Annotated in this window: 53 protein-coding genes, 1 tRNA gene and 1 riboswitch (2 of these 55 only partly in view); of the genes, 27 read left to right on the forward strand and 27 right to left on the reverse strand. The window is 62.8% G+C overall.

The features are described 5' to 3' along the window. On the forward strand, positions 1-468 hold the 3' portion of the coding sequence (argF, locus tag C6558_RS02260) for an ornithine carbamoyltransferase (protein ID WP_025425803.1). The gene continues 450 nt to the left of window position 1, outside the view; 468 of the gene's 918 nt are visible here — the last part of the coding sequence; its start codon lies off the left edge, out of view; it ends in the stop codon at positions 466-468. A 346-nt stretch (positions 469-814) separates the two neighbouring features. Next, positions 815-1,804 carry an Hsp33 family molecular chaperone gene (locus tag C6558_RS02265; protein ID WP_025425804.1) on the forward strand — a complete coding sequence of 330 codons (990 nt, stop codon included), beginning with the start codon at positions 815-817 and terminating at the stop codon, positions 1,802-1,804. A gap of 6 nt (positions 1,805-1,810) precedes the next feature. Here C6558_RS02265 and apaG read toward each other — a convergent pair whose 3' ends face one another. Next, complete coding sequence (gene apaG, locus C6558_RS02270; protein WP_025425805.1) at positions 1,811-2,203, reverse strand: Co2+/Mg2+ efflux protein ApaG; 393 nt, start codon at positions 2,201-2,203, stop codon at positions 1,811-1,813. A 111-nt stretch (positions 2,204-2,314) separates the two neighbouring features. Here apaG and C6558_RS02275 point away from each other — a divergent pair, with 111 nt between their 5' ends. Continuing rightward, positions 2,315-2,929, forward strand: coding sequence for a CDP-alcohol phosphatidyltransferase family protein (locus tag C6558_RS02275; RefSeq protein WP_025425806.1), 615 nt, complete (start codon positions 2,315-2,317; stop codon positions 2,927-2,929). Positions 2,930-2,971: 42 nt separating this feature from the next. Here the strand turns inward: C6558_RS02275 and C6558_RS02280 are convergent, their stop codons facing one another. After that, a complete protein-coding gene (locus tag C6558_RS02280) occupies positions 2,972-4,156 on the reverse strand; it encodes an O-succinylhomoserine sulfhydrylase (RefSeq protein ID WP_025425807.1) in 1,185 nt (394 codons plus the stop codon). Positions 4,157-4,200: 44 nt separating this feature from the next. After that, a riboswitch (SAM riboswitch) is annotated at positions 4,201-4,279 on the reverse strand. 74 nt (positions 4,280-4,353) lie between these two features. Between C6558_RS02280 and C6558_RS02285 the strand changes: the two genes are divergently transcribed. The 3 genes from C6558_RS02285 (at position 4,354) to C6558_RS02295 (ending at position 6,625) form a co-directional block, all read left to right on the forward strand. Continuing rightward, a complete protein-coding gene (locus C6558_RS02285) occupies positions 4,354-5,451 on the forward strand; it encodes a 2'-deoxycytidine 5'-triphosphate deaminase (RefSeq protein ID WP_025425808.1) in 1,098 nt (365 codons plus the stop codon). A gap of 80 nt (positions 5,452-5,531) precedes the next feature. Next, positions 5,532-5,606 (forward strand) — tRNA-Gly (locus C6558_RS02290). Positions 5,607-5,791: 185 nt separating this feature from the next. Continuing rightward, the gene (locus tag C6558_RS02295; RefSeq protein ID WP_038575856.1) at positions 5,792-6,625 is read left to right on the forward strand and encodes a transporter substrate-binding domain-containing protein; all 834 of its coding nucleotides are present in this window, start codon (positions 5,792-5,794) and stop codon (positions 6,623-6,625) included. Between the two features lie 87 nt (positions 6,626-6,712). On the opposite strand, the gene C6558_RS02300 is transcribed toward C6558_RS02295, so the two are convergent. From C6558_RS02300 to C6558_RS02315, 4 genes are all read right to left on the reverse strand, one after another. Then, on the reverse strand, positions 6,713-7,525 hold the full coding sequence (locus C6558_RS02300; protein ID WP_025425810.1) for a sterol desaturase family protein: 813 nt from the start codon (positions 7,523-7,525) through the stop codon (positions 6,713-6,715). A gap of 98 nt (positions 7,526-7,623) precedes the next feature. Then, positions 7,624-8,034: a tellurite resistance TerB family protein gene (locus C6558_RS02305; RefSeq protein ID WP_025425811.1), complete on the reverse strand. Its 411-nt coding sequence runs from the start codon at positions 8,032-8,034 to the stop codon at positions 7,624-7,626. A 93-nt stretch (positions 8,035-8,127) separates the two neighbouring features. Next, positions 8,128-8,958 carry a thermonuclease family protein gene (locus C6558_RS02310; RefSeq protein WP_025425812.1) on the reverse strand — a complete coding sequence of 277 codons (831 nt, stop codon included), beginning with the start codon at positions 8,956-8,958 and terminating at the stop codon, positions 8,128-8,130. A gap of 13 nt (positions 8,959-8,971) precedes the next feature. Continuing rightward, positions 8,972-9,616, reverse strand: coding sequence for a helix-turn-helix transcriptional regulator (locus C6558_RS02315; RefSeq protein ID WP_025425813.1), 645 nt, complete (start codon positions 9,614-9,616; stop codon positions 8,972-8,974). 183 nt (positions 9,617-9,799) lie between these two features. On the opposite strand from C6558_RS02315, the gene C6558_RS02320 reads away from it, so the two are divergent. Continuing rightward, positions 9,800-10,888, forward strand: coding sequence for a calcium:proton antiporter (locus C6558_RS02320; RefSeq protein ID WP_025425814.1), 1,089 nt, complete (start codon positions 9,800-9,802; stop codon positions 10,886-10,888). A 3-nt stretch (positions 10,889-10,891) separates the two neighbouring features. Here C6558_RS02320 and C6558_RS02325 read toward each other — a convergent pair whose 3' ends face one another. Then, entirely contained in the window at positions 10,892-11,401 is a 510-nt protein-coding gene (locus C6558_RS02325; protein ID WP_025425815.1) for a helix-turn-helix domain-containing protein, read from the reverse strand. A 136-nt stretch (positions 11,402-11,537) separates the two neighbouring features. Here C6558_RS02325 and C6558_RS02330 point away from each other — a divergent pair, with 136 nt between their 5' ends. Then, positions 11,538-12,011, forward strand: coding sequence for an SRPBCC family protein (locus tag C6558_RS02330; protein ID WP_025425816.1), 474 nt, complete (start codon positions 11,538-11,540; stop codon positions 12,009-12,011). A gap of 26 nt (positions 12,012-12,037) precedes the next feature. Here the strand turns inward: C6558_RS02330 and C6558_RS02335 are convergent, their stop codons facing one another. Beyond that, positions 12,038-12,622, reverse strand: coding sequence for a LysE family translocator (locus C6558_RS02335; RefSeq protein WP_225906201.1), 585 nt, complete (start codon positions 12,620-12,622; stop codon positions 12,038-12,040). A gap of 300 nt (positions 12,623-12,922) precedes the next feature. On the opposite strand from C6558_RS02335, the gene C6558_RS02340 reads away from it, so the two are divergent. Both C6558_RS02340 and C6558_RS02350 read left to right on the forward strand, forming a co-directional pair. Further along, positions 12,923-13,807, forward strand: a complete 885-nt coding sequence (locus tag C6558_RS02340; protein WP_025425818.1) for a DMT family transporter — start codon at positions 12,923-12,925, stop codon at positions 13,805-13,807. Between the two features lie 690 nt (positions 13,808-14,497). Next, positions 14,498-14,782: a GIY-YIG nuclease family protein gene (locus C6558_RS02350; RefSeq protein WP_025425819.1), complete on the forward strand. Its 285-nt coding sequence runs from the start codon at positions 14,498-14,500 to the stop codon at positions 14,780-14,782. A 120-nt stretch (positions 14,783-14,902) separates the two neighbouring features. Here the strand turns inward: C6558_RS02350 and C6558_RS02355 are convergent, their stop codons facing one another. The 4 genes from C6558_RS02355 to C6558_RS02370 form a co-directional block, all read right to left on the reverse strand. After that, complete coding sequence (locus C6558_RS02355; protein ID WP_025425820.1) at positions 14,903-17,119, reverse strand: FAD-dependent oxidoreductase; 2,217 nt, start codon at positions 17,117-17,119, stop codon at positions 14,903-14,905. Positions 17,120-17,130: 11 nt separating this feature from the next. Then, a complete protein-coding gene (locus C6558_RS02360; RefSeq protein ID WP_025425821.1) occupies positions 17,131-17,541 on the reverse strand; it encodes a YbaY family lipoprotein in 411 nt (136 codons plus the stop codon). A gap of 2 nt (positions 17,542-17,543) precedes the next feature. Beyond that, positions 17,544-18,752, reverse strand: a complete 1,209-nt coding sequence (locus C6558_RS02365) for an acetyl-CoA C-acetyltransferase (RefSeq protein WP_025425822.1) — start codon at positions 18,750-18,752, stop codon at positions 17,544-17,546. 170 nt (positions 18,753-18,922) lie between these two features. Next, on the reverse strand, positions 18,923-20,719 hold the full coding sequence (locus tag C6558_RS02370) for an acyl-CoA dehydrogenase C-terminal domain-containing protein (RefSeq protein WP_025425823.1): 1,797 nt from the start codon (positions 20,717-20,719) through the stop codon (positions 18,923-18,925). A gap of 434 nt (positions 20,720-21,153) precedes the next feature. Between C6558_RS02370 and C6558_RS02375 the strand changes: the two genes are divergently transcribed. From C6558_RS02375 to C6558_RS02395, 5 genes are all read left to right on the forward strand, one after another. After that, positions 21,154-24,942, forward strand: a complete 3,789-nt coding sequence (locus tag C6558_RS02375) for an SEL1-like repeat protein (RefSeq protein WP_025425824.1) — start codon at positions 21,154-21,156, stop codon at positions 24,940-24,942. Positions 24,943-25,189: 247 nt separating this feature from the next. Further along, positions 25,190-26,116 (forward strand): sulfite exporter TauE/SafE family protein, encoded by a 927-nt coding sequence (locus C6558_RS02380; protein WP_025425825.1) that lies wholly within the window; start codon positions 25,190-25,192, stop codon positions 26,114-26,116. Next, positions 26,116-26,919, forward strand: coding sequence for a TIGR02186 family protein (locus C6558_RS02385; protein ID WP_025425826.1), 804 nt, complete (start codon positions 26,116-26,118; stop codon positions 26,917-26,919). Before C6558_RS02380 ends, C6558_RS02385 begins: the two co-directional genes overlap by 1 nt. A gap of 184 nt (positions 26,920-27,103) precedes the next feature. Then, positions 27,104-27,340: an Lrp/AsnC ligand binding domain-containing protein gene (locus C6558_RS02390; RefSeq protein ID WP_025425827.1), complete on the forward strand. Its 237-nt coding sequence runs from the start codon at positions 27,104-27,106 to the stop codon at positions 27,338-27,340. Positions 27,341-27,543: 203 nt separating this feature from the next. After that, the gene (locus C6558_RS02395) at positions 27,544-28,122 is read left to right on the forward strand and encodes a dihydrofolate reductase family protein (RefSeq protein ID WP_025425828.1); all 579 of its coding nucleotides are present in this window, start codon (positions 27,544-27,546) and stop codon (positions 28,120-28,122) included. A 36-nt stretch (positions 28,123-28,158) separates the two neighbouring features. Here the strand turns inward: C6558_RS02395 and pdeM are convergent, their stop codons facing one another. Continuing rightward, positions 28,159-28,884, reverse strand: a complete 726-nt coding sequence (pdeM, locus tag C6558_RS02400; RefSeq protein ID WP_025425829.1) for a ligase-associated DNA damage response endonuclease PdeM — start codon at positions 28,882-28,884, stop codon at positions 28,159-28,161. A 47-nt stretch (positions 28,885-28,931) separates the two neighbouring features. After that, positions 28,932-31,475 carry a ligase-associated DNA damage response DEXH box helicase gene (locus C6558_RS02405; protein WP_025425830.1) on the reverse strand — a complete coding sequence of 848 codons (2,544 nt, stop codon included), beginning with the start codon at positions 31,473-31,475 and terminating at the stop codon, positions 28,932-28,934. A 108-nt stretch (positions 31,476-31,583) separates the two neighbouring features. Here C6558_RS02405 and C6558_RS02410 point away from each other — a divergent pair, with 108 nt between their 5' ends. After that, the gene (locus C6558_RS02410; RefSeq protein ID WP_025425831.1) at positions 31,584-32,087 is read left to right on the forward strand and encodes an Rrf2 family transcriptional regulator; all 504 of its coding nucleotides are present in this window, start codon (positions 31,584-31,586) and stop codon (positions 32,085-32,087) included. Between the two features lie 32 nt (positions 32,088-32,119). Next, positions 32,120-32,584: a carboxymuconolactone decarboxylase family protein gene (locus C6558_RS02415; protein ID WP_025425832.1), complete on the forward strand. Its 465-nt coding sequence runs from the start codon at positions 32,120-32,122 to the stop codon at positions 32,582-32,584. A 64-nt stretch (positions 32,585-32,648) separates the two neighbouring features. Here the strand turns inward: C6558_RS02415 and C6558_RS02420 are convergent, their stop codons facing one another. Together C6558_RS02420 and C6558_RS02425 are read right to left on the reverse strand one after the other, a co-directional pair. Further along, a complete protein-coding gene (locus C6558_RS02420) occupies positions 32,649-33,284 on the reverse strand; it encodes a YitT family protein (protein WP_025425833.1) in 636 nt (211 codons plus the stop codon). 107 nt (positions 33,285-33,391) lie between these two features. Further along, a complete protein-coding gene (locus tag C6558_RS02425; protein WP_025425834.1) occupies positions 33,392-34,330 on the reverse strand; it encodes a class I SAM-dependent methyltransferase in 939 nt (312 codons plus the stop codon). Between the two features lie 424 nt (positions 34,331-34,754). Here C6558_RS02425 and C6558_RS02430 point away from each other — a divergent pair, with 424 nt between their 5' ends. The 3 genes from C6558_RS02430 to C6558_RS02440 all read left to right on the forward strand — a co-directional run bounded on the left by C6558_RS02430 (position 34,755) and on the right by C6558_RS02440 (position 37,228). Beyond that, the gene (locus tag C6558_RS02430) at positions 34,755-35,021 is read left to right on the forward strand and encodes a DUF6460 domain-containing protein (protein WP_025425835.1); all 267 of its coding nucleotides are present in this window, start codon (positions 34,755-34,757) and stop codon (positions 35,019-35,021) included. Positions 35,022-35,023: 2 nt separating this feature from the next. Further along, entirely contained in the window at positions 35,024-35,527 is a 504-nt protein-coding gene (locus C6558_RS02435; protein WP_025425836.1) for a CAP domain-containing protein, read from the forward strand. A gap of 342 nt (positions 35,528-35,869) precedes the next feature. Next, positions 35,870-37,228 (forward strand): MATE family efflux transporter, encoded by a 1,359-nt coding sequence (locus C6558_RS02440; RefSeq protein WP_025425837.1) that lies wholly within the window; start codon positions 35,870-35,872, stop codon positions 37,226-37,228. Here C6558_RS02440 and C6558_RS02445 read toward each other — a convergent pair. Further along, positions 37,204-38,292 (reverse strand): quinone-dependent dihydroorotate dehydrogenase, encoded by a 1,089-nt coding sequence (locus C6558_RS02445; protein ID WP_025425838.1) that lies wholly within the window; start codon positions 38,290-38,292, stop codon positions 37,204-37,206. The genes C6558_RS02440 and C6558_RS02445 overlap by 25 nt on opposite strands. Further along, positions 38,289-38,636, reverse strand: coding sequence for a DUF952 domain-containing protein (locus C6558_RS02450; RefSeq protein WP_107026889.1), 348 nt, complete (start codon positions 38,634-38,636; stop codon positions 38,289-38,291). The genes C6558_RS02445 and C6558_RS02450 overlap by 4 nt, the downstream gene beginning before the upstream one ends. Before the next feature lie 122 nt (positions 38,637-38,758). Between C6558_RS02450 and C6558_RS02455 the strand changes: the two genes are divergently transcribed. Both C6558_RS02455 and C6558_RS02460 read left to right on the forward strand, forming a co-directional pair. Further along, positions 38,759-39,178 carry a hypothetical protein gene (locus C6558_RS02455; protein ID WP_025425840.1) on the forward strand — a complete coding sequence of 140 codons (420 nt, stop codon included), beginning with the start codon at positions 38,759-38,761 and terminating at the stop codon, positions 39,176-39,178. 75 nt (positions 39,179-39,253) lie between these two features. Next, positions 39,254-39,904 carry a response regulator transcription factor gene (locus C6558_RS02460; protein WP_025425841.1) on the forward strand — a complete coding sequence of 217 codons (651 nt, stop codon included), beginning with the start codon at positions 39,254-39,256 and terminating at the stop codon, positions 39,902-39,904. A gap of 125 nt (positions 39,905-40,029) precedes the next feature. Here C6558_RS02460 and C6558_RS02465 read toward each other — a convergent pair whose 3' ends face one another. Then, positions 40,030-43,533, reverse strand: coding sequence for a PAS domain-containing hybrid sensor histidine kinase/response regulator (locus tag C6558_RS02465; protein ID WP_025425842.1), 3,504 nt, complete (start codon positions 43,531-43,533; stop codon positions 40,030-40,032). Positions 43,534-43,804: 271 nt separating this feature from the next. Between C6558_RS02465 and mscL the strand changes: the two genes are divergently transcribed. From mscL to galE, 3 genes are all read left to right on the forward strand, one after another. After that, entirely contained in the window at positions 43,805-44,233 is a 429-nt protein-coding gene (gene mscL / locus C6558_RS02470; protein WP_025425843.1) for a large conductance mechanosensitive channel protein MscL, read from the forward strand. A 257-nt stretch (positions 44,234-44,490) separates the two neighbouring features. Further along, complete coding sequence (locus C6558_RS02475) at positions 44,491-45,657, forward strand: pyridoxal phosphate-dependent aminotransferase (protein ID WP_025425844.1); 1,167 nt, start codon at positions 44,491-44,493, stop codon at positions 45,655-45,657. A gap of 286 nt (positions 45,658-45,943) precedes the next feature. Then, positions 45,944-46,966, forward strand: a complete 1,023-nt coding sequence (gene galE, locus C6558_RS02480; protein ID WP_025425845.1) for a UDP-glucose 4-epimerase GalE — start codon at positions 45,944-45,946, stop codon at positions 46,964-46,966. Between the two features lie 9 nt (positions 46,967-46,975). Here galE and C6558_RS02485 read toward each other — a convergent pair whose 3' ends face one another. The 8 genes from C6558_RS02485 to C6558_RS02520 form a co-directional block, all read right to left on the reverse strand. Then, positions 46,976-47,293 (reverse strand): chorismate mutase family protein, encoded by a 318-nt coding sequence (locus C6558_RS02485; RefSeq protein WP_025425846.1) that lies wholly within the window; start codon positions 47,291-47,293, stop codon positions 46,976-46,978. A gap of 442 nt (positions 47,294-47,735) precedes the next feature. Further along, positions 47,736-48,740 carry a cytochrome d ubiquinol oxidase subunit II gene (gene cydB, locus C6558_RS02490; protein WP_025425848.1) on the reverse strand — a complete coding sequence of 335 codons (1,005 nt, stop codon included), beginning with the start codon at positions 48,738-48,740 and terminating at the stop codon, positions 47,736-47,738. After that, entirely contained in the window at positions 48,730-50,133 is a 1,404-nt protein-coding gene (locus C6558_RS02495) for a cytochrome ubiquinol oxidase subunit I (RefSeq protein WP_025425849.1), read from the reverse strand. The genes cydB and C6558_RS02495 overlap by 11 nt, the downstream gene beginning before the upstream one ends. 326 nt (positions 50,134-50,459) lie before the next feature. Then, positions 50,460-51,629, reverse strand: coding sequence for a M20 aminoacylase family protein (locus C6558_RS02500; RefSeq protein ID WP_025425850.1), 1,170 nt, complete (start codon positions 51,627-51,629; stop codon positions 50,460-50,462). 1 nt (position 51,630) lies between these two features. After that, positions 51,631-52,455: an ABC transporter permease gene (locus tag C6558_RS02505; protein WP_025425851.1), complete on the reverse strand. Its 825-nt coding sequence runs from the start codon at positions 52,453-52,455 to the stop codon at positions 51,631-51,633. Next, entirely contained in the window at positions 52,452-53,177 is a 726-nt protein-coding gene (locus tag C6558_RS02510) for an ABC transporter permease (protein ID WP_025425852.1), read from the reverse strand. The genes C6558_RS02505 and C6558_RS02510 overlap by 4 nt, the downstream gene beginning before the upstream one ends. Before the next feature lie 59 nt (positions 53,178-53,236). Continuing rightward, positions 53,237-54,019: a transporter substrate-binding domain-containing protein gene (locus tag C6558_RS02515; RefSeq protein WP_025425853.1), complete on the reverse strand. Its 783-nt coding sequence runs from the start codon at positions 54,017-54,019 to the stop codon at positions 53,237-53,239. Positions 54,020-54,056: 37 nt separating this feature from the next. After that, positions 54,057-54,830, reverse strand: a complete 774-nt coding sequence (locus C6558_RS02520) for an ABC transporter ATP-binding protein (protein ID WP_107026890.1) — start codon at positions 54,828-54,830, stop codon at positions 54,057-54,059. A gap of 285 nt (positions 54,831-55,115) precedes the next feature. On the opposite strand from C6558_RS02520, the gene C6558_RS02525 reads away from it, so the two are divergent. Together C6558_RS02525 and C6558_RS02530 are read left to right on the forward strand one after the other, a co-directional pair. Continuing rightward, positions 55,116-55,739 carry a TetR family transcriptional regulator C-terminal domain-containing protein gene (locus C6558_RS02525; protein WP_025425855.1) on the forward strand — a complete coding sequence of 208 codons (624 nt, stop codon included), beginning with the start codon at positions 55,116-55,118 and terminating at the stop codon, positions 55,737-55,739. A 17-nt stretch (positions 55,740-55,756) separates the two neighbouring features. After that, positions 55,757-56,164, forward strand: partial view of a pyridoxal phosphate-dependent aminotransferase gene (locus tag C6558_RS02530; protein ID WP_025425856.1) — the 5' end (the start) only. Its footprint extends 783 nt past the window's final position; the window shows 408 of its 1,191 coding nt (coding positions 1-408); the start codon lies at positions 55,757-55,759; its stop codon lies beyond the right edge, outside the window.

Consider the following 56,164-nt stretch of genomic DNA (forward strand, 5'->3'; position numbering starts at 1 on the left):
AAGGGCAAGACCATCGCCTGGACCGGCGACGGAAACAACGTGCTTCACTCGCTGATCGAGGGCTCGGCCCGTTTCGGCTACCGCATGAACATGGCGGTGCCGCTCGGTTCCGAGCCGCACGACAAGATCCTCAACTGGGCGCGCAACAATGGCGGCGAGATCCTGCTTTGCCATGAGGCCGAGCAGGCCGTTGCCGGCGCGCATTGCGTCGTTACCGACACCTGGATTTCCATGAACCAGGAGCATCGCGCTCGCGGCCACAACGTCTTCCAGCCCTTCCAGGTCAACGACGCGCTGATGAGGCACGCCTCGCCGGACGCACTGTTCATGCACTGCCTGCCGGCGCATCGCGGCGAGGAAGTGACCGACGAGGTCATCGACGGGCCGCAGTCGGTGGTATTCGACGAGGCGGAAAACAGGCTGCACGCACAGAAGTCGATCATCGCCTGGTGCATGGGGCTCGTCTGATCGGCGCGTCTGCCTATTGAAATTTCCCGCATGCGACACGATTTAGGCCGAATGCGGGACGTTCCGGGGTGGAAACAACGGACGTTACCTGACGACAGGCAGCGCATGATCGGCCGGCAAAACGGCACATGCCTGCTAGACAAATCCGTTTATGGCGGGATCGAATAGGATAACGGGCAGGCTGCACCGGAGGATGTTTATGTTCTCTGCGCGGCCCTCTCCCAAGCATGTCGCGGAAAAGTGCGCAGCGGTTTTGCGATAACGATATGCACAAGAACAAAAACTTGAAGCGCAGTCAGCGAATCCTGGCGATCGCGACGCGCTTTAGTGACGTAAGGAGCAGCAGATGACTGAGATGGCACCAGGACTTGGCGAATTCGACTTTGCCGGTGACGATCATGTCGTGCCCTTCCAGGTGGAGGGCCTCGATGTGCGTGGCCGCGCCGTTCAGCTCGGCCCGATGCTCGATGCGATCCTCGAGCGCCACAACTATCCGCTTCCGGTCGCGCGGCTGGTTGCCGAGACCGTGGTGCTGACCGTGCTGCTCGGAACGTCGCTGAAGTTCGACGGCAAGCTTATCGTCCAGACGAAGAGCGACGGCCCGGTCGATCTTGTCGTCGCCGATTTTGCCACGCCCGATCGGGTGCGCGCCTATGCCCGTTTCAACGAGGAAGCGCTGGAGGAAGCTCTGAAGGACGGACGCACCCAGTCGCATGAGCTGCTGGGCAAGGGCGTTCTCGCCTTCACCATCGATCAGGGTGCCCATACCCAGCGCTATCAGGGCATCGTTGCGCTCGATGGCGCCACGCTCGAGGAGATTGCCGGCGTCTACTTCCGCCAGTCGGAGCAGATCCCGACCAAGGTGCGCCTCGGCGTTGCCGAACTGCTCGACCGCGACGAGAACGGCAAGCCGCGCCATCGCTGGCGCGCCGGCGGCATGGTCGCGCAGTTCCTGCCGGATGCGCCGGAGCGCATGCGCCAACCGGATCTTTCGGGGGGTGACGGCGACGACAACGAGGATCTCTTCGACGAGGACGATCTCTGGGCGGAAGCCAAGGTCATGGTCGAGACGATCGATGCCGACGAACTGACCGACCCGATGGTCGGCACGGAACGTCTGCTCTATCGGCTGTTCCACGAGCGCGGCGTTCGCGTCTACGAGCCGCAGGCGGTCTATGATCGCTGCAGCTGTTCGCGCGAAAAGATCCGCTCGGTGCTCACCGGACTGCACGCCGACGATATCGAGAGCACCATCGAGGACGGCTTGATCAAGGTGACGTGCGAGTTCTGCTCGACCACCTATCGCTTCGAGGCAAGCGAGGTCCGCCAGCAGTAGGATGCCTCAATTCAGGGTTCGAACGAGCCCTGGTGAATCAAGCGAGAAGGCGGGGATTGCCACGTTGAAGTGTTCTCCGCCTTCCGATTCCATGCTGTAGTGGCCGAACATGACGCCGGACGGCGTATCGAGCGGGCATCCGGAGGAATATTCGTAGGTATCGCCGGGGTTCAGCAACGGTTGCTCTCCGATGACACCGGGCCCGCTGACTTCGTCCACCTGGCCGTTCTCGTCGGTAATATGCCAGTAGCGTGTCATCAGCCGAACCGACTCGGCCGAATGGTTGGCGATGACGATGCGGTAGCCCCAGACATAGCGGCTGTCATCCGGATCAGATTGCTCTTCCAGATAATAAGGCTCCACCGTAACTTCTATGTCGCGAGTGAGCGCGCGATACATGAGCAACACCTTGTTTCAAGTCTTTCAGGGTATTCTACAGCAAGATGGTTTCGTCAAGAATAACGGCAGGATTGCATGCGTCGGCGGCAAGTCTGCGGAAAGGCGAGGCCGATGCTTGATGGCGCGGTGAGAAAACATCTGGATCCGATACTGGATCGGCTCGGTGCAGCACTTGCCCGCGGGGGTGTCGGTGCCAATGCGGTCACGATCACCGGCCTCGCGCTCGGCCTCGTTGCCGCTGTCCTCATTGCCGGACAATACTACCTTGCCGCCGCCATTGTTATCGTCGTTAGCCGGCTTTGCGATGGACTTGATGGTGCGGTGGCACGCGCCACGCGCAAAACCGATTTCGGTGGTTTCCTCGACATCGTGCTCGACTTCGCCTTCTACGGTGCCATCCCGCTCGGCTTCATCGGCGCCGATCCGCAGGCCAACGGTCTTGTCGGCGGTCTGCTGCTCTTCTCGTTCTACGTCAACGGATCGAGTTTTCTCGCCTATGCCATTATGGCCGAAAAGCGAGCGATGACGACGGATGTGCGGGGGGCAAAATCGCTCTACTTCACCACCGGGCTTGCCGAGGCGACGGAGACGATCGCCGCCTTCCTGGCCTTCTGCCTGTTCCCGACGTGGTTTCCGCTGCTGGCGGCGCTGTTTGCGGTCGTCTGCCTCTACACCGCGCTATCGCGCATTGTGCTCGCGCGAACGCGTTTTCGCGACGTCGAGTAGCGGCCGCCGCCGATCTCGGGGCGGCCGTCTTGTTCGTGGGTATCAGGCCTTGACGGTCTTCAGCGCGCGGGCGAAGTCCTCGACGATGTCGTCGCTGTCCTCGATACCGGCGGAGAAACGAACGGTGCCGGCGGAAATGCCGAGCTCGTCGCGAGCTTCGTCCGTCAGGTTCTTGTGCGTCGTCGTCGCCGGATGGGTGATCAGGCTTTTGGAATCGCCAAGATTGTTGGAGATGCGGGCGATCTGCAGTGCGTTCTGCAGTGCGAAGGCCGCATCCTTGCCGCCCTTGAGTTCGAAGGCGACAAGGGTCGAACCGCCGGTCATCTGCTTGGCGATGATGTCGGCCTGCGGATGGTCCGCGCGGCCGGGGTAGATCACCTTGGCGATCTGCGGCTGCTCGGCGAGGAAGTCGGCGACGCGACGGGCGTTTTCGGTCTGCTGCTTGACGCGCAGCGGCAGCGTCTCGATGCCCTTCAGCAACGTCCAGGCGTTGAACGGCGACATCGCCGGGCCGGTGTGGCGGAAGTAGTCATGCAGATGCTCGTTGATCCAGTCCTTGTCGGACAGAACCACGCCACCGAGGCACCGGCCCTGGCCGTCGATATGCTTGGTGGCGGAATAGACGACGATATGCGCGCCGAGTTCCAGCGGCTTCTGGAACAGCGGCGTGGCGAAGACGTTGTCGACCACGACCTTGGCGCCGATCTGGTTGGCGAGCCGAGAAACGCCTGAAATGTCGATCACTTCCAGCGTCGGGTTGGTCGGGCTTTCCAGGAAGAAGACCTTGGTGTTCTTCTGGATCGCCTTTTCCCAGTTCGCGAGATCGCGTCCGTCGACCAGCGTGCATTCGATGCCGTATTTCGGGGCCAGCGTCTCGACCACCCAGCGGCAGGAGCCGAAGAGGGCGCGGGCGGCAACGATGTGGTCGCCGGCCTTCAGCTGGCATAAAATGGCGGCAGTGACGGCAGCCATGCCTGATGCCGTGGCGCGCGCGTCTTCGGCGCCTTCCAGCATGCACATGCGCTTTTCAAACATGTCGTTGGTAGGGCTGCCGTAACGGGCATAGATGAAGCCTTCGGTCTCGCCCTTGAAGCGTGCTTCCGCCGCCTCGGATGTCTCGTAGACGAAGCCCTGGGTGAGGAAGATCGCCTCGGACGTCTCGCCGTGCTGGGAGCGGGTCGTTCCGCCGTGGACGAGTTGGGTTGCCGGGCGCCAGTTTTTGCTCATGTGACGATCACCTTCAAAAACAAAAAAACCGGCCGCGTGAAGGGCCGGTTTGAAACCCGGCCTTTTTAGCTACTTGTTTAACGTGGCTGCAAGCCGACCGGCCAAATCACCACGGGATAAAGCTCCAATACTGCTTGGGTGCGCTTGCGTCAATTCCTGGAGTTTGGTTTTGTCTCGCAACTGAAAAGAGGATCGAAATGGGCCGCGAGACTGGGATTTTGGCCGACCGCGCGATCGCCGCGCTGTTTGCGACCGGACGCTTGAAAAGCGAAAAGGCGCTGGATACCGATCAGATCCAGCCGGCAAGCCTCGACCTGCGCCTCGGCGCCAAGGCATTTCGCGTGCGCGCGAGCTTCATGCCGGGGCCGGCGCATCTCGTTGCCGACAAGCTCGACCGGCTGAAACTGCATGTCGTCGATCTCTCCGACGGCGCCGTGCTGGAAACCGGCTGCGTTTATATCGTGCCGCTGATGGAAAGCCTCGATCTGCCGGAGACCATGTCGGCTTCGGCAAATCCGAAGAGCTCGACCGGTCGCCTCGACATCTTCACCCGCGTCATCACCGATCGCGCCCAGGAGTTCGACAAGATCCCGGCTGGATATCGCGGACCGCTTTACCTCGAAATCAGCCCGCGCACCTTCCCGATCGTCGTGCGGCGCGGTTCGCGCCTGTCGCAGATCCGCTTCCGCACCGGCCAGTCGCTGCTCTCCGAGCAGGAACTGCTGGCGCTGCATGAAAGCGATATGCTGGTTGCGAGCGACAAGCCCAATGTCAGCGGCGGCGGGATCGCGCTCTCGATCGATCTCAAGGGTACGGGCCCGGACGGACTGATCGGCTACCGCGGCAAGCATCACACCGCGGTCGTCGATGTCGACAAGAAGGCGCAGCATGCCGTGTTCGACTTCTGGGAGCCGCTCTATAGCCGTGGCCGCGACGAGCTGATCCTCGATCCCGACGAATTCTACATCCTCGTTTCGCGCGAAGCTGTGCATGTTCCGCCGCTCTACGCTGCCGAGATGACGCCGTTCGATCCATTGGTCGGTGAATTCCGCGTGCATTATGCCGGCTTCTTCGATCCGGGCTTCGGCCATGCCTCTGCCGGCGGCAGCGGCAGCCGAGCGGTGCTCGAAGTCCGCAGCCACGAGGTTCCCTTCATCCTCGAGCATGGCCAGATCGTCGGCCGGCTGGTCTATGAACATATGCTGGAACGCCCGGAGGGACTTTACGGCCTCGGTCTTGGCTCCAACTATCAGGCTCAGGGTCTCAAGCTCTCCAAGCATTTCCACGCGGAGTAACAGAAAAAGTGCCGTTGCGCGGCAACGCGGCGCAACGGTCCTTGACAGATGCATGCGGTTGAGGAAGTTTCCGAAGCGCTGCGGGTGTAGTTCAGTGGTAGAACGCCAGCTTCCCAAGCTTGATGTCGTCGGTTCGATCCCGATCACCCGCTCCACTTTTTTCTTCAATGTCAGCCCATCGCGCTTTGAGCCGGCACTCCTGCGTGCGACGGCCCGAACCGTCGGACGCCGAAGCCAGTAGCCAGCCCGGTTCCATCCGGCTAATCTTGTCATCACCCATGAATCATCTGCGGCCGCGCTGGCCGTGCGGTACCACCAAGAGACGCGCTGGCCATTGCCCATGAAAATCCACCGACTGCTGGCTCTGTGCGTGTATCTGATGGCCGGTTCGCTTGCCGCCCAGCCCAGGGATCTGCCCAATCTGTTCGATGCGCGCGAGCGCATTGCCAAGCCGGATCTGACCGGCCTTGCGCGCCTACGGTTCCTGACCACGGTGGATTTCCCGCCGTTCAACTTCATCGACCAATCGGGCAAGCTTTCGGGCTTCCATGTCGACCTGGTGCGCGAGATCTGCCGCGAACTCGATATCGAAGCCAAATGCCAGATCCAGGCGGTCACCTATGCCGAGCTGCTCCCGGCGCTGGAAGAGGGACAGGGCGAGGCGGTCGCCGCCGGCATCTCCGTCAGTCCGGAACTGCGTCAGCGCTTCGGCTTCTCCAGGCCGTTCATACGGCTTCCTGCGCGCTTCGCCGTCAACACCAAGGCAGCCGGCGCCGTCTCCGATCCGTCGGGCCTGAAGGGCAAGGCGGTGGGCGTCGTTTCCGGCACCACGCATGAGGTGATGTTCAGGGCCTTTTTCCCCAAGCTTGAAGCCAGGATCTTTCCCGATCGCGATGCCATGCTCGCCGCTCTGCAGAAGGGCGAGGTCGCAGCCGTCTTTTCCGACGGCATGCAGCTTTCCTTCTGGGTGTCCGGCAGCGCTGCCGCCGGATGCTGCGCGCTTGTCGACGGCGCCTATTTCTCGCAACGCTTTCTTGGCGAGGGCCTGACGATCATGAACCGCAAGGCCGAGCCGGCGCTGACGCAGGCGATCGATCACGCCTTGCTGGCGCTTTCGCGCAGTGGGCGGCTCGACGAGATCTACCTGCGCTATTTCCCGAACGGAATTTACTAGGAGCGTTTCAGCGGCTCCTCTGAGACAGAAACGCTCTGCAGTTTATGTCGCCAAACCGCCGCACACTTTGCGCGGACATGCTCCAAATCAACTGCGACGGAAGGGCAGGAGTAACGACCACAAAAGCTTGGTCGGCTCGCTGCGGCCATAGGCGGTCAACCCCGTTTCGATCGCATCGTCGCCCCGTCGCGGCCGATCCGTATAGGTCGAGAACAGCCGGTCCCAGATCGCCAGGTTGAAGCCGTAGTTCGAATCCGTTTCCGAGCGCTCGGTCGAGTGGTGGATGCGGTGCATGTCGGGCGTGACGATCAGCGGCCGCAGCGCCCGGTCGAGGCGGGGTGGCAGCCGCAGATTGGCATGGTTGAACATGGCAGCGGCATTCAGCACGATCTCGAACATCAGCACGGCGACGGCAGGTGCGCCGAGCGCGACGACGACGGCAATCTTCCAGATCATCGAGACGACGATCTCCAGCGGATGAAAGCGCAGCGCCGTGGTCAGGTCGACGCCCGGGTCGGCGTGATGAACCCGGTGCATTCGCCATAGGGCGGGGACCTTGTGAAAGGCGACATGTTCCAGCCAGACGGCGAAGTCGAGCAAGACGAAGGCGATTGCGCCGGCCACGAGCGGAGGAACGCCCAATGCCGGCAGCAGGCCGTATCCCCGCGCTTCAGCCCAGAGTGCCGCGCCCGTGGCAGCGGCCGGGAAGATCAGCCGCAGCGAAAGCGAGGACAGAACCAGGATAGAGAGGTTGGTAAACCAGCGGCGCGCCTTCAGCGCCTTTTGCAGTTCCGGCCGCTCCAGCCTCGGGTGCAGAAGCTCGAGCGCCGCCATGGCGGCAAAGACCGAGAGAAAGGCCAAAAGGCGCCACATGGGTTCGGTCACGCCGAAAAGCTGCATCCCTCAGGCCTCGCTGCCGTTTTTCGGTGAAGCGATATCACGCTTCGGCAGGAGAGCGCCAAGACACGTTGACGTGAACCGGCCGGATCGGCCCGCCGTTACCTGCGGAAGCGGGCGAGCGCGCCGCGTTCGATTGCAGCGCAGGTAAGCTTGTCGAGGCCGAGGCGATCACGCAGCAACTGCAAAAGGCGGATCTCCTCGTTGCGGATGCGCTGGTCGGCGGCCGCAATCTCGACGGCGAGCGCATAAGCCGTCTCGTAAAGCCTCTCCGGCAGCGCCTCGCGAACGATCTCAAGCACGATGTCGAGGCCTTCAGGGGCGGCAAGCTGGGCTGAGCATTCGTGGCCGACGAGCACAAGCTGGTCCTCGTCGAAGCCTTCGAAGGCGGGAAGAAACTGCACGAGCCTGCCGATGCGCGCGAACTCGTCGTCGCTCATCTCCCGGTCGACCGCCGACATCATCACCATGACATAGACAAGGGCTTCGTGCTGGCTGAGGTTGGGTGGCATGGAGGCTTTCCGCAAAGTGTCTGCTGCAGCGACGTCTGCGCGTCTAATAAGACGCGCGGCGCTGTAGGAAGAACTGGTGTGTTCCGCCGTTCCTTACAAGTCCGGTGCCGCTTCGTCCATCGTTGCAGCGGCGCTCGGATCGTCGAACGGCATCGGCGTTTGGCGAAAATCGCGCGGGTCATCGCCGTAGAAGCCAAGCCTTGACTTGCGTGCCGCTTCGGCCTGCTCTTCAAGCACCGAGCCCGGCAACGGTGTCGCCCAGCCATTGGCAACCAGCCAGGCGGCAGGATCCTGGCCGCCGACGGTGCACCGGGCGGTGACGGTCTCGCCCGTTCCGTCTCCGGGGATGTCGCAGTTGACCGCACGGGCACGCAGGAAGTTGCGGAAGGCGGTCCGGGCGACCATGCCGCAGGGCCAGCTTTTGCCGGCGCTTTCGCAGGTCCGTTCCGCCGCTTCCGGCTCGATGCCGTCGAGTTGCAGTGTTATCTTGCCGAAGCGGATGAGCCCGGCGGCGAGCGCCATCGGCTGTTGGAGGACCGTCGGCGCCTTCGGCTTGTCCCTGTCGGTATCCGACAGCGGCGTTCGCGGTTCTATGCGTTCGAGTGGCTTCGTCGTGACTTCGTCGGGCAGACCAAACTGTTGCGGTTCGATGGCGCGGGCAGTGGTCTCGGTCGAGTGGGAGCTGCTTTCGCTCTGGCCACCATCAGGCACCGTGTCGTTCTGTTCAGGGGCCGTCATGTCGAACGGCACGTCTTCGGCGCCGACCTCAGGCTGCGTTTCCCCCATGTCGGGCGTTTCGAGCACGAAGTCCGGCGTGGCGCCACTTTCCCGGTCGCGGATCGTCGTGGCGCCGGCATAGAGGATGCCGGTATAGAGCGCTATGGCGGCAATCCCGCCTGCCAGGGTGACCAGTTGCTGCCGCATCAGGAAAGATGTCCTATTGGCTGGCCCAGATGATCCGGGCAATCCATTCGACTTCGCTCATCTCGAAACTCCGGTTGGGATGTTCCGGATTGAGCGATAGCAGTTCGATATTGCGTGGAGTATGCCGCACCAGGATTTTCGCCATAACCTCGCCTTCGCGGGTCTTGACCACGACACGGTCGCCGCGCCGGACCTGCGCGCCCGGGTCGACGATCAGAACGTCGCCGTCGCGATAGAGCGGCAGCATGCTTTCGCCCTGGATCTCGAGCGCATAGATGCCGGCGCGTCGCTCGGCCGCCGCCGGGAAATCGACGACGTCCCAGCCCTGGCCGGCCGGAAACCCGCCATCGTCGAAGAAGCCGCCAGCGCCAGCCTGGGCAAAACCGATCAGCGGTATGGCGGGTTTATACGGCTCGGTTCGGGCGGCGTCAGGGCGCATCAGCGCCATGAACTGGTCGATGGTCGCACCGGTCGCATCCAGCACCTTGGCGATCGATTCCGTCGACGGCCAGCGCTCGCGGCCATCGGCGGACTGGCGCTTGGATTTGTTGAAGGACGTCGGGTCGAGCCCGGCGCGGCGCGCAAGCCCGGACGGCGAGAGCTGGTGGCGCTCGGCCAACGCATCGATGGCGTGCCAGATGGTGTCGTGTGACAGCATGAATGTCTGTTCCGCGGCAGGGCGGCGACGGCCGCACGTCCTTATTCGACAGTAGATTAACCAAGCCGGCCAGGGTGGTAAAGAACAGGGAGGAAAATAATCCTTGGTCGTTCCGATTGAAATAGAGTGGCCCGCTTCTATAGTCCTTGTCGTTGCTTGAGTTTAGCCGGCGAGGGGGCTCATTTGTTGGCGGTGCTGAAATCCGAACGTCTGCTGTTCGCCGCCTTGGTTGCCGCGATTGCCGGTTTTGTGCTGGAGCACCCCTTGCTCGAAATGGGGCAGGTAGCTTCGCTCGTTGGGGCGGCCGCATTGGTGGGTGCGATCGTGCTGGCGTCGATGCGGGTCGCCCATCACGCCGAAGTCCTCGCGGCCAAGGTCGGCGACCCCTATGGCACGATGATCCTGACGCTGTCCGCCGTGCTGGTGGAAGTGATCATTCTGGCGATCATGATGACCGGCGAGAGTTCGCCGACGCTGGTGCGCGACACGATCTATTCCGCCGTGATGCTCGATATCAACGGCATTCTCGGTCTTGCCGCGCTGCTTGGCGGGCTGAAACACGGAGAGCAACCCTACAACGACAATTCCGCGCGCACCTACAGCGTCATGATCCTGACGGCGATGGGCATTTCGATGGTCGTGCCCGAATTCGTGCCGGCCGCGAGGTGGCACTTCTATTCCGCCTTCACCATCGGCGCGATGATCATGCTCTACACGCTGTTCCTGCGCATGCAGGTGGGGGTGCACAGCTACTTCTTCAGCTACAGCTACCCCCGGGCGAGGAGCGACGGGATTGATGATGCCGGTGAACCCGACGAGCCGGTGCTGCCGTCGATCGTGATCCTGCTCATTGGCGTGGTGCTGATCGGCGCGCTTGCCGAAATCATGTCGGGGCTGCTGACCTCAGGCCTCAAGGGGAGCGGCGCGCCGCCGGCCGTCGCCGCCATCGTCGTCGCCGCAATCTCGGCGTCGCCCGAGATCATGACGGCGATGCGTGCAGCACTTGCCAATCGCATGCAGGCGGTCGTCAACATCGCGCTCGGAGCATCGCTGTCGACCGTGATCCTGACCGTGCCGGTGATGGAGGCGATTGCGCTTTACACCGGCCAGCCTTTCATCATGGCGATGTCGCCGGTGCAGACGGTGATGGTGGCGATCACGCTGATCGTTGCAGCGATCAATCTCAACGACGGTCAAACCAATGCCATCGAGGGCATGACGCATTTCGTGCTGTTTTCCACCTTCGTCATGCTTTCGGCTATCGGTTTGTAGTCCTCAAGCGACCGCGTTTTCCCTGGTCTTGCGGGCGACGACATCCTCAAAGGCTGCCTGCAATGTCGCGCGCACGCGCGGCGGACCATCGAGGGCCAGTCCGAGATGCTCGTAGCGAAGCTCGTCCATGAAGCGGTTCCAGAGCTCAGGCCCGCCGGTTTCCATCAGTTCGGCCCGGATGCTGAGCTCTTCGCTGACGGGCAGGTAGCGCCGCCCCCAGGCGCCGAGATGCGCCATGATCGGCACCAGCGCGATGGTCATTTCTGTGAGGCTGTAGATGGCCTTCTGCTTGTGCGTCGGGTCATCCGTCTTGGTCAGCATTCCCTGCTCGACAAGCATCTTCAGCCGATCAGCAAGAATGTTCGACGAGATGCCCTCCTGCGATCGCAGCAGTTCGCGGAAGTGCCTTTTGCCCCCGAAGATCATGTCGCGGACGATCAGCAGGCTCCATTTGTCGCCAAAGACCTCGAGCGAGAGATTGATCGGGCAGCCGGAGCGATGATCGTCTTTCATTGGGGTCCTTTCAAAACTGCTTGCATTATTGCATCAGTGGAATTATCTTGCAACTGCTTTCAAAATGAAATCAGTTATCTGGCTGCGCGCGGAAGCGCTGGTGCGTCTGCGCAAATGGATCGAAGAGGAGAAGATCATGAGTGCCAATTCCGTGGAACATGCGAGCTTCACCATCGAACGGGTTTTCAAGGCGACGCCCGAACAGGTCTTTCGCGCCTTCGCCGATCCGGCGGCGCACGACCGTTGGTTCGTCAAGGCGGACGGGTGGCCGGTCGCCGAATATAGCCACGACTTCCGCGTCGGCGGGCGCGAGAGCGGCCGCTTCAGCAAGGACGGCAAGACCTTCTATCACAACGACACTGTTTACCTCGATATCGTCGAGAACCGGCGCATCATCTCGGCCTATACGATGGCTGAGAACGAGCGGCGGATTTCCGCTTCGGTGGCAACCGTCGATATCCAGCCGCACGGCGCCGGCACGCGTATCGTCTTCACCGAGCAGGCGGCCTTTCTTGATGGGCTCGACCAGGTCGCCTATCGGCGTGAGGGCTGGGAAGAGTTGATCGCCGCGCTTGGCACCGAACTCGGCGAGACGGCGGAAGCCGCCTGATCTGCCATCGCTGCGGATCTGCGGCATTAAAGCATCGTTGCCAGCGCGCTGCCGGCGATGCCGAAGGAGAACACCGCGAGACAGACGGCGGCAATGCGGCGCGGCAGATTGGACATGTGCGCGCCGCGCGACAGCCGGATGAGCATGGCGCCGGCGCCGATCCAGAACGAGCCGGCGACAACGACGAGCAGCGAAAACCCTGTGATCCACGGTATCGTCGCCACCAGTCCGGTCTGCGGCAAAAGCACCAGGGCTACGATCAGGGCCTTGGGATTGAGAAGCGTCGTAACGAACACCCGTTGGGTGGTGATCTCGGGCGAAGCCCGGTTGTCGTCACCGGTGGTCCACAGTGCATAGGCGAGGAAAAGGACCCAGAAGGCAGCCACGATCCGGAGCGCGAGCCCGATCTGCGGATGCGCCGCGAGAAATGGCGCAAGCAGCGCCACGGCTGGAATGATCACCGCGAGATAACCGCCGAGTTCGCCTAGGAGCAGCTGCGCCGAGCGCCGAAAACCGACCGCGGCGCCGGAGAGCCAGAGCAAGGTGTTCGTCGGGCCCGGCGTCGCCAAGAGGACGAGGGCGGAAAGGGTGAAGGCGAGCGGTTGCATCATCGAGGATCCGGTTTCGCGGCGATATTGCGGTCATGTACAGCATCGCGCATCAATCTGGATACGCTCCTGTTGCCGCCGCACTGAGACTTTCTGCATAACTCCCGGGACCGACCCCGACCTGGTTGCTTCATGCGTAGCGAAGAGGCCGGTCCGGGGCCTTGATCTCCATCAAGCGAAAGTACGAACACACTCCAAGATTTCGCCACAGCGCAGGCTGCCGCCACCTCTTCCGCCTTGAGCGGCGGCGCGCTATCAGACGGGCGCTGCCGCCTTTTCTCCCGGCTGCCATCGGGGCTTTCCATGAACAAGACAGTGCTTTCCGGCATCGTGATGACGACGTTTTCCTATTTGCTGTTCTCGCTGCAGGATGCGTCGGTCAAATGGCTGGTGGTCGGCTATTCGGTCTGGCAGATCCTGTTTACCCGCAGCATCACCATTCTCCTCCTGTGTCTGGTGATCGGCCGGGGCAGGCTCGTGCGCCGCGCGATCTCGTCGCCCGTCGTCAAGCCGCTGTTCGTGCGCAACCTGTTGCTGCTGGCCGCCTGGCTTTCCTATTTCAATGCGGCCCGCGATCTCGCCCTTGCCGAAATGACCACGCTTTATTACGCCGCGCCGATCGTGGTGACGCTGCTGGCCGTCCCGATCCTCAAGGAAGACGTGCCACCAATCCGCTGGTTCGCGGTGCTGCTCGGCTTCATCGGCGTGCTGATCGCCTGCGATCCGCTTGGAACGGGCATGAGGCTCTCGCTGCCGGTTTTCCTGGCGCTGATGGCCGCCGTGTTCTGGGCGATCGGTACGGTGATGCTGCGCAAGACCGCGCTCCAGGAGACGACACTGACGCAGATGACGATCTCCAACGTCTTCTTCATCGCAATGACCGGGCTTGCCGTCGGCTTCTACTGGACGCCGCCGGCGCTGTTCGATCTCGCGCTGATGGCGGGCACGGGGGTGATCGCCGGCATCGCGCAATATGCGCTGTTCGAGGGCATGCGCCGGGCGCCGATCTCGGTGATCGCACCGTTCGAATATACCTCACTCGTCTGGGCCTTCGGCCTCGGCTTCCTGATCTGGGGCGATATTCCGGCGAGCAACGTCTTTGCCGGCGCCGGCCTTATCTTCGTCGCCGGACTGACGATCATTGTCGGCGAGCGCTTGGCCCATCGGCGGGTGGTTGCCGAGGTTTAGCCCGCCTCAAGCAGCGGTAGCTCGATTGTCCAGCTGGCATGATGCCATCGGCCCGGTCTGCTCCAGCATTGCTACACCGAATTCGGCCACCTCGCCAAAGTCCTGACGTCGCTTTACTGGGCCGATCCGGCCAATCGCGCCGATGCGCCGGTGCTTTGGTAGCGCCCGACGGCAGCAGTGACTGCGCAGAAGATTGCCGGCGCGCGGCAACGTTCTCTCCTCCGCGCTCCTCGGGCTTGACGCAAGGACCGATCGGTTAGCGCCGCGAACGGGTCTGGATCCTCGGGTCAAGCCCGAGGATGACGGGTGGAGGGCCGGCTGAAGACAAATGCTACCGAAGTGATGCTCAAAGTGCGTTCAGTGCCCCATGTCGCGGTGCCGGAACGCTTCATTTTCCCCGACGGGAAGACGTTTCTCTGCGCCAGCGTTCGCGACGCGGACAGGCACCAAGGGAAGCCTGCCAGAGTAGAAGACGCACCTATTCTCGGATCAAAAGGAAATCGGCTCGTCCTCCGACAGTCATCCTCGGGCTTGACCCGAGGATCCATGCGCCCGAGCAATAACGCAAGGGTGTATTGCGAGGATCATTGGTCCTCTCTTATCCCGGTTGTTTTCCCGCATCACCAATGCATCTCGCCACTCCGATCTGGACTTGACCAGAACGAGCAGCGGCCATCACTATTCGCGCGCATGGCGGGCTATGTCTACATCGTGACCAATCAGAAGAAAGGGACGCTCTACATCGGCGTAACATCCGATCTTGCGCGCCGGATCTATGAGCATCGCGAAGGCTTGATGCCCGGGTTCACTTCAAAATACGGGTGCGCCCGGTTGGTTTGGTACGAAGAGCACCTTCAGATCGGCTCTGCAATCCAGCGTGAGAAATCTCTGAAGCGCTGGTATCGCCAATGGAAACTCGACCTGATCGAGCGCATGAATCCGGACTGGCGCGATCTCTATGAGGAATTGTGGTGACAAATTGGCGAGGGTCGCTTCTGCGGCACCTTATGTCGCGATGTAGCCAACTCATCTGAGATTTCCAACAAACGAAAACAGGCTCCGTGAGGAGCCTGTCTGCATGTTCGGTGGGATCTTTTACGCCGCCTGCTTCTTCTCGCCGTAGGGGTCGAAGCGGCCGTAGAAGGTTTCGCCGCGTTCGGCCATTTCCTTCAGCAGTGCCGTCGGCTTGAAGTGGCTGCCATAGTCCTTGGCAAGCTTCTCGCACATCTTGACGAAGGCCTTGGCGCCCATGCCGTCGATGTAGGAGAGAGTGCCGCCGGTGTAGGGCGCAAAGCCGAAGCCGAGGATCGAGCCGACGTCGGCTTCGCGCGGATCGGTGACGATGCCTTCTTCCATGGTGCGGGCCGCTTCGAGCGCGATCGTTGCCAGGAAGCGCTGCTTCAGCACCTCGACGTCGATCTTGTCGGCATTCTCTTGCGGATAGAGCGTCTTCAGCTCCGGCCACAGGTACTTCTTCGCGGGCTTTGCCGGATATTCGTAGAAGCCCTTGCCGTTCTTGCGGCCGCGACGGTCGAGGTCGTCGACCATCTTGTTGATCAGCGCCATGTGCTTGGGATCGACGGCCTTTTCGCCGAGATCGGCGACGGTGGCTTTCAGGATCTTCTGGCTGAGGTCGATTGCCACTTCGTCATTGAGCGACAGCGGGCCAACCGGCATGCCGGCCATCTTGGCGGCATTTTCGATCATCGCCGGCGGCACGCCCTCGATCAGCATGTCATAGGCTTCGTGGATGTAGCGGAAGACGCAGCGGTTGACGTAGAAGCCGCGCGTGTCGTTGACGACGATCGGCGTCTTCCTGATCGCGGCGACATAGTCGAGCGCGACGGCGAGCGCCTTGTCGCCGGTCTCCTTGCCGAGGATCACTTCCGTCAGCATCATCTTCTCGACCGGCGAGAAGAAGTGGATGCCGATGAACTGGCCGGCACGCTTCGAGTTCTTCGCAAGGCCGGTGATCGGCAGCGTCGAGGTGTTGGAGGCAAAGATCGTGTCTTCGCCGATCACCGCTTCCACCTTCTCGATCACGTCCTTCTTGACCTGGCGGTCTTCGAACACGGCTTCGACGACGAGCCCGACATCCTTCAGGTCGTTGTAGTCTGCGGAGGGCGTGATGCGCGCAAGCAGCGCTTCGCCTTCTTCCTTGGTCAGGCGGCCCTTGCCGACCGAATCCTTGACCAGGCCCTCCGAATGGGCCTTGCCCTTGGTCGCCGCTTCCATGTCGCGGTCGATCAGCGTGACGGCGATGCCGGCGGCGGCCGTCACATAGGCGATCGAGGCGCCCATGAAGCCGGCGCCGACGACGCCGACATGCTTGAACTCGGACTTCGGCACGCCGGCCGGGCGGCGGGCACCCTTGCCGAGTTCCTGCATCGAGACGAACAGCGAGCGGATCATCGAGAAGGCTTCGGTCGTCTGAAGGATCTCGGTGAAGTAGCGCTGTTCGATCTTCAGAGCCGTGTCGAAGGGGACCTGCAGGCCCTCATAGACGCATTTGAGGATCGCGATCGCGCCTGGGTAGTTGCCTTGCGTCTCGCGGCGCAGGATACCGGAGGCAGCCGGCCAGAGCTGGGCCGAGGCCGGGGTCCAGATGCCGCCGCCGGGTACCTTGTAGCCCTTTTCGTCCCAGGGCTGGACCGGCTTCAGGCCGTTCTTGATCATCGCCTTGGCAGCCTCGACCAGCTTGTCGGCGTCGACGACTTCATGCACCAGGCCAAGCGCCTTGGCGCGCGCCGCGGTCAGCGACGAGCCGGTGGTCATCATCTGCAGCGCGTCCTGCGCGTTGGTCAGGCGCGGCACGCGCTGGGTGCCGCCGGCGCCGGGGAAGATACCGACCTTGACTTCAGGCAGGGCGATCTTGACCGACTTGGAGTTCGAGGCGACGCGGCCGTGGCAGGCGAGCGAAAGCTCGAAGGCGCCGCCCATGCAGGTGCCGTTGATCGCCGACACCCACGGCTTGCCGGAGGTTTCGAGCTTGCGGAACAAGCCGGTCATGCGGCCGACGAGGTCGAAAAGCTTCTGGGCGGCGTTATCAGGGTCCTTCTTCTTTTCTTCCTGCTGGAAGGTGAACATCGACTTGATCATCGAGAGGTCAGCGCCGCCGGAGAACGACGACTTGCCCGACGTGAAGACGACGCCCTTGACGGCGGCATCGGCCGTCGTCTCGTCGACGATGGCGTTCAGCTCTTCCATCACCTCCTGGGTGAAGACGTTCATCGACTTCTCAGGCATGTCCCAGGTGACCAGGGCAATGCCGTCGGCATCGGTCTCGATCTTGAAATTGGTATACTTCGTCATGGTTCTCCCCCTCAGTAGAGAATGGGTTCGATGCGCAGCGAGATATTCGATCCGCCGCTGTAACGTTGTTTGGTGGTGTTGGTGGCGATCAGCCTGCCGTCGCGCTCGACGCTGATGGTGAAGCCGGCATCGGCGGCCTTGTCGAGTTCGGGCTTCGGCACCTGCAGCACGAAGGGCACACGGTTTGCCTTGCCGTCGCTCGAAACGGACGTTTCGGCGATCAGCTTGGCGGCCACATCCATCACGCCCTGCTCCTCGAGCCGGATGGTGACGGTGCCTGCCGGAACCGGGCCGTTGGCGACATTGGAGATCGCACCGGTCAGCGTGAAGCTGTCGCCGCCTTCGTCTTCGGAGACGCAAGCTGAGACTGCAAGCAGCCCCAGCCCCATCAGCCCGAGAAGCGTGCGGCGCGTGGCTACCATCGTCAGACCCTTTCGATGATCGTTGCGGTGCCCATGCCGGCGCCGATGCACAACGTCACCAGCGCGGTGTTGAGATCGCGCCGTTCCAGCTCGTCGAGCACCGTGCCGAGGATCATCGCACCGGTAGCGCCGAGCGGATGGCCCATGGCGATCGCGCCGCCGTTGACGTTGATCTTGTCGTGCGGAATGTCGAAGGCCTGCATGTAGCGCAGCACGACCGCGGCAAACGCCTCGTTGAGCTCGAAGAGGTCGATGTCGGAGAGCTTCATGTCGGCGCGCTTAAGCAACTTCTCGGTCACGTCGACCGGGCCGGTCAGCATCAGCGCCGGGTCGGAGCCGATATTGGCGAAGGCGCGGATGCGGGCGCGGGGTTTGAGGCCCATGCTTTCGCCGCCGGCCTTGGAGCCGAGCAGCACGGCCGCGGCGCCATCGACGATGCCCGACGAGTTGCCGGCATGGTGCACGTAGTTGATCTTCTCGATTTCCGGATGCGCCTGGATGCCGACGGCTTCAAAGCCGCCCATCTCGCCCGGCATCTGGAACGACGGGTTGAGCGAGGCGAGCGCCTGCATGTCGGTGCCGGGACGCATATGCTCGTCGCGGTCGAGAATGGTCAGCCCGTTCTGGTCCTTCACCGGCACGACCGACTTCTTGAAGTAACCCTTTTCCCAGGAATGCGCTGCGCGCTTCTGGCTTTCGACGGCGTAGGCATCGACGTCGTCGCGGCTGAAGCCGTACTTGGTGGCGATCAGGTCGGCCGAGACGCCCTGCGGCATGAAATAGGCCGGCAGGTTGACGGACGGGTCCATGAACCAGGAGCCGCCGGACATGCCGAGGCCGACGCGCGACATGCTCTCGACGCCGCCTGCAATGACGATGTCGTCGGCGCCCTGGGCGATCTTCGCCGCGCCGAAGTTGACGGCATCGAGACCCGACGCGCAGAAGCGCGAGATCTGCATGCCGGGCGCGCGGGTGGAATAGCCTGCTTCGAAGGCGGCTGCCTTCGGGATAACCGCGCCGGCATCCATCACCGGATCGACGCAGCCCATGATGATGTCGTCGACGGTTGACGTATCGAGCCCGTTGCGATCGCGCACGGCCTCCAGCATCTTGGCCGCAAGGCGAACGGACGGCACTTCGTGCAGCGAGCCGTCCTTCTTGCCACGGCCGCGCGGCGTGCGCACGTGGTCGTAAACGAAGACTTTCGTCATGTCTCATCTCCCTTTCGGCAGCACCTGATGGTGCCGCCCGTCAAACACTTACAGCGCGGCGCGTCAGACGCGCTAAGGACGCTGTAACACTTTAAACTTGCTGCATAATTTTACGCCTAGATCGGATCCGATTTAAGGAATCATGCAGTAGAAATCGGAACGCGGCGAAATCAGAACGCCGCCGCGTCGAGCGCCATCAGCGTGTCGGCGCCAGTCTCGATGCGGGCCTTGCGCAGCGCCGTTTCCGGCAGAATTCTCTCCATGAAGAACGTCGCGGTAATCAGCTTGTTCTTCAGATAGTCCGCGCGTGCCGTTTCGCCAGAGGCCAGTTTTTCCTCGGCGGTCTTGGCGATCTTCGCCCACATGTAGCCGAGCACGACCAGACCGAAGAGGTGCATGTAGTCGGTCGAGCCGGCGCCGGCATTGTCGGGCTTGGCCATGGCGTTCTGCATGAACCACATGGTGGACGCCTGCAGGTCGTTGAGGCCTTTCTTCAGCGCCTTGGTGTAGGTGGAAAGCTTCTCGTTACCGCGGTTTTCCTCGCAGAAATCGCCGATTTCCTTGAACAGCGCCATGACGGCACGGCCGCCGTTGAGGCCGAGCTTGCGGCCGACGAGGTCGAGCGCCTGGATGCCGTTGGCACCTTCGTAGATCATCGCGATGCGGGCATCGCGGACATACTGGCTCATGCCGTGTTCTTCGATGTAGCCGTGACCGCCGAACATCTGCTGCGCCATGACCGCGTGGTCGAAGCCCTTGTCGGTCAGGACGCCCTTGAGGATCGGCGTCATCAGGCCGAGGATGTCGTCGGCCGTCTGGCGGTCGGCGTCATTGTCGGAGCGGTGGGCGATATCGGATTTGAGAGCAGTCCAAAGGGTAAAGGCGCGTCCGGCCTCGTTGAAGGCGCGGATCGTCATCAGCGTGCGGCGCACATCCGGATGCACGATGATCGGGTCGGCCTTTTTGTCCGGCGCCTTCGGGCCGGAAAGCGAGCGGCCCTGGATGCGGTCGCGGGCATAGTTGGCGGCGTTCTGGTAGGCGATTTCGGCGACCGACAGGCCCTGCAGGCCGACACCGAGACGGGCTTCGTTCATCATCACGAACATGGCGTTGAGGCCTTTGTTCTCCGTGCCGATGAGGTAGCCTTCCGCCTCGTCATAGTTCATGACGCAGGTCGAGTTGCCGTGAATCCCCATCTTGTGCTCGATGGCGCCGCAGGAGACGCCATTGCGCTCGCCCGGCTCGCCGTCGGCGGTGAGCTTGAACTTCGGCACGATGAACAGGGAAATGCCCTTCACGCCATCCGGCGCGCCCTCGATGCGGGCAAGCACCAAATGGATGATGTTCTGCGACATGTCGTGTTCGCCGGCGGAGATGAAGATCTTCTGGCCGGAAATCTTGTAGGCGCCGTTGCCATCGGGCACGGCCTTGCTGCGCAGGAGGCCGAGGTCGGTGCCGCAATGCGGCTCCGTCAGGTTCATCGTGCCGGTCCAGGTGCCGTCCACCATCTTCGGCAGATAGGCCCGCTTCTGCTCATCCGAGCCATGGACGAGGATCGCAGCGATCGCGCCCTGGGTCAGGCCGGGATACATCGTCAGCGCCATGTTGGCCGAGGACATATATTCGCCGACGGCGGTGTGCAGCGTGTAGGGCAGGCCCTGGCCGCCGAATTCCTCTGGCACCGAAAGCCCGAGCCAGCCGCCTTCGCGGTAGAGATCAAAAGCCTGCTTGAAGCCCTTGGGCACGCTGACCGAGCCGTCGTCGTGCCGCTTGCAGCCTTCCTGGTCGCCGGAAAGATTGACCGGAAACAGCACTTCTTCCGCAAGCTTGGCGGCTTCGCCGACGATTGCTTCGATCATGTCGGGCGTCGCATCGGCAAAGCCGGGAAGGTTGTTGTATCGCTCGATGCCGAGCACGTCGTTCAGAATGAAGAGAGTATCGTCGACCGGTGCCTTGTAGGTGGGCATTCTTTCCTCGCCTTTTTCGCTTTCGGATCGCCGCCTCCAAGCGGCCGACGTCCGGTTGCAACATGCCGAATGCGCCGCCATCTGAGGGCGGTCTCGCATCGTTGGCAGGATGCTACAAAATTTTGACGTTTGCGTAAACGTCAAAAATACCGCCCGATCGAAGTTTCGCTTGCGGATAAAAGGCGCGGTGAAATCGCCGCCGCACAACACTCTCCATCAGCTAGCACTGTCAAATCGTTAAAAAATCCGCGCCGGTTAACGGCTTGTTTACCACGTTTAATGAAAGGTGCGTGTTGAGATGGTCAAAGCTGCAACCGGTCCGGTCCTCGCATTGTTGTAGCTTTGCCCACGTCGCAAGTGCCGCAGGGGTGAAGGAAGCCGTTTCCTTCCGTGGCGACTTTCGAGATGGCCGACGGACAGGGGCGAAGAGCACAATGAATGGATCGCGATCAAATCCTCAGCGCGCTGGTAGCCAGAGCTATGGCGAGCGGCCCTCTCTGGACGCCCTGAACCGCACGATTGAAGGGCTTGAAGCCCGGATCGAAGGCCTGATGAACGGAGCGGGACGCGAGCCGCCGGCCCGTCCAGTCGAGCGCGAGCGTGTCGCCCCCCGCGATATCCCATCCCCGCGTGATGCCGTCTCCGAAATCATGCAGCGCCAGCGGGCGCTTAGCACGTCGCGCGAGCGGCCACCCTTGAGAGACCGTTTGCCGCAACGCGAGCCGGATCGCCTGGCCCAGCGCGAGCCCGAGCGTTACGTCGACGATATACGGCCCCAGCCGGTACGTGCGCCCGTCGCCCGGCCGGCGGCGGCCGTCAACGATATCGCCGAGGCACTCGTCGGATTGCGCCAGGACCTCAAGCGCGACATCACCGAAGGCGTCACCCGCGAGATGAACTCCCTGCGCGCCGAAATTCGCGGCATCAAGGTGCAGGCCCAGGACCACAGCTTCGCCGAGGACGTGCGCGGCGACATGCAGCGCCTTGCCGACAGCATCCAGCAGCTCGGCCGCCAGGCGTCGCCTGCCCAGGCGGATGCGCTGCGCAGCGACTTTGACGATCTGCGGGCGATGATCGACGGCTTGGCGCGCGAAGACAGCGTTCGCCGCATGGAAAGCCGCTGGAACGGCGTCGAGGATCGGTTGATCGCCTTTGACCAGAACCGCGACGACGAGCTGGTGGCGCTGGCCTACCGTCTCGACGAGATCAAGTCGCAGATCGGGGCGCTGGGCAACAGCTCTGCGGTCGACGTGCTTGAAGACAAGATGATTGCGGTCGCCCAGGCGATCGAGATGCTCGGCCGCCAGATACAGCCGGACGACCGGCGCCTCGTGTCGCAGTTCGCTGACCTCGACGCGCGGCTTGACGAAATCAGCCGGGCGATTGCCGCCAACAGCCGCAGTGCCAGCGGCCTCGAGGGCGGGTTCGCCAATCGCCTGGAGACCAGGCTCGGCGACCTCTCGCGGCAGATCGACGGATTGTCCCGCCCTGTTGATTCCGGTCTCGGTGCCCGCCTCGAAGCCTTGGCCGCACGGGTTGAGGATCTGGCCGGCGAGAAGGCTGCGGCCGGACTGGAAGAACGCCTCGACCAGCTTTCCATGCTGATGGAGCGCAGCCACCGAAATGTCCAACCGGACCTGACGAACTACCTCAACGACATCTCCCGCAAGATCGAAGCGCTCGATCAAGGCAGCGTCAACGATGCTCTGGCCGAGCGGCTCGACTATCTCGCCCGCCGCATCGACGACCTCGACACGCTCAGCGCACACCCCGTCGCCGATCCGCGTTTCGACCGTCTTGAAGATCGCCTCGCTGGCATAGCGCAGCGGCTGGAAGAAACCTATGCGGCGCCGTTCGACGACCGCGCCGCGCTGCACAACCTCGAAGCGCAGATCGCCAACCTGTCGACCCTGGTCAGCCAGCCCCGCAGTGAGGCGGGTGCCGCCATGCCGGTGGAATTCGAGAGCCGCATGAATGCGCTCGAAGACTATTTCGCCACCAGCGACGAGTACATCGTCGAGGCCGCGCGGCAGGCGGCCGAGGCGGTGATGGAGGCATATTCCAGGAAGGGCATGCCTCAGTCGGCCGGTGGCGGCGATCTCGCGGCGATCTCGGCGCTGGCGGAAGACCTGCGCACGCTCGAAGATCTGAGCCGCTCCAGCGACGAGCGCACGGCGCGCACCTTTGAAGCCCTGCATGAAACCCTCGTTCACATCGCCGACAAGCTCGAGCGTATCGAGGGCCGCGAGCCCGCCATGGCCGCGGCGCATTACGAGGCGCCGGTGGCGCGCGAAATTGCTGCGATGCCCAAGGCAGCTCAACCGGAATTCAACGACCCGTTCAGCGGCGCCGATCTCGATGACCGCTATCAGGATCTGCAGCGCAACGTCCGCGCGCTCCAGGCGGAAGACGACGGCGTCATTGCCGCCGCCACCGCATCTGCGCATGCGACTGCGTTCGCCGGTGACGAAGGTCAGGTTTCGACCATCGAGCCCGATGGCGCGCGCGAACAGCCGGCTACCGCCCGCACGGGCCTGCTTGCTGGCCTGACCCGGCGCTTTTCCGGGAAGCGTGCCGAGCCCGCACAGGAGCTGGCACGACAACTGGTCGAGCCCGCCCCCTCCATCGACCCATCCGAAATGCTGGCACCCGAAGAGGCCAATCAGCTGCTCGAGCCGGGCTCTGGTGTTCCCGACGTCAAGAAGATTCTCGAGCGTGTTCGCGCCGGCCAGATGAACCGCGGCGGCAAACAGGCGGCAGACGGCGACAAGGCGGACTTTATCGCCGCCGCCCGCCGGGCAGCGCAGTTGGCGGTCGAGGAAGCCGATACGCTCAACAAGACCAAGGACGGTGGCGTTGCCAGCGGCGTTGGTGGTGCCTTTGCCCGCCATCGCCGCCCGATCTTGATGGCTGTCGGCGCCGTGCTGCTTGCGATCATGTCCTATCCGCTCGTCGGCGCCATGCTGAAGGGCAGCGATGCGCCCGTTGCCGAACCGGTGGCGATCATCGAACAGCAGTTGGCGCCCGTCGCTGAACAGCCGGCGATCGCCAACGCAACCAAGGTCGCGGGCGACCAGGCACCGGCGGCAGCCGCCGTAGCGACCGAAACACCGGTCGAAGCGCTGCAGCCCATTCCCGAAGCGCCGCTCGATTCCGTCGAGCAGCCGTCAAGCGCCGTTGAGACGCCAGCCGCCGCGACGCCACCGGCCGACACATCCGCATCGACGAAGGCGGTAAACGAAACGCAGGCGCCGTTGCTCCAGCCCGTGCCGGAAGCCAAGGGGCCGGTCGCCGCTTCGACGTTCCAGGCCGCCCCAGTCGATGCCGCGCAGGCCGGAACCTTTGCGCCGGTCGCAAAGGCTGCCGAAGTCGTCCTGCCCGATGGTTTCGGCCCGGTTGCGCTGGTGACGGCCGCCAAGGGTGGCGATCCCCTGGCTTTCTACGAGATCGGTGCGCGCTACACAGAAGGCCGCGGCGTCAATGAAGATCTGGCGGAAGCCGCCAAATGGTATCAGCGCGCCGCCGACGCCGGCGTCGTGCCGGCCGAATACCGGCTCGCCAGCATGTATGAGAAAGGCTCGGGTCTGACGCGCGACGCTGCCAAGGCCAAGGTTCTCTACCTGAAGGCCGCCGAGCAGGGCAATGCCAGCGCCATGCACAATCTCGCGGTCATGCTGGCCAGCGGCCGCGATGGCTCGCCGGATTTCGCCGAGGCGACGAAATGGTTTGCCAAGGCAGCCGAGCTCGGCATCCGCGACAGCCAGTTCAATCTGGCTGTCCTCTATGCCCGCGGCAACGGCGTGCCGCAGGATCTTGAAGCATCCTACAAGTGGTTTTCCGCCGCCGCCCGCGAGGGCGACATGGATGCTGCGGCCAAGCGCGACGACGTGGCCAAGGCGATGAAGCCCGAGCAACTTTCGAGCGCCAAGGCCAAGGCCGACGCATGGAAGCCGCAGGCGGTCGACGCCAAGGCGAACACGGTCGACGTGCCGGATGCCTGGGTAGGACCGGCCAACAAGACCGCCTCGATCGACATGAGCAAGGCCATTCGCAACATCCAGGCGATCCTCAACAATAACGGCTTCGACGCCGGCAAGCCGGACGGCCAGATGGGCAAGAAGACGGTTGCCGCGATCAAGGCCTTCCAGACATCCGTCGGCCAGGAGCCGACCGGTGAAATCACCGACCAGCTGGTGAAGGAATTGCTCAAGCGCAATTCCTGATCCGGCAGGGTCTGCCGCCGCAATAAAGCCGCAGAACCGGGTGACACGGTTCGCGGAGCCGAAGCTGTACGCCATGTGGCTGAAAAGGTTGACAGCTCCGGCCCAGGAGCGCATGACGGAAGCCTATGCCACCTCGCCCTCGGGAGGGGTGTCGGCTTTCAGAGATAATCCCCCCTCCGTGGTGAATTACTTGCCACTGTGACGTTTTTTGCCCGCACCGCGGGCCGTTGGCATATTGAGGTCCGGCGTGACGATTTATCTGCCCATCGCAGAGTTGTCGGTGAACATACTCATCATCCTCGGCATGGGTGCGGCCGTCGGCTTTCTATCGGGCATGTTCGGCGTCGGTGGCGGGTTCCTGATCACGCCTCTCCTGATCTTCTACAACATTCCCCCCGTGGTTGCCGTTGCGACCGGCGCCAACCAGGTCGTGGCCTCCTCGATCTCGGGTGCCATCACCCACTTCCGGCGCGGCACGATCGACATCAAGCTCGGCACGGTGCTTCTGTGCGGCGGCCTTGCCGGGGCAACGGTCGGCGTCTGGCTGTTCTCGCTCTTGCGCCGCGTCGGTCAGCTCGATCTGGTCATCTCGCTGCTCTATGTCGTGCTTTTGGGCTCGGTCGGCAGCCTGATGCTGTGGGAGAGCGTGCGCGCCATGCGCAAGGCGGCCAAGAACCAGGCGACGCCGCTGCGCCGTCCCGGGCAGCACAACTGGGTTCACCGGCTGCCGCTGAAGATGCGATTCAAGAAATCGAAGATCTATCTGAGCGTCATTCCCGTCGCTGCCCTCGGCTTCTGCATCGGTGTCCTGACGTCGGTCATGGGTGTCGGCGGTGGCTTCATCATGGTCCCGGCGATGATCTACCTCCTGCGCATCCCGACCAATGTGGTTGTCGGCACCTCGCTGTTCCAGATCATCTTCGTCTCCGCCTACACGGTCATCGTCCAGGCCTCGACCAACTATACCGTCGACATCGTGCTCGCCTTCGTGCTGATGATTGCCGGCGTCGTCGGTGCGCAATACGGCGTCCGGGTCGGCCAGAAGCTGCGCGGCGAGCAGCTGCGCGCGCTGTTGGCGCTGCTGGTGCTTGCCGTCGGCATTCGTCTGGCAATCGAACTCGTCATTCCGCCGAAGGACATCTATTCGGTCGTGTCAGCGGGGTTCGGCTTCTGATGCGCCGCCTCATCAATATCGCCCTCGCAGCCCTGACGCTCTCCTTCGCCGCTCCGGCCAGTGCCCAGCTGCAGGACGAGAACGCCAACGACTTCACCGAGAAGCTGGAGATCGGCATCTCGACCGACGAGATCGCCATCACCTCGGATTTCCGCGGCGCGGATCTGACGATCTTCGGCGCGGTCGACGGTTTCAATCCCAATCTCCTGGCGCAGGGCAAATACAACATCATCGTTTCGCTCGAGGGGCCGAAGGATAATGCGACGGTGCGCAAGAAGGAACGCGTCTTCGGAATCTGGGTAAACACCAGCTCCATGACCTTCGAGCTGGTGCCGGAATCCTATTCGCTGTCGAGCACGCGTGACATCGAGACGATCGCCCCACCGGGTGAAATGGGCAACATGGGCATCGGGGTCGACCACATGCGGCTTGTGCCCCTCGGCTTCGTCGGCGACGGCAGCAATCTCGGCGAGTTCCGCAATGCCTTCCGCCGCATCCGCGAGACGAGCGGCGTCTATGAGCGCGATCCCGGTGGTGTGCAGTTCATCAGCTCCAGCCTGTTCAAGGCGTCGGTGCGCCTGCCTGCCAACGTGCCGAACGGGGTGCATGTTGTGCGCGCCTATCTCTTCCGCGACGGCACCTTCGTCGCCGCCAAGGCGCTGCCGCTGCGCGTGGTCAAGACGGGTTTGGAGCAGGTGATCACCGAGACGGCGCATGGGCAGCCGCTGTTCTACGGCGTTTTTGCCGTGCTGCTCGCTGTCATCACCGGCTGGGGCGCGAGCCTGCTCTTCCGCAAGGAATAGTCCTCGGCGGCAATCGGCCGACGTTCCCTTTTGGGCGCCGGACGGGTAAAGAAGGCCTACTGAATAGTTCCTTAAATCGGAATCGATTTAAGGAGAAAACGATGCAGCAGTTTAAAGCGTTGCAGCGGCCTTAGCGCGTCATTCTTGTCGCGCGGCGCTGCAAGGCAGAAACAGAGGAAACTCCATGAAAGCGATTTTCGTCCAGTTGCAGTGCGCTCCCGGCAAGACCTACGAGGTTGCCGACGAGATCTACCGCAAGGAGATCGTTTCGGAAATGTATTCGACGAGCGGCGACTACGACCTCCTGCTCAAGATCTACATCGAAGAAGGCCAGGACATCGGCAAGTTCATCAACGACAACATTGCCACGGTTGCGGGCATCTCCCGCTCGCTGACGACGCTGACCTTCAACGCGTTCTGAGCTAGCGGGCGGCCCCGCTTTACCCGGCAGGCCTCACGCTCGACGGTGAGGCACGCCTCTCGCGCTGTACGAAAACAATCCGCGATCATTGCACAGCCCGTCGGCGGAGCACCCACGGCTGTTCGATTTTTCCGAAGGTCAAAACTGCTTGCAATTTGATATCAGTTTGATATCGTCAAACTGCTTCAATTATGCAACCAGTTTTGAAAGAGCGGAAAAATGGAAAACTCATCGTCTGGAATCTGGTGACGCTCGACGGTTACTTCGAAGGCGCGAAGAAATGGGATCTCGATTTCCACAACAGTGCCTGGGGTCCTGAACTAGACGAACTCAGCCGTGAGTTTGGACAAAAGACCGAGGCGCTGGTCTTCGGTCGCGTGACCTACGAAGGCATGGCCGCCTATTGGTCGACGACCGAGGAGGAGGGCGAGGTCAAGACCTATATGAACGCTCTGCCAAAGATCGTCGCATCGCGAACGATGGATAGGGCAGAATGGAACAACAGCCGTGTCGTCAGCGATATCGCCGGCGAACTGCGGCGGATGAAGCAGGAAGCCGCGAAAGACCTCTATATTTTCGGCAGTGCCGAACTGGTCGATTCATTGCTGCCGGAAAATCTGATCGACGAGATCATGCTGTGCGTCGTTCCGCTCCGGCTTGGCAAAGGCACGCCGTTCTTCAAGAGTGCCGAAAACGCGATGTCGATGGCGCTTCTGGAAGCGCGACCGCTTTCTACCGGCAGCGTGATCCTGCGTTACGCGCCGCAACCTGTTGCGGCCTGAAACACCGAACGTCGCCGGCGTGAAGTCCGGTGCGCCTCAGGCGATCAGGTTTGTGAAGCGGACCGAGTAGATCCGATCGCGACCAAGCATGTGGGCGACCAGCTTGGCGCGATCGAAGAGGCCGGTCATTGCCCGGTGGCGCAGATCGAGGCCGCCGGTGGTGACGCCGAAGGCCGGCATCAGCAGCCGTTTCCCATCGGTAGCAAAGCAGGCGCGGCGCACCGATTTCTCGCGCCGGACGACCGTCGCTGCCGGGTGCAGGTGGCCGGCAACTTCCCCCGATGCCTCGCCCCTCGATGGTTCATGACGAAAGGTGAGGCCGGCGTGTCGGAATTCGTCCAGCGATATGCCGGGCAGACCCGAGGCGCCATCGGGGTCGTGATTGCCATTGATCCAGACCCATTCCCGTCCCATCGCCATCGCGGCGATCATGTGGCGGAAGGTATCGGGCATCGCCGCGGATCCGACCCGGTCATGGAAATTGTCGCCGAGGCTGATGACCAATCTGGGGTCATGGCGGGTTATCGCCGCTTCGAGCACGCGCAAGGTGGCAAGGGTGTCGTAGGGCGGCAGCATCATGCCGCGCCGGGCAAAGGCCGATCCCTTCTCGAGATGCAGATCGGAAACGACAAGCGTTCTCGTCTCCGGCAGATAGAGGCTGCCGAGCGGATCGCAGACCGCTTCGACGCCGTGGACGATGGCGCGCGCGGAAGCCGCCGTGCCGTCTGTCGGAGCCGATAGTGCGTGAGCGAGCCTGTGCATGCGTCTCTTCACCGTCCTTGTCGTGTTCGCATGAACACGGGGCTATTCTATAGCGGCTCGCCGCCCATCGCTTCGTTGATCAGGTCGTCTGCGGCTTCGGAAAGCAGGAAATCCTGCGCCTCGCCCTGGATCGCCTCCTTGCCGATCTCCAGCATGACGGGAACGGCAAGCGGCGAGATCCGGTCGAGCCGGCGATGGGTGATGTGGCCCTTGATTCGCTTCAGCATATCCCCAAGACGGCCGATGTCCAAAAGCCCGGTTGCCGCATCGTTGCGCGTGGCCTCCAGCAGCAGGTGGTCCGGCTCGTGCGCGCGCAATACGTCGTAAATGAGGTCGGCCGATACGGTCACCTGGCGGCCGGTCTTTTCCTTGCCAGGGTGTCGCTGGTCGATCAGCCCGGCAATGACCGCGCAGTTGCGAAAGGTCCGCTTCAGCAGAAAGGATTCGTTCAGCCAGGCCTCAAGGTCGTCGCCAAGCATGTCCTCGTCGAAGAGATCGGCGAGCGCCTTGCGGCGCAGTTGGAATGTCGCGCCGAGATCGTCCAGCGCCCAGACCGCCAGCGAGTAGTCGGTGGCGACGAAACCGAGCGGTTTCAGGCCGGCACGGTCGAGCCGGCGGGTGAGCAGCATGCCAAGCGTCTGGTGTGCAAGCCGCCCCTCGAAGGCGTAGATCACCATGTAGTGCCGGCTGCCGCGTGGAAAGGTCTCGATCAAAAGTTCGTCCTCGCGCGGCAGCATCGATACGTCCTTCTGCAGCGACAGCCAGTCACGGACCTGTTCGGGCAGTGCCGCCCGCCGGGCCGGGTCGGCCAGCATCTTGCGCACCTGTTCGGCGAGGTAGGTCGACAGCGGAAACTTGCCGCCGGCATAGCTTGGTACCTTCGGGTCGAAGGAAAGCGCCTGGCTGACGAGGCATTCGCTTTCGCGGATGCCTTCGAAACGCAGCACCTTGCCGGAAAACAGGAAGGTGTCGCCCTGCGACAGCATTTCGAGGAAATATTCCTCGACCTTGCCGAGCGACATGCCGCCGCGGCCGAGCGAACCGCGCTGGTTGCGCTTGACCATGCGCACGTTCAGCATCGGCGATTCGACGATGGTGCCGACATTGAGGCGGTATTGCTGCGCGACCAGCGGATTGGAAACACGAAAGAGCCCCTCCTTGGTCTTGCGGATGCGGGCATAGCGCTCGTAGGTCTTCAGCGCATAACCGCCGGTCGCGACGAAATCGACGACGCGCTCGAAGGTTTCCCAGGTGAGCGACGCATAGGGCGACGCGCTGGTGATTTCCTCGTAGAGCGACAGGGGACCGAACGGTGCGGCACAAGCCATGCCGAGCACATGCTGGGCAAGCACGTCGAGCGCGCCCTTGCCGACCGGCGGCGTATCCTGCGCACCGATGTAATTGGCGTCGAGCGCCGCCTGGCACTCCATCACCTCGAAGCGGTTGGCCGGCACCAGGATCGCCTTCGAAGGCTCGTCCATGCGGTGGTTGGCGCGGCCGATGCGCTGAGCGAGCCGGCTTGCCCCCTTGGGCGCGCCGACATGCACGACGAGGTCGACATCGCCCCAGTCGATACCGAGGTCGAGCGTCGAGGTGGCGACGACGGCGCGCAGCCGGTTCTCCGACATAGCCGCCTCGACCTTGCGCCGCTGTGCGACATCGAGCGAGCCATGGTGAAGTGCGATCGGCAGGTTGTCGTCATTGATGGTCCAGAGTTCCTGGAACAGCAGCTCCGCCTGGCTGCGGGTGTTGACGAAGAGCAGGGTGGTGCCGTGCTCCTTGATCGCGGCGTAGACGTCGGCGATGGCGTAGCGTGCCGAATGTCCAGCCCAGGGGACGTGTTCGTCGGTGCGCAGGATGGAGATATCAGGCTTGGCCCCACCCTTAACGGTCACGAGGCCGGCATGGTCGCTTCGATCGGGTGACTGCGGCGCCAGCCAGCGCTGCAGGTCCATCGGGTCGGCGACCGTCGCCGACAGCCCGATCGTCTGCAGCCTGGGCGCCAGTCTGCGCAGCCGGGCAAGGCCGAGCGACAGCAGGTGCCCGCGCTTCGAGGTGACCAGCGAATGCAATTCGTCGAAGACGACGTAGCGCAAATCCCGGAAAAAGCGCTCTGCCTCGCCGTTGGCAAGCAGCAGCGCCAATTGCTCCGGCGTCGTCAGCAGGATGTCGGGCGGGTTGAGCTTCTGGCGCTGGCGCTTTCCCTGCGGCGTGTCGCCGGTGCGGTTTTCAACGCGAAGCGGCAGGCCCATTTCGTCGACCGGCTTCATCAGATTGCGCTCGATGTCGACGGCAAGGGCTTTCAACGGCGAGAGGTAGAGCGTGTGAATGCCGGTAAAGGCGGAGCCCGGAGGGATTTTTCCGCGCCGGGTGAGATCGACGAGAGAGGGGAGAAAGCCGGCGAGCGTCTTGCCGGCCCCGGTCGGCGCGATCAGCAGCGTGCATTCGCCGGCCTCCGCCCGCGCCAGAAGTTCCAGCTGGTGGGCGCGCGGCTGCCAGCCCTTCTCGCCGAACCAGCGAAGGAAGGGGGCGGGCAAGGCCAACGCGTCGCCTTGCGGGCGCGGGGAATCGATCCTGTTCACGGAGAACAAAGGTAGATCAAATCCGGCAAAAGAGAAGCCCGCGGCCTCGGCGATCCCAGGGCGATTGACTCTTCGGTAAATCGTGGATAAAGAATATCCACGATATGGAGGCGGCGAATGAAACTCGGGGACGGTGTCGAGCAGGCGATCCACAGCATGACGATGCTGAGCTGTCTTCAGCCCGGCAGCACGCTGTCGGCGGCAGCGCTCGCCGAATTTCACGGGGTTTCAACCAGCTATCTCCTGAAGCATCTCCAGGCCATGTCCGGGGCAGGGCTGCTCGAAGCGGTTCCCGGCCCGAAGGGTGGCTACCGGCTCGCCCGCCTGCCGGAAAAGATCAGCCTGCTCGATATCGTGCTTGCGGTCGAAGGGCCGGAGCCGGCGTTTCGTTGCAACGAAATCCGGTTGCGCGGCCCCCATCCCTATGCCTGCAAGCCGAAGGCGGCGTGCACGATCAACGTCGCGATGCTGAAAGCCGAGCAGGCCTACCGCGCCGAGCTTCGGCGCGTGACCATTGGTGACATCATCGCCGATCTCAACGCCATAGATGACGGCAGCATCTCGGCGCGGACCAACACATTCCTGGCGGTCAACGAACGCAAGTCGACCGCCGGCGCCTGAAACAACGATCCCAACCACCTGAAGGAGAAGACATGCATCCGCGTTTGAACTTCGTCAAAGCCGCTCCCGACGCTTACAAGGCTGCGGCAGCCTTCGACAGCTACATCATCAAGGAATCCGAACTGGAGCCGCGCCTGATCCACCTGATCAAGTTGCGTGCCTCGCAGATCAACGGCTGCGCCTATTGCATCGATATGCATGTGAAGGAGGCGCGTCATACCGGCATGAGCGAGCAATGGATCCACCTGATCTGCGCCTGGCGCGAATCGCCGATCTATGATGCCCGCGAACGCGCGGTGCTCGCCTGGACCGAAGCGCTCACCAACCTTGCCCAGACCGGTGCGCCCGACGCGGACTTCGAGCCGCTGAGAGAGCATTTTGACGAAGCCGAGATCACCAAGATCACCATGGCCATCGGCGTCATCAATGTCTGGAATCGCGTCGCCGTCGGCCTGCGTTCGCAGCATCCGGTCGATGCGCCGGCAAAGGCCGCCTGATACCTTCGAGGCGGGCCGAAAGCACAGCCCCGAAGTCTATTCGGGGCTATCGGCAAGTGATGTTCTACAGGGCGATGTAACGATCGGCGCGGTGGTTGATGGCCACGAACAGGTTCAGGACCACAGCGCCGAGCACCGACCAGGCAACCACTGCGGGGGACGTCACGCCGAAGGCGGCGACCAGCACGACCATGTCGATGGCAAGCTGCACCAGCCCGGCGCGAACGCCGAAACGCTCCTGCAGGTAGATGCCGAGAATGCCGACGCCACCGAGGCTCGCGCGGTGGCGATAGAGCGCCAGCAGGCCATAGCCGAGAAGCAGGCCGCCGATCAGCGCCGCCCAGGCCGGGTGGATATCGCCGATGTGGAACAGGCGCGACTGGATGTCAGTCAGGAACGAGGTCACGCCGATGGCGATGAAGGTCTTGACCGTGAAGGCCGGCCCAAGCCTCTTCAGCGAGAGATAGAAGAACGGCAGGTTGAGCAGGAAGAACGCGAGGCCGAAGTTCACGCCGGTCGCGTAATGCAGCAGGAAGGCGACGCCGGCGGTGCTGCCGGTGAGCAACCCGGCGCTTGCCAGGAAATACAGGCCGAGCGCGGCGATCAGGCTGCCGGAGAAGATGCCCTGCAGGTCCTCGATCGGCGTGTGCCGGGTCGGGCTGGTGTTCCAAAGACCGAAAACGCTGCTGCTCAGAGCCATGGCAAAAACCTCGATTGCGATGCGCCAAGCAATGCTGCAACGCACAAAAACAATCAAGAAAAATATGTCAGCAATGCTGACGTAATTTTGCGAACCAGCCCTGCGTTTTATGCAGGCTTGCGGGCCAAAAACAGGATGCCCGAGATCGGCTGGCCAGCATCCATGCGGATGATCGTGCGCTCGACAGCCACCATTTCCAAGCCGTGGGATTGGAGAAGCTCGCGGATATAAGCCTCGCTATGGGCGTAGCGCAGCGACGGGCGCAGGACGAAACCATCGTCCGTGCCGGCATCCTCCACCGAGAAGGCAAACAGGCCTCCATCGGAAAGCAGCTTGCCGACGATCTCGGCGACGCCATCGAGGCTGCCGAGATACATCAGCACGTCCGCGGCACTGACGAGATCGGCGCGGGCTGCCGCGAAATTCCCGAAGACATCAGATTGTTCCGGAGGCAGCGATAGGTCGGCCCGCGCCAGCCGGTCATAGACGGCTTTCGTCTCTGCCTTCGACAGCATGTTGGCGGAAATGTCGAAGCCTTCGAGAAATGCCGCCCGCTCGCGGATGCGCTCGCCGAAGAGCCCGGTGCCGCAACCGAGGTCGACGACATGCTCGAAATGCCCGCCGGCCGTTGACGTCTCGATCAGCGCAGCGAGCTTTTCCGGCACGCTGTAATCGAGCTTCTCGACGAGCGCCTGGTCGAACCGGTCGGCGTAGTCATCGAAAAGCCGCTCGACATAAAGGCTCGGCGGTTGTTCCGGCATCTCGGTCGCGCCGAGCAGCGCCAGCTTCAGCCCCGCGCCAAAAATGTCTTTCGGATTGAGGCGCAAGGTTTTGCGCAGCGCGTCGATCGCCGCCTCTTTCCGGCCCGATTTTTCCTCATAGTCCGCCAGCCGGAACCAGCCGGCAGCCCATTCCGGGACACGCTCGAGCGCCTGGGCCATGAGATCGGCCGCGCTCTCGGGCTCGCCGGCCTCGGCAAGCATTTTTGCGTAGTCGGCGCGGCGATCGGCGATCAGGTCGCCGGAGGAGAGCTGGTTGAGCGTCATCAATGTGAGATGTTGGTTGCGATCAGCGCTTCTGACGCCGGACCGGGCAAAACACAAGCGGAATCTGAAAACCGGGCATAATACCAACCTGCGCTGATATTGACCTATTGCGTGGGACCGTCTGCGGTCATCCGGCGAGGAGCATACCGCAAGAGCGATGCCTTGGCATCGGTCGAGGATTGCGACGCTGCCGCTGGCCGACAGACGGCCCACCCGAAGGGCCGGGCGCTTTTGGCCTCCGGATAGCGTCGATAATCCTCACCGGACCACTTGGTCCGGTTCCGGTTTTCTCCTTGCCGGAAACCAAAATCGCTCCGGCGCAATAGGTCAATATCAGCGCAGGTTGGTATAAGCCCGCCTTTTCCGGTGACTTGCGAGGGTGCGAATGGCAGCTTATGTGAAGGGAAACAGGAGTATTTCGCCGATGTCGGACGGAGTGAACAAATTCTTGGGGGATTCGCCGCTGCGCGTCCTCGTCAAGCTCGTCGTGGTGTCGATCCTGGTCGGGTTCGTCATGACCGTTTTCGGCTGGTATCCCGCCGACATCTATTTCGGCATCCGCAACTTCCTGCTCGACCTCTGGCACACGGGCTTCTCCGCCCTTGGCCGGATCGGCGACTATCTGCTGCTGGGCGCTGCGATCGTCATTCCCGCCTTCGTCATCCTGCGTGTCATGAGCTACCGGCGTTGAGCATGAAGGATCAGCTTTTCCTCATCGAGCGCCGCGGCTTTCTGCGCGCCGGTGCCGTGCTTTCGCTTGGCGCTCTCGCCGGCTGCACCACATCCAACGTGCTGTCGCCGGCAACTGGCACCGGCAGCGACCAGACCGCGGCGAGCCTCGGCTATGTCAACGTCCTGCGCAAGAACAAGGGCCTGTCGCCGCTGGTGGCGGACAAGGCGGCTTCCGCTGCGGCCATGAGCCAGGCGGCGAGAATGGCCAAGGTCGGCAAGATGCAGCACCTGATCGGCTGGAACGACAGTTTCTACGACAGGATGAAGAGCCAGGGCGTGGTCCTTCCGGCTGCCGAGAACATCGCTGTCGGCCAGGACGACGCCGAACGCGCCTATGACGCCTGGTACAAATCGCCGAAGCATCTGGAAAACATGCTTGGCAACTATCGTGGTCTCGGCGTGGCCGTGGCGCAAAACGCCGCTTCGGGCAACCGGCCCTATTGGGCCATGGTGCTGGCGGGCTGATCGCTCGTTTCTCTGTCACCGCGTTCGAGGCCGCCCCTCATCCCCCGGACCTTCTCCCCGCGGGCGGGGAGAAGGGACGACGCTCTACCGTTTTGCCTTCCATCGGGACGTTGCGTTTTCCCGCGGGCTTGCCGGCAGCTCCAATCTTGCCTGCAAACCTACGAGGCATTCGACATCTGTCGCCCGTGTGCGTCCTCTCTCCCCGCAAGCGGAGAGAGAGTTAGGGTGAGGGGCCATCGTGGCGCTGAGGTATCGACTGCTGTCACCAACCGCAGTCTCTTGCGCCCGCCTATGATCTTTCCCTAAAACGGTCGTCACGCACTCATTCCCCTGGACCGTTCGATGACCGCCATTTCTCCCGCCGCGCAGACCGAAACCGCCGGCCCCTTTGAGGTCACCCACCGGCTGATCCTGGCGATTGCGCTGCCGATGACGCTGGGCTTTCTGACCACGCCGTTGCTCGGCCTCGTCGATACCGCGGTGGTCGGCCGCATGGGCCAGGCGACGCTGCTGGCCGGACTTGCTGTCGGGGCGATAATCTTCGACCTGATCTTCACCACCTTCAATTTCCTGCGCGCCGCCACGACGGGCCTTGTCGCGCAGGCCTATGGTCGGGGTGACCGGCGCGAACAGCAGGCCGTGTTCTGGCGCTCGCTGGTGATCGCGCTTGCGGCCGGTGTTACGGTTGTCGCCCTGTCGCCGCTTTTGCTCGCCGGTGGTCTCTGGCTGATGGACCCACCGGCAGAAGTGGAAGCTGTTACGCGCACCTATTTCCTCTGTCGCATCCTCTCGTCCCCGGCGGCACTTGCCAATTATGCTATCCTCGGCTTTGTGCTCGGGCGCGGCCAGGGCACGACCGGGCTGTTGCTGCAGGCTTTGATCAACGGGGTCAACATTGTGCTGTCGATCCTACTCGGATTGATCCTGGGCTGGGGTGTCGCCGGTGTCGCGATCGCAACCGTGACCGGCGAGGTCATCGGCGCTCTGGTCGGCTTTGCCATCGTCTATGGCCGCTTCGACAGGACGGACGCGCCGAGCTGGGCGATGATCTTCGACCGCGAACGGCTCCGGCCGCTGTTCGGGCTCAACCGCGACATCATGATCCGGTCCTTCGTTCTCGTCGCGGCCTTCGCGCTGATAACGCGGATCGGCACAGCTTTCGGCCCGGTGACGCTGGCGGCGAACGCGGTGCTGATGACCATTTTTCTCGTTGCCGGCTATTATCTCGACGGGCTTGCCAATGCGGCCGAGCAACTGATCGGCCGTTCGATCGGTGCCCATTACCGTCCGGCTTTCGATCGGGCACTGAAGCTGACGATGGCATGGTCGCTCGGTCTCGCCGCCTTGACGACGATGGCGCTCCTGCTTTTCGGCCGCGGGATGGTCGATCTCTTGACCACGGCGCAAGACGTTCGCATGGTCGCTTACGAATATCTGCCCTGGGCGGCCCTGACGGCGATGACCGGCGCGCTCGCCTTCCTGATGGATGGGGTCTTCATCGGCGCTACCTGGTCGCGCGACATGCGCAACATGATGCTGGCAGCCCTGGTCGGATACATAGCCGCCCTGGGGATCCTTGTCCCCGCCTTCGGCAATCACGGCCTATGGGCGGGGCTCAACCTGTTCCTGCTGATGCGTGGCCTGTTCCTGCTCGCCAGAATTCCGGCAAAGGCCGGTCAGACCTTTCGTTCGGTCCAGTAGTCGAGGCGGCTGTCACGAAGGTCGCGGATCGATGTCAGGCCCTGGCGATCGCAGAGCTCGGAAAGCCCGCGCACGATCCGGCCGGGCAGCGCCGGACCTTCATAGACCATGCAGGAATAGAGCTGGACCAGGTCGGCGCCGGCGCGGATCTTCTCTGCAGCCGTTTCGGCCGAACTGACGCCGCCGACACCGATGATCGGCAGGGCCGGGCCGACGCGCTTGCGCATCCGGGCAAGAACGGCCGTCGATTTCTCGAACAGCGGCTTGCCGGAAAGGCCGCCGGCTTCCTTCGCCTGGGCCTGGTCTTTGAGGCCATCGCGCGAAAGCGTCGTGTTCGAGACGATCAGCCCGTCGAGATCTTGGGCGAGCACTTCGGCCGCGATGTCATCCAGGCCTTCCTCGGTCAGATCGGGAGCGATCTTGAGGAAGACCGGCACGCGCCTGTTGCTGCGCGAGGCTTCCTCGTCGCGCGCAGCAAGCACGGCCGAAAGCAGCGTCGCCAAACTTTCGCGCGCCTGCAGGTCGCGAAGACCGGGCGTGTTCGGCGAGGAGATGTTGGCGGTGAAATATCTGGCGACGGAGTAGAAGGTGTGGATGCCGCTGACATAGTCGCCGATGCGATCGGCACTGTCCTTGTTGGCGCCGATATTGACGCCGATCAGCGCGTCGCGCGAGCAGGCCTTGAGGCGGGCCAGGGCTGCGCCGTGGCCCTCATTGTTGAAGCCGAGGCGATTGATCACCGCTTCGTCTTCCACCAGGCGGAAGATGCGCGGCTTGTCGTTGCCCGATTGCGGACGCGGCGTCACCGTTCCGATTTCGGTAAAGCCGAAGCCGATCTTCAAAAGCGCTTCCGGCACCTCGGCATTCTTGTCGTATCCAGCTGCCATGCCGAGCGGATTGGGGAAGGCAATACCGGCAACGGTCTGGGCAAGCCGCTTGTCCTGTCTGGACGGACAGCTCGGCACGAGGCCGGTCTTCAGTGCCTTGATCGACAGTCCGTGGGCTGCCTCCGGATCGAAGAGGAAAAGGCCGCGGCGGGCAAGATTGGCAAAGGGATTGGTCATGCCTCGAGTTCCGGGAAGACGTGAAGGCCATCGGCGCCGAGCGGCAGCGGCTTTTCCCACAGGACGGCCGAAAGGAACAGCGGTGCGTAGAGATGCGGGAAAAGGGCACCGCCGCGTGACGGCTCATAGACCAGCTCTTTGCCGAGCGCATCGCCATCGATCGCCACCAGCAGCAGGCCTTCCTGCCCTTCGAAGTGGCGGGCGGCGGTTTCGATCGCCTGCTCGCCGGTCGAAAAGTGGATGAAGCCGTCCGCGAGGTCGATGGGCGCGCCATCAAAACGGCCGGTGCGTTTGGCTTCCTGCCATAGTGCGGCCGGAACGATCTTGTATATGATTGAGCTCATGATGCCCGCTTGTCCGTCGTGATATCCTGTCGTGGCCTTGCCGCAAATATCGGCGATTGTCCATTGCTGAAGATCTTTCACCGGCGGATTTCCGCCCGTATGTCCGCAACGGAGAGGAAATCATGAGAAGAGCAATTGCAGTCATGCTTATAGGCGGCAGCCTCGGCCTTGCCGCAGGCGCACGCGCCCAGGAACCGGCGCCCGGTCGCTACGCCATGCAGAAGTCGGACACCGGCATTGCCCGGCTCGACACCCAGACCGGCGAGGTCTCGCTCTGCCAGGAGAAAGACGGTCAGCTCGTTTGCCGCATGGCTGCCGATGAGCGCACGGCTTTCGAATTGGAGATCGATCTCCTTACCAAGCGGGTGGAAGCGTTGGAAAAGGCCGCTAAATCCGGTGGGGCCGTCGCAAAACCGGACCTTCCGACCGACGAAGAGATTGACCGGACAATGGGCATCATGGAAAGAATGATGCGCAAGTTCATGGATATCGTGAAGGATCTTGAAGGCAGCAGCGACGGAACGTCGCCGCAGAAGACCTGACGGGTCGGACGGACTGTGCGGCTACAACCGGCGTGGGGACGCGGGCTGCAGCCGAAGCTCTTGGGAGGGAGCGACATGACGCCGGACATGACCATCATCATCGCAGACGACCACCCGCTCTTTCGCGGCGCCATGCGGCAGGCATTGAGCGGCATGGCCGGCGCGCCTGCCATCGTCGAAGCCGGCGACTTCGCTGCCGCGCGCAAGGCCGCCGCCGATTGTCCCGACGCAGACCTGATGCTGCTCGACCTCACCATGCCCGGCGTCAGCGGCCTGTCGGGCCTGATCGCCCTTCGCGCCGAATTTCCAAGCCTGCCGGTCATGGTGGTTTCCGCACATGACGACCCGGCGACGATCCACCGGGCGCTCGATCTCGGCGCCTCCGGCTTCCTGTCGAAATCGGCGGGGATCGAGGAAATCCGCGATGGCATCGAGAAAGTCATGGCCGGCGAAGTCTTCGTGCCGGCCGGCTACGAGCAGGGGCAGGAATACGAGCCGGAGGTCGCCGATCTCCTGCAGCGGCTGCAAACCTTGACGCCGCAGCAATCGCGCGTTCTGAGCATGCTCGGCGAGGGCCTGCTCAACAAACAGATCGCCTATGAGCTCGGGGTTTCCGAGGCGACCATCAAGGCGCATGTCTCGGCGATCCTGTTGAAGCTCAACGTCGACAGCCGCACGCAGGCCGTCATCCAGCTTTCGAAGATCGGTACTGTGGCGGCGGCCTAGAGCATCCCGCGCAAAAGTGGGCACCCGGTTTTGCGATCGCGACATGCGACGGAACCAGCGCTTTGAGTTCGAAAAGCGTTCCTAAAAGAACGCAGCGCGCTTTATGCGCGACACCGCATTAGCGACTATTCCGCAGCCGTCTTTGCCGCCGTCGAGAGCTGGGTCAGCCATGCCCGCATGGCGGCTGGCCGCACCGGCTTGTTCTGCAGGCCGACGCCGTCGCGCTCCGCCGCGCCGCGCACTTCCGGCGACCGGTCGGCGGTGACGAGCAAAGCCGGTATGTTGTCGCCGAACAGCGCCCGGATGCGCGCGATCGCCTCGATGCCGGTGCCGTCGTCGAGATGGTAGTCGGCGATGATGGCGTGCGGACGCTCCTGCGTGGACGTCGACATCTCGGTGCAGGCGTTAAGCGATTCCGCCGTCGTGACGACGCAGCCCCAGCCCGATAGCAGCACCCGCATGCCTTCGATGATGCGCGGCTCGTTGTCGATGCAGAGCACGCGCAGGCCGTTGAGCGCCTCGCTGGCCTTGGTCGTCGGCACGGGCGGGACGGCGACCCGTTCTCCCGCCGTTGGATCGAGCGGCACCGTGACCTTGAAACCGGTGCCCTTGCCGGGCTTGGACTGCAGGCTGACGGGATGGTTAAGCACCCGCGAAATCCGGTCGACGATCGAAAGCCCGAGGCCGAGCCCGGATGCGGTGCGGGCGCCCTCGTCGAGGCGCGCAAACTCCTTGAAGACGGTGCGGAACTTCGATGACGGGATGCCGATGCCGGAATCCAGCACTTCGATCGTCGCCATCTTGCCGCGCCGGCGCACGCCGACGAGCACCTTGCCTCGGAGCGTGTATTTGACGGCGTTCGAGACCAGGTTCTGCACGACGCGCCGGAGCAGGTTCGGATCCGTGCGCACCACCAGCGACGTCGGCATCACCACCAGCTCGAGGTCTTTCGCCCGTGCCATCGGCGCGAAATCCGTCTCGACCCGGCGCAAGAGGTCGTTGAGCGGGACCGACTGCAGGCGCGCCTTCATCGCGCCGGTGTCCAAGCGGGATATGTCAAGAACGGCACCAAGAATGGCTTCTACCGATTCCAGCGAGGAATCGATGTTTTCCACCAGCGTGCTGTTGTCCGATTCCCCGAGGCGTTCGACCAGCGAGGAGGAGTAGAGCCGGGCGGCGTTGAGCGGCTGCAGGATGTCGTGGCCGGCGGCGGCAAAGAAGCGCGTCTTGCCGATATTGGCCTCTTCGGCGGCGGCGCGAGCCTCGGCGAGTTCGTGGTTCACCCGGGTCAGTTCGCCGGTGCGCTCGGCCACCCGAAGCTCGAGCGTCTCGTTTGCCTGCTTCAGCGCCATGTCGGCGGCGACCCGCTGGGTGATGTCGGTGTAGGTCGTGACGATACCCTTGTCGGGCATTGCGTTGGTGCGCACTTCAATGATCTGCTGGCCGTTTCCAAGCTCCATCAGGAATGGCTTGTCGAGCGTCAGGAAGTTGGCGATCAGCCGCTTCTCGTCCTCCTTGCGGATATCGCCCCGCTTGGTGAGGATCGCGACGATGTCGGCAAGCGGGAAACCCACCTGGCCGGCGGCTTCCGGCAGGTCGAGCAGCTGGCGGAAACGCCGGTTCCAGATGATCAAGTTGTTGGCGTTGTCGAAGACGGCGATGCCCTGGTCCATCTGCGAAAGCGCGGTCTGCAGCATGTCCTGATTGTACTGCAGCGCTTCGCTTGCCTGGTCCAGCAGCCAGGCCGTATCCGACGAGGTGTCGTCGACCCGTTGCAACACCAGCGAAAACACGAGGCGGGCCGAGGACGAGCCGATGGCGCTGCCGAGCAGCTGCTCGGAAAAATGCACCAGCGCCATGTCGGCGGGCGCATTGTCGTCGAGCCAGCGGCCGGACTGGCGCTCATAGGTATGGAACGAACGCTGCATGCGCTCGTCGCCCATATAGCGGGCGATCGTCGCCTTGAGGTCGCGGACGGTGATCTTGGTCTTTCGGCCGCGAAACGCCCTCTCGCTGCGCGAGCGCCGGGTGATGAAGACCCCCGCCTGAAAACGTTCGAGCGGCTTGGGTGCCCGGGTCAGCGAGGCGAGCACGTACATGGTCAGATTGACGAGCAGGCTGAGCGCGGTGGCGTTGACCAGAGGATCGGCGTCAGTGCCGGAAAAGACCTCGGTGAAGGGTAGCAGGAAACTGAGGACCGTCGTTGCGACATGCGAATTATCCGGTCCGCCGAGGCTCGGCAGGAACAGGAGATAGGCCCAGACGAAGAAGCCCGAGACCATGCCGCAGATGGCGCCGCGGGCATTGGCCTGACGCCAGACCAGGCCGCCGAGCAGAGAAGGTGCCATCTGCGAAATGGCAACGAAGGAGAGAAGCCCGAGCGAGGCGAGGCCGGCGCTGATATCGGCCGAACGGTAATAGGCATAGCCGAGCAAAAGCACGACGAAGATCGCCGTGCGGCGAATATTGAGCAGTGTGCCCGCGAGATTTTCCTGCAGCCCGCCGCGCTGGCCGAGATTGCGGCGCAGGAAGACTGGCATGACGATGTCGTTGGAAATCATGATCGACAGCGCCACGGAGGCAACGATGACCATGGCCGTCGCTGCCGAAAAACCGCCGATGAAGGTAATCAGCGTCAATAGCGGCAGGCCGTTGGCGAGCGGCAGCGTCAGCAGGTAGAGGTCGGCGTCGCCGGATCCCGAGAAGGTCAGGATGCCGGCAATGGCGATCGGCAGAACGAAAAGGTTGATGGCGACGAGGTAGAGCGGAAAGAGAATGCCGGCGGTGCGCAACTCGCCTTCGGTGCGGTTCTCGACGACAGTGACATGAAACTGCCGCGGCAGCATGATGATCGCAAAGGCCGAGGTGACGATCAGCAGGATCCAGCGCGCGATCGGCGTTTCGTAGGAGAGCGCCTTTTCGACCGCCGGGCTTTGCTGGGCGAGGGTCCACAGATGCGTCGGCCCGTCGAAAATCACGAATACGATGTAGAGGCCGGCGGTGATCAGCGCCACCAGCTTGACCACCGATTCCATCGCGATCGCGAGGATCAGGCCGTCCTGGTGTTCGGTTGCATCCGTATGGCGGGTGCCGAAGACGATGGCGAAGCAGGCGAGGAACAGGGTGACGAGGAGCGGCAGGTCGATGAAGCTTTGCCCGGCGCCGATGCCATAGTCGCTGGTGTTGATCATCGCCGCGACCGAGCTCGAGATCGCCTTCAGCTGCAGCGCAATATAGGGCACGGCGCCCACCAGCGAAATCAGCGCAACGATCGCCGCCACCGCCGGGTTCTTGCCATGGCGGGCGGCGATGAAGTCGGCGACCGATGTCAGCTTCTCGGTCTTGGCAAGCCGGATGATCTTGCGGATCAGCGGCATGCCAAGCGTGAACATCAGGATCGGGCCGATATAGATGCCGGTGAACTCGAGGCCACGCTCGGCCGCAAGGCCGATGCCGCCGAAATAGGTCCAGGACGTGCAATAGATCGCAAGGCTCAGCGCATAGACCAGCGGCCTGCCGTTGACCGCAGTGCTTTTTTTCCTGGCCCGCCGGTCGCCGTAGCTTGCGACTGCGAAAAGCAGCAGCAGATAGGCGAAGGCCGAGGCGAAGATGACCGAACCCGAGAGCATGCCTCATTCCTCCGGGGGCAAGCATAGGCCAACTGCAAGAGGTTGAGAATTGCCTCGGCATCAGTCTTAAGTTCAAGGCGGCGTTGAAGAAAGCGCGCGGCCCGCCGGTGTCGTCAGCGGGCGATCGCAATCGGGCAACTCGCTTGCATACGATTTGATCAAAGGCAAAGAATGGTTTCCCCCCTGCCCGCTTTGGTTTAGTTTCCGTAAACGGTTGCAGCGCGGGACAGCGCCAGCGGTCGCTTTCAACGGGGATAATACGGAGAGACGTATGCTGAATGAGTTCAAAGAGTTTGTTGCCCGCGGGAACGTGATGGATCTCGCGGTGGGTGTGATCATCGGCGCCGCTTTCAGCAAGATCGTCACGTCGATCGTCGAAGACCTGGTGATGCCCGTTGTCGGTGCGCTCACCGGTGGCGGTTTCGACTTCTCCAACTACTTCCTGCCGCTCTCGGCCAACGTGACGGCGACGTCTCTTGCCGCTGCCCGTGAACAGGGCGCCGTCTTCGCCTATGGCAACTTCATCACTGTCCTCATCAACTTTCTGATCCTCGCTTGGATCATCTTCCTGATGATCAAAGCGGTAAACCGCGTGCGTGCATCGGTCGAAAAGCAGAAGGAATCCGAGCCGGCCGCTCCGCCGCCGGAAGATGTCCGGCTGCTTTCGGAAATCCGCGATCTCTTGAAGCAGCGCGCCTGAGTTTCCTCTTCCCGCGGGCTCCGGCGTCGTCGACCGAAGCCCGCGAAACATCACAGAAATCAATAAACCGGTCAGATAAAGTCGCGTGATCGCCGCTGCGAAAGCGGCTAGAAGCGACGGGCGATCCGGAGCGGGATCAGGAAAAGTGTGGGCGGTTTTCCGCCCGCATCCCGCTCTAACTCATGAAAATCGATCACGTTTTTGATTTGGGTCGAGCCAACCCGACCAAATCAAAAACGTGATCCAGGAGCCCGTCGATGACCATCATCACCACCCTCAGTCCCCGTGCACTCTCGGCGCCGGAAAGCGGCATCGTCGAGGTCGTGAACTATGCCCGTGGGCGCGACGGTCTGATCCCGCTCTGGGTCGGCGAAGGCGATCTTTCGACCCCGACCTTCATTTCCGAGGCCGCCAGCGAAGCGTTGCTCGCCGGAGAAACCTTCTACACCTGGCAGCGCGGCATCCCGCCACTGCGCGAAGCGCTGTCGCGCTATTACCAGCGCCGGTTCCAGAAGACCCTGTCACCGGAGCATTTCTATGTCACCGGCTCCGGCATGCAGGCAATCAAGCTTTCGATCGAGGCGATCACCTCGCCGGGCGACGAGATGGTGCTTTTGACCCCGGCTTGGCCGAATTTTGCCGCGGCTGCCGAGCTGTCGGGCGTCAAGCCCGTCTCCGTTGAGCTCCGCTTCGAAAACGGCACGTGGCAGCTCGATCACGAGCGGCTCGAAGCGGCAATCGGTCCGAAGACCAAGGCTCTCTTCATCAACACGCCGTCCAACCCGACCGGCTGGACCGCCAGCCATGACGATCTTCGCGCCATTCTGGCGCTGGCGCGCAAGCACGGCCTCTGGATCGTCGCCGACGAGATCTATGCGCTTTATCACTACGCAGGCGGCCGGGCGCCTTCTTTCCTTGATGTGATGGACGACGACGAGCGCATCATCTTCGTCAACTCCTTCTCCAAGAACTGGTCGATGACCGGTTGGCGCGTCGGCTGGATCGTCGCCCCGCCGGCAATCGGCCAGGTGCTTGAAAACCTGGTGCAATATGCAACCTCAGGCGTGGCGCAGTTCATGCAGCGCGGCGCCGTCGTGGCGTTGGAAGAGGGCGATGCTTTCGTCGACGCCAACATTGCCAAGGCCGCACAGAGCCGTGACCTCTTGTGCGACGCGCTGATCGCCACCAATCGGGTCGAAACGCTGAAGCCGGACGGTGCGATCTATACGTTCCTCAAGATCGACGGCGTCACGGATTCGCGCGCTGCGGCGATCGACATCGTCGACAAGACAGGCGTTGGCCTTGCGCCGGGAACCGCATTCGGCGATGGCGGCTCCTTGTTCATGCGCGCCTGCTTCCTGCGTGATCCGGCGCAGGTCGCGGAAGCGGCACACCGCCTGCAAAATTACATTCTCGGTCGGTAACGGTCGCCATCGCTTAGGTCGGCGTGCGCTCCTGCATAATTCCTTAAATCAGGATAGATTTAAGGCAAAAATTATGCAGCAAGTTTAGAATGTTACAGCGTCCTTAGCGCGTCAGATTTGACGCGCGGCGCTGTAAGTGCCCCGCCGACCTTTCGGCGTGACTATTTCTTAACTCTACACCAAGGAATTGTGGTCCCGCGGCCGCGCAGACGTGCGGCCCTTACCTATTCCGAAAGCATCTGTGGGTTTTGCTGTCTCCTATGTTCCAGGGAACGGGAAGCAGTAAATGGCTGTGTTGGTAACGGGCGGTGCCGGCTATATCGGCAGCCACATGACGTGGGCGTTGCTCGACGCCCACGAGGATGTGGTCGTGCTCGATCGACTGTCGACCGGTTTCCGCTGGGCCGTGCCATCAGAGGCGCGTTTCTACCGTGGCGATGTCGGCGACAAGGTATTGCTGGCACGCATCTTCGACGAGAACAGCATCGATGCGGTCGTGCATTTCGCCGGTTCGGCGATCGTTCCTGAATCGGTTGCCAACCCGCTTGCCTATTACGAAAACAACACCGGCAACACGCGTACGCTGATAGAGGCCGGCGTGAAAGCGGGGATCGGCGGTTTCGTTTTCTCGTCGACGGCGGCCGTCTATGGCAGCCAGGACGGCGCGGAACCCGTGCGCGAGACGACAGCCCTCCACCCCGAAAGCCCCTATGGGCTATCGAAGCTGATGGCCGAATTGATCCTGCGGGATGCCGCTGCAGCCCACGATTTCAGCTATGTGGCGCTGCGCTATTTCAACGTCGCCGGCGCCGATCCCCTGGGTAGGACAGGTCAGTCGACGACCGGCGCAACCCATCTGATCAAGGTCGCCTGTGAAGCCGCGCTCGGCAAGCGGCCGAAGGTCGATATCTACGGCACGGATTATTCCACGCCCGACGGCACCGGCATCCGCGATTACATCCACGTGGCCGACCTCGTCGAAGCCCACATGCGTGCGCTTGCCTATCTCAGGGCCGGTGGCGAGCCGTTGATCAGCAATTGCGGCTACGGCGAGGGTTTTTCGGTGTTGCAGGTCATCGACACCATCAGGCGCATCTCTGGCCGTGACATTGCGGTTAAGCATGGGCCGCGGCGACCGGGCGATATCGCTCGCATCGTTGCCGATCCCGCGCTCGCACGGCTGAAGCTTGGATGGGTGCCGGCCCATGCAAGTCTTGACCAGATCGTAGAGAGCGCCTTCGCCTGGGAAGAGCATCTTTCACGCAAGAACAGCTACGACCTGCCACGCCCGCAGATGCGATTGGTCTGAGGCCCTCGATCAGGGCGTTTGATCGTCGCTCGTTTCGCCCAGTATCTTTTGTTCATGCGCGATCGCGTGGTTGATCAGCCGTGCCCAGATCTCCTCGTAGAAATCCGGGTCCAGGTTCTGGCTCTCGGCATTCTTGCGGGCATTCTCGCGCACTTCCATGACCCGCGCCGGGATATCGGCCTTCAGCTTCAGCGGCCGCTTGATCTCTGCGGCGCGGTCGATATAGCCCCAGCGCTCGGCGAAAAGCGCCATCAGCGCCTGATCGAGCCGATCGATCTCGGCGCGCACATCGGCCATATCAGTGCATTCGGCTGGGGTCTTTTGCATCTGTCTCGTCCGGTTGCGGCAGGGATGCCTTGCGCCCGCAGGGGCACGCGGCGCTCTTGCGGCGCACTGCTAACAAACGGCGGGGGATCTGAGAAGAGGCAACAGGGTCGCACGGTCCCAGTGTCAGCGGAACGGTGATCACGAGGTGACACCGGGACCGTAATCACCAGGTGCCACCGGGTTGGTGGTCACCTCAGCAGGCGATCGCTTGGCGAGGGAGGAGGGTGCGGTCCTGTCTCCGTCCGCGGCGATCGCCTGCTGACGTGTTGGGAAAAGCTAACCCGCCAAGCTTGAGCGAGGCTTTATGCCCTGTCACCGAACCATCATGATCAGGTGCCGATCATCAGCTTGATTATCAGGCCGACGACGGTGACGGTCACCACGCCCGCACACCAGAGGCCGACAAACCACAGAAGCTTGCGACCGGTTCCCGTTTCGCTTTTCAATGGTAGCCCTCCTCCGGGTCGATCTTGCCGCGGAAGACCCAATAGGCGTAGCCGGTATAGGCAAGGATGATCGGCACCAGCACCAGCGCGCCGGCAAGCAGGAACGACAGGCTGGCGTCAGGTGCCGCCGCATCCCAGATCGTCAGCGATGGCGGCACGATATAGGGAAAGAAGCTGATGCCGATGCCGGCATAGCCGAGCACGAACAGCCCCAGCGCGGCAAGGAACGGCCGGGTGTCATGACGGGTCCTGATGCCGGTTATCAGAAGATAGAGGCAACCGAGCACCAGCAGTGGCACGATGATGCTGAAGATTGCCGTCGGCCAGCCGAACCAGCGCTGCAGATAGAGCGGTTCGAGGAAGGGCGTCCACAGGCTGACGATGCCCATGGCGGCGATTGTGCCGAACGAGCATTTGAGGGCAAGGCTGCGAGCCCGCTCCGCCAGATCCCCATGGGTCTTCATGACAAGCCAGGTGGCGCCGAGCAGTGCATAGCCGACGACGACGGCGATGCCGGTCATGATCGAGAATGGCGTCAACCAGTCCCACCAGCCGCCGGTATAGGCCCGGTTCTCAACCGGAATGCCCTGAACCAGCGCCCCCAGCGTGATGCCTTGGGCAAATGCGGCGAGCATCGAGCCGCCGGCAAAGGCCCAGTTCCAGAGATACTCGGCCCGCTTGGTGCGCCAGCGATATTCGAAGGCAACGCCACGGAAGATAAGGCCGATGACCATGGCGATGATGGGCGCGTAAAGTGCCGGCAGGATGGTGGCGTAGGCGAGCGGGAACACCGCCATCAGGCCGCCACCGCCCAGCACGAGCCAGGTCTCGTTGCCGTCCCAGACGGGTGCGACCGAGTTCATCATCACGTCGCGATCATGCTTTTGCGGAAAGAACGGGAAAAGGATGCCGACACCGAGGTCGAACCCGTCGAGGATGACATAGGCGAGCACCGCAAAGGCGATGATGCCGGCCCAAATCAGCGGCAGATCAATGTCCATGATGACCTCCATGGGGGTTGGCGAGGGCGGCACCGGCCGTGCGGATCGGCCCCTCGTCGAGATCCGGCGTCGGATCACGCGGCAGCCGCGCCATCAGCCGCAGGATGTAGAAAGTGCCTGCGCCGAAAACGAAGAAGTAGACGATGATGAAGGCCAGCAGCGAAGCGCCGACGGCAGGGGCCGCAATCGGTGCGACCGAGTCTGCCGTCAGCAGATGGCCGTAGACCGTATAGGGCTGGCGGCCGACCTCCGTGGTGATCCAACCGGCAAGCACGGCGACGAAGCCGGCCGGGCCCATGAGGACTGCTGCACGGTGTAGCCAGGCATTGCTGTCAAGCGTGCCGCGATACCGACACCACAGGCTCCACAGCCCGATACCGAGCATGGCGAAGCCGAGGCCGACCATGACGCGGAACGACCAGAAGATGATACCAACAGGCGGATGCAGTTCGTCGGGAATGGTGTCGAGGCCGGCAAGCGGCGCATTGAGATCGTGCTTGAGGATGAGGCTCGACAGCTTCGGCACGTCGATGGCGTAGTCGACGCGCTTTTCGGCGGAATTGGGAATGCCGAAGAGGATGAGCGGCGCGCCGTCCGGGTGGCTCTGGTAGTGGCCTTCCATCGCCATCACCTTGGCCGGTTGATGTTCCAGCGTGTTGAGGCCGTGCATGTCGCCGGCAAAGATCTGGATCGGCGCAACGATCGCCGCCATCCACATCGCCATCGAGAACATCTTTCGCGCCCGGCGCGGCGCCGTCTTGCGGATGAGGTGCCAGGCGCCGCAGGCGCCGACGACGAAGGCGGTCGTCAGATAGGCGGCAAGCACCATGTGCACCAGGCGATAGGGAAAGGACGGGTTGAAGACGATAGCCCACCAATCGACCGGCACAAACTGGCCGACCGCATTGATCTCGAAGCCCCTCGGCGTCTGCATCCACGAATTTGCCGAAAGGATCCAGGTGGCCGAGATCAGCGTGCCGATCGCGACCATGGCAGTCGCCAGAAAATGCAGTTTCGGGCCGACGCGGTTGAGGCCGAAGAGCATGACGCCCAGGAACCCCGCCTCGAGGAAGAAGGCGGTCAACACCTCGTAGCCCATCAGCGGCCCGATGATCGGCCCTGCCTTGTCGGAAAAGACGCTCCAGTTGGTGCCGAACTGGTAGGACATGACGATGCCGGAGACGACGCCCATGCCGAAGGCGACGGCAAAGATCGTCTTCCAGAAATTGAAGAGCTCGAGATAGACCTCGTCCTTCTTCCACAGCCACAACGCTTCGAGCACCGCAAGGTAGCTCGCAAGCCCGATCGAAAAGGCGGGGAAGATGATGTGGAACGAGACGGTGAAGGCGAACTGGATGCGGGCAAGTATCGTCGCATCGAAATTTTCAAACACGGCACAATCCTTTCAGACGTGCAGCGCCGCGTGTCCATTTGGACGCGCAAGGCTCACTGCAGCTCTCTGGTCTGCTGCGCACTTTCGGCCTCGGATCGTTTCCGACCTAAGGCGTTACGCGGTGCCTTTCGGGCCGGGCCAATCCTGTGGTTGCACCCGAATTTCAGCATGTGATTGAATCTGAGCCAAAATTGCCAAAGGTCAATGATGGGCCGGCCGCCACGTTGTCACACTGCGGCAATGTCGCGCTTGCGGCAAAAGGGAGCGGGCGCGCCGGTCATCGATGGCACGAGCACATGGGGGCGCTTGGTGTTGTGTCGCCGTTTTCAGCGCGTCGGCAGATAGGCTTCCGCAAGCTCCGTCCAGAAGGCGGCGCCGACGGGCAGAAGATCGTCGTTGAAGTTGTAGGCGGGATGATGGAGCGGCTTCTCCTCGCCGCTCACTTTCGAGCCGAGGAAGAAGTAAGTCCCCGGCCGCTCCTGCAGCATGTAGGCGAAGTCCTCGCTGCCCATGAACGGGCGGGCGAGATCGATCACCTTGTCGGCACCGGCAAAGCGGACGGCAAGATCGCGGACAAAATCCGTCTCTGCCTTGTGGTTGATGGTCGCGTCGTAGCTGCGCAGATAGTCGACCGTTGCGCGCATGCCGAAGCTTGCGGCTTGCGCCTCTGCGATCATGCGGATACGGCGCTCCAGCTCGTCGCGCACGGCGGGGTCGAAGGACCGGATGCCGACGACGATCTCGGCGCGCTCCGGGATGATGTTGCTGGCGGAGCCGGCATGGAAGGCGCCGACGGTGACGACGGACGGATCCATCGGGTGAATGTTGCGCGAGACGATCGACTGCAGCGCCATGATGATCGAAGCGCCGCAGACGATCGGGTCGGCGGTGTCCTGCGGTTCGGCACCATGGCCGCCGCGTCCGTGCACGGTGATCCGCGCTTCGTCGACCGCCGCCATGATCGGCCCTTCGCGCAAAGCGAACTGCCCGAAGGGCAGGCCCGGTTCGTTGTGAAGCGCAAAGACCGCGTCGCAGGGGAATTTTTCAAACAGCCCTTCGTCCATCATGATCTTGGCGCCGCCGAAATTCTCCTCGGCCGGCTGGAAGATCAGGTGAATGGTGCCATCGAAATTGCGGCGTTCGGCAAGGGCGCGTGCCGCGCCGAGCAGCATCGTCGTGTGGCCGTCGTGGCCGCAGGCATGCATCAGCCCCGGTGTCTTGCTGGCGTAGCCGAGGCCGGTTTCCTCAAGGATCGGAAGCGCATCGATATCGGCGCGAATGCCGATCGAACGTAACCCGCTGCCATTGCGCAACGTCCCGACGACGCCGGTCTTGGCAAGCCCCGTCGTCACCTCGTAGCCGAGTTCGGCGAGGTGCCGGGCGATGAAGGCGGAGGTGCGCGTCTCCTCCAGGCCGAGTTCGGGGTGGGCATGCAGATCGTGCCGGATGGCGACGAGGTCCGGCATGGCGTTGTCGATGGAGGAGGAAAGCTTCATGTCATGCACCACGGGTTGGTATGCGATTCTCGAACGTGCGGAAGGCCACCACCAGAATGCCGGTGAGGCACATGTAGATGAGCGCGAGCAGCAGCAGCGGCTCGTAGGTCAGGAACGTTTCCTGGCGGACCTTCGAAATCACCGCGTAGACGTCAACGACGGTGATCGTCGCCACCAGCGGCGTTGATTTCAGCTGCAGCACTGCCTCGCCATTGAGCGTCGGCAGGGCACGGTGGATGGCGCGCGGCAGCCAGATGCGGCGGAACATCGTCCAACGGCTCATGCCATAGGCCTTGGCAGCTTCCAGTTCGCCGGCGGGAACGCCTGCAAAAGCGCCGCGCATCACTTCGCCCTCGTAGGCTGCGAAGGATATCGTCAGCGCCGCGACGCCATAGGGCCATGCTTCGCGCAGATACGGCCAGAGAAAGGATTGGCGGATGGCAGGAAACTGCGGGAACAGCGAGCCGAGCCCGTAATAGAGAAGCCAAAGCTGGAGGAGCAGCGGCGTGCCGCGAATGACGGTGCAGAACACCTTTGCCGGCAACTTGAAGAACCACGGGCCGGTCACCTGCGCCAGGCCGATCGGTACGGCGAGCAGGAAGCCGAGGATCGATGTGCTGAACAGCATCACCAGGCTGATGAGAATGCCCCAGCCGAGACGCGGCAGGTAGCGCGGCAACCAGTCCCAGCGCATGAAGACGGCGACGGTGACGACGAACGCGGCAAAGACCAGCATCATCACGATGCGATGCGGCTGGAAGAAACTGCGCGCGTTCGGCAGGTCCTCGGGCGTGAAGGCGATGGCGTGGGTGGTTTGATCCGTCATCGCTGCTCCGCGAAACCGCGCCTCGCATGTCGTTCCAGCATGCCGATGAAGATGTTGGAGATGAGCGTCAGCGCCAGATAGAGCGCGCCGGCCGCAAGGAAGAACAACAGATAGGCCTTGGTCGTGCCCGCCGCCTGGCGCGTGACGAGCGTCAGTTCGCTGAAGCCGACGACGGCCAGAAGCGCCGTGTCCTTGGTGGCGATCAGCCACAGATTGGAAAGGCCCGGGATGGCGTAGGGCAGCATGGCCGGCAAGGTGACACGCCGCAGCACCTTCAGGGGCGACATGCCATAGGCGCGGGCGGCTTCGATCTGCCCGGCCGGAACCGCCTTGATCGCGCCGCGAAGCACCTCGGTCGAATAGGCGCCCTGAACCACGCCGATGACGAAGATGCCGGCCATCAGGCCGCTGATGTCGACCGGGCCGATGCCGAACAGCGCCAGCAACTGGTTCAACAGATCGGTGCCGGCGTAGTAGAGCAGAAGGATGAGCACCAGCTCGGGCACGGCCCTGACGACCGTGGTGTAGCATTCGAGCAGGTCACGCAGGATCGGACCGCCATAGAGTTTGCCGAAGGCGCCGCCGACGCCGAGCGCCATGCCGAGCGCAAAACCGCCGACGGCGATCTGGATCGAGTTGAAGAAACCCTGCAGCAGCACGCCGCCCCAACCGGGTGCGGACAGTGCGAGCAGGCTCCAGTTGACGATAGAATCCGATGCCATGCGTCTTCGACCTCCGAAGGCACCGGCCGGCAGCCCGAGGGCTGCCGGCCGGTTGCGCCTTATTTGCCGTAGATGTCGAAGTCGAAGTACGTCTTCGAGAACGTGTCGTAGGTGCCGTTGTCGCGGATCGCCTTGATCGCGGTGTTGAGCTTGTCCTTGAGTTCGGTCTCGCCCTTGCGCAGGCCGACGCCGACGCCCGGGCCGATCACGGCCACGTCCTCGGCCACATCACCCTTGTAGTCGCAGCACTCCTTGCCCTGGTCCGTCGCAAGGAAGGCCTTGAGCGCGATCGCGTCCGCCTGGACCGCGTCCACGCGTCCGGCGGCCAGATCGTTGTTGGCCTCGTCCTGCGTCTGGTATTCCTTGACCTCGATGCCGGCCGAGGCGAAATGCTTGGCGGCATAGGCCTGGTGCACGGTCGAGACCTGGACACCGATCGTCTTGCCAGCAAGGCCTTCAGGCGTCGGCTTGAAGTCGACGCCCTTGGTGCCGATGACGCCGGTCGGTGTGTTGTAGTACTTGTCGGAGAAGTCGATCGTCTTCAGCCGCTCGTCGGTGATCGACATCGAACTCATGATCATGTCGATCTTCTTCGAGGTCAGCGCCGGGATGATGCCGTCCCAGGCGACGGGGGTCAGCACGCATTCGAGCTTCGCCTCGGCACAGACGGCCTTCATGAACTCGACTTCCCAGCCTTCCCAGTTGCCGTTCGCATCCGGCGCAGTGAAGGGCGGGTAAGGCTCGGCGGCGACGCCGACCTTCAATGCTTCCGCCGAAGCGGCGATGCCGCCACTGACGGCGATGGCGGCCGCAACCGCCAGGACTTTCAATGTCTTCTTCATGCTGTTCCCCTTTTTTGGTTGTTGAGCATTGTTGAATTCAGTGAATGGAGCTGATGAACTTCTTGAGCCTTTCGGATCTGGGCGCGCCGAAGATGGCCTCAGGCGAGCCCTGTTCCTCGATGACGCCGTTGTGCAGAAAGATGATGTGATTGGCGACGTCGCGCGCGAACTTCATCTCGTGGGTGACGAGGATCATCGTGCGCTTCTCGCGAGCGAGATCGCCGATCACCGAGAGCACTTCGCCGACCAGTTCAGGATCGAGCGCCGAGGTCGGTTCGTCGAAGAGCATGACCAGCGGCTGGATGGCGAGCGCGCGGGCGATGGCGGCACGCTGCTGCTGACCGCCCGACAGGAAAGCCGGATAGGCATCGCGTTTTTCATAGAGCCCGACGCGCTTGAGCAGCCATTCGGCGGTGGCGATCACCTCGGCCTTCGGTTTGCCGAGCACATGGATCGGCGCCTCGATGACGTTTTCGAGGATTGTCATGTGTTGCCAGAGATTGAAGCTCTGGAAGACCATGCCGAGCTGGCTGCGGATGCGCTGGACCTGTTTTCGGTCTTCCGGGACAAGTCCGCCGCGGCCGTCCGGTTTCATCCGGATCTTTTCGCCGTGTACGCTGACAGTGCCGGCGGACGGCAGTTCCAGCATGTTGATACAGCGCAGGAAGGTGGACTTGCCGGAGCCGCTGCCGCCGATGATGGCGATGACGTCGCCCTGTTTCGCTGTGAGCGAAACTCCCTTCAGCACTTCCAATGGCCCGAAACGCTTGTGCAGGTCAGTGACCGCGATTGCCTGGGCCGCATCCGTCATCGACGCGCCGATCCAATGGCTCTGCGAGCTTTCCGTGAAGGCATGAAACAGTTCCCCTGTCGTCTTTCCGTGCAGCATCTTTGGCTTGTCACGGTCTTTGTTGGCAGGCATGGTTGCACTTGTGCCGCTATTGTTCAAGCGTATAATAACACGTATCGTCGTTTTTTTATCGCCCGCCGCGTGCCCGATTTTCCCTGAAGGAGCTCCCATGCATCCGTTCCGCTCGAAGGATTTGACGAACCCGTTCGCCGACCCCCGTGCGCGGATGATGGCACGGATGACGGCATGAATCGTCGCGCGTTTCACCGGGCCCCTGAAGGAGAACGCCGCCAGGAGCTGATCGAAGCGACGCTCGATTGCATCGCCGAATTCGGCCTGAAGGGTGCGACAGTGCGCCAGATCGCTATCCGCGCCGGGGTGACGGCTGGGCTGGTCCGGCACTATTTCGAATCGAAGGACCAGATGGTCGCCGAGGCCTACCGTGCGGTGATCGCGTCGCTGACCGACAAGGCCGCCCATGTCGAAGGCGACCCGGAAACGCGGCTGAGGGACTTCATCGCCATCAACCTGACCGAGCCGGTCGCCGACAGCCGCAGCATCTCGCTCTGGGCGGCTTTCATCAGCCAGGTCCGCGTCGACCCGATCCTCGCCGAAATCCACCGGGACGGCTACCTGACCTTTCGCAACACGCTGCAGGACCTGCTTGCCGATTTCTTGGCGGTGAAGAACAAACCGGCCGACGCGGAAACCTGCCGCGCCTACGCGATCGCGATCAACGGCCTCGTCGACGGCCTGTGGATCGAAGGGTGCCTGGCGGGAGATCTGTTTCGGGAAGGCGAACTGGTCGCCATCGCCATGGCCTCGGTCGAGGCGCTGCTCGGCACCTCGATTGGCAGTGACAAACAATGAAAACGGGAGAAAACACCATGCGCTATGCATCGATCACCGAACGCCTCGCCGACCTCGGTTCGGGAAAATGGTCGCTGCACATCCGTGCGCGGCAACTGAAGGCGAGTGGTGCCGATATCATCGAGCTGACGATCGGCGAGCCGGACGTGCCGCCGGACCGCGCTCTGCTCGATGAATGCCAGCGTGCCATGAATGCCGGTCGCTATCGTTATTCCAACGGCCGCGGCGAGCATGCGGTCGTGGCGGCGCTCGTCGAGAAGTACCGCCGTCGCCGCGCCGATGTCACCACCGAAAACGTCATGTGCTTCCCGGGCACGCAGACGGCGCTCTTCGGCGTCATGCTGGGCCTGGTCGAGGCCGGCGATGCCGTTCTCGTCGGCGATCCGCTCTACGCCACCTATGAGGGCGTCATCCAGTCGACGGGC

Origin of the sequence: Ensifer sp. NM-2 (genome assembly GCF_003024455.1) — a bacterium.
Lineage (GTDB): Bacteria > Pseudomonadota > Alphaproteobacteria > Rhizobiales > Rhizobiaceae > Ensifer > Ensifer canadensis.

Bases quoted from the DNA above. Each gene is read 5' to 3' on its own strand.
- pdeM (WP_025425829.1), bottom strand. From the start codon at position 28,884: ATGCACAGGCTCGCTCACGCACTATCGGCTCCGACAGACGGCACGGCG.
- cydB (WP_025425848.1), bottom strand. From the start codon at position 48,740: ATGGACATTGATCTGCCGCTGATTTGGGCCGGCATCATCGCCTTTGCG.
- apaG (WP_025425805.1), bottom strand. From the start codon at position 2,203: ATGTATCGCGCGCTCACTCGCGACATAGAAGTTACGGTGGAGCCTTAT.
- C6558_RS02465 (WP_025425842.1), bottom strand. From the start codon at position 43,533: ATGCTCTCGGGTTCGGTCATCTTCGCCTCGGCCTTCGCCTATCTGCTG.
- C6558_RS02440 (WP_025425837.1), top strand. From the start codon at position 35,870: ATGACCGCCATTTCTCCCGCCGCGCAGACCGAAACCGCCGGCCCCTTT.
- C6558_RS02330 (WP_025425816.1), top strand. From the start codon at position 11,538: ATGAGTGCCAATTCCGTGGAACATGCGAGCTTCACCATCGAACGGGTT.
- C6558_RS02350 (WP_025425819.1), top strand. From the start codon at position 14,498: ATGGCGGGCTATGTCTACATCGTGACCAATCAGAAGAAAGGGACGCTC.
- C6558_RS02510 (WP_025425852.1), bottom strand. From the start codon at position 53,177: ATGGCATCGGATTCTATCGTCAACTGGAGCCTGCTCGCACTGTCCGCA.
- C6558_RS02425 (WP_025425834.1), bottom strand. From the start codon at position 34,330: ATGACGCTCAACCAGCTCTCCTCCGGCGACCTGATCGCCGATCGCCGC.
- C6558_RS02520 (WP_107026890.1), bottom strand. From the start codon at position 54,830: ATGACGGATGCGGCCCAGGCAATCGCGGTCACTGACCTGCACAAGCGT.
- C6558_RS02310 (WP_025425812.1), bottom strand. From the start codon at position 8,958: ATGCGGCAGCAACTGGTCACCCTGGCAGGCGGGATTGCCGCCATAGCG.
- C6558_RS02445 (WP_025425838.1), bottom strand. From the start codon at position 38,292: ATGACCAATCCCTTTGCCAATCTTGCCCGCCGCGGCCTTTTCCTCTTC.
- C6558_RS02315 (WP_025425813.1), bottom strand. From the start codon at position 9,616: ATGCTGTCACACGACACCATCTGGCACGCCATCGATGCGTTGGCCGAG.
- C6558_RS02515 (WP_025425853.1), bottom strand. From the start codon at position 54,019: ATGAAGAAGACATTGAAAGTCCTGGCGGTTGCGGCCGCCATCGCCGTC.
- C6558_RS02415 (WP_025425832.1), top strand. From the start codon at position 32,120: ATGCATCCGCGTTTGAACTTCGTCAAAGCCGCTCCCGACGCTTACAAG.
- C6558_RS02360 (WP_025425821.1), bottom strand. From the start codon at position 17,541: ATGGTAGCCACGCGCCGCACGCTTCTCGGGCTGATGGGGCTGGGGCTG.
- C6558_RS02340 (WP_025425818.1), top strand. From the start codon at position 12,923: ATGAACAAGACAGTGCTTTCCGGCATCGTGATGACGACGTTTTCCTAT.
- C6558_RS02285 (WP_025425808.1), top strand. From the start codon at position 4,354: ATGGGCCGCGAGACTGGGATTTTGGCCGACCGCGCGATCGCCGCGCTG.
- C6558_RS02385 (WP_025425826.1), top strand. From the start codon at position 26,116: ATGCGCCGCCTCATCAATATCGCCCTCGCAGCCCTGACGCTCTCCTTC.
- C6558_RS02325 (WP_025425815.1), bottom strand. From the start codon at position 11,401: ATGAAAGACGATCATCGCTCCGGCTGCCCGATCAATCTCTCGCTCGAG.
- C6558_RS02280 (WP_025425807.1), bottom strand. From the start codon at position 4,156: ATGAGCAAAAACTGGCGCCCGGCAACCCAACTCGTCCACGGCGGAACG.
- galE (WP_025425845.1), top strand. From the start codon at position 45,944: ATGGCTGTGTTGGTAACGGGCGGTGCCGGCTATATCGGCAGCCACATG.
- C6558_RS02410 (WP_025425831.1), top strand. From the start codon at position 31,584: ATGAAACTCGGGGACGGTGTCGAGCAGGCGATCCACAGCATGACGATG.
- C6558_RS02485 (WP_025425846.1), bottom strand. From the start codon at position 47,293: ATGCAAAAGACCCCAGCCGAATGCACTGATATGGCCGATGTGCGCGCC.
- C6558_RS02390 (WP_025425827.1), top strand. From the start codon at position 27,104: ATGAAAGCGATTTTCGTCCAGTTGCAGTGCGCTCCCGGCAAGACCTAC.
- C6558_RS02275 (WP_025425806.1), top strand. From the start codon at position 2,315: ATGCTTGATGGCGCGGTGAGAAAACATCTGGATCCGATACTGGATCGG.
- C6558_RS02265 (WP_025425804.1), top strand. From the start codon at position 815: ATGACTGAGATGGCACCAGGACTTGGCGAATTCGACTTTGCCGGTGAC.
- C6558_RS02370 (WP_025425823.1), bottom strand. From the start codon at position 20,719: ATGCCCACCTACAAGGCACCGGTCGACGATACTCTCTTCATTCTGAAC.
- C6558_RS02475 (WP_025425844.1), top strand. From the start codon at position 44,491: ATGACCATCATCACCACCCTCAGTCCCCGTGCACTCTCGGCGCCGGAA.
- C6558_RS02295 (WP_038575856.1), top strand. From the start codon at position 5,792: ATGAAAATCCACCGACTGCTGGCTCTGTGCGTGTATCTGATGGCCGGT.
- C6558_RS02300 (WP_025425810.1), bottom strand. From the start codon at position 7,525: ATGCAGCTTTTCGGCGTGACCGAACCCATGTGGCGCCTTTTGGCCTTT.
- C6558_RS02500 (WP_025425850.1), bottom strand. From the start codon at position 51,629: ATGAAGCTTTCCTCCTCCATCGACAACGCCATGCCGGACCTCGTCGCC.
- C6558_RS02335 (WP_225906201.1), bottom strand. From the start codon at position 12,622: ATGATGCAACCGCTCGCCTTCACCCTTTCCGCCCTCGTCCTCTTGGCG.
- C6558_RS02450 (WP_107026889.1), bottom strand. From the start codon at position 38,636: ATGAGCTCAATCATATACAAGATCGTTCCGGCCGCACTATGGCAGGAA.
- C6558_RS02435 (WP_025425836.1), top strand. From the start codon at position 35,024: ATGAAGGATCAGCTTTTCCTCATCGAGCGCCGCGGCTTTCTGCGCGCC.
- C6558_RS02460 (WP_025425841.1), top strand. From the start codon at position 39,254: ATGACGCCGGACATGACCATCATCATCGCAGACGACCACCCGCTCTTT.
- C6558_RS02305 (WP_025425811.1), bottom strand. From the start codon at position 8,034: ATGCCACCCAACCTCAGCCAGCACGAAGCCCTTGTCTATGTCATGGTG.
- C6558_RS02505 (WP_025425851.1), bottom strand. From the start codon at position 52,455: ATGACGGATCAAACCACCCACGCCATCGCCTTCACGCCCGAGGACCTG.
- C6558_RS02455 (WP_025425840.1), top strand. From the start codon at position 38,759: ATGAGAAGAGCAATTGCAGTCATGCTTATAGGCGGCAGCCTCGGCCTT.
- C6558_RS02430 (WP_025425835.1), top strand. From the start codon at position 34,755: ATGTCGGACGGAGTGAACAAATTCTTGGGGGATTCGCCGCTGCGCGTC.
- C6558_RS02525 (WP_025425855.1), top strand. From the start codon at position 55,116: ATGAATCGTCGCGCGTTTCACCGGGCCCCTGAAGGAGAACGCCGCCAG.
- C6558_RS02420 (WP_025425833.1), bottom strand. From the start codon at position 33,284: ATGGCTCTGAGCAGCAGCGTTTTCGGTCTTTGGAACACCAGCCCGACC.
- C6558_RS02365 (WP_025425822.1), bottom strand. From the start codon at position 18,752: ATGACGAAAGTCTTCGTTTACGACCACGTGCGCACGCCGCGCGGCCGT.
- C6558_RS02355 (WP_025425820.1), bottom strand. From the start codon at position 17,119: ATGACGAAGTATACCAATTTCAAGATCGAGACCGATGCCGACGGCATT.
- mscL (WP_025425843.1), top strand. From the start codon at position 43,805: ATGCTGAATGAGTTCAAAGAGTTTGTTGCCCGCGGGAACGTGATGGAT.
- C6558_RS02375 (WP_025425824.1), top strand. From the start codon at position 21,154: ATGAATGGATCGCGATCAAATCCTCAGCGCGCTGGTAGCCAGAGCTAT.